General features: G+C 43.1%; 40 protein-coding genes and 1 riboswitch (2 of these 41 cut by a window edge). Of the genes, 23 read left to right on the forward strand and 17 right to left on the reverse strand.

Annotated features, from left to right (window positions below; genetic code table 11):
- On the reverse strand, positions 1-17 hold the start of the coding sequence (gene lpxD, locus FKX85_RS10660) for a UDP-3-O-(3-hydroxymyristoyl)glucosamine N-acyltransferase (protein WP_141614715.1). Its footprint begins 1,006 nt before the window's first position; 17 of the gene's 1,023 nt are visible here — the first part of the coding sequence; it begins with the start codon at positions 15-17; the stop codon falls past the left edge of the window.
- Positions 18-32: 15 nt separating this feature from the next.
- The gene (locus tag FKX85_RS10665) at positions 33-1,262 is read right to left on the reverse strand and encodes an HD domain-containing protein (protein ID WP_141614716.1); all 1,230 of its coding nucleotides are present in this window, start codon (positions 1,260-1,262) and stop codon (positions 33-35) included.
- A 66-nt stretch (positions 1,263-1,328) separates the two neighbouring features.
- On the opposite strand from FKX85_RS10665, the gene porX reads away from it, so the two are divergent.
- The 3 genes from porX to FKX85_RS10680 are packed head-to-tail and all read left to right on the forward strand — an operon-like array spanning position 1,329 to position 4,543.
- Positions 1,329-2,891: a T9SS response regulator signal transducer PorX gene (porX, locus tag FKX85_RS10670; RefSeq protein WP_141614717.1), complete on the forward strand. Its 1,563-nt coding sequence runs from the start codon at positions 1,329-1,331 to the stop codon at positions 2,889-2,891.
- 10 nt (positions 2,892-2,901) lie between these two features.
- Positions 2,902-3,324 carry a tRNA (adenosine(37)-N6)-threonylcarbamoyltransferase complex ATPase subunit type 1 TsaE gene (tsaE, locus tag FKX85_RS10675; protein WP_141614718.1) on the forward strand — a complete coding sequence of 141 codons (423 nt, stop codon included), beginning with the start codon at positions 2,902-2,904 and terminating at the stop codon, positions 3,322-3,324.
- 1 nt (position 3,325) lies between these two features.
- Positions 3,326-4,543, forward strand: coding sequence for an alanine dehydrogenase (locus FKX85_RS10680; RefSeq protein ID WP_141614719.1), 1,218 nt, complete (start codon positions 3,326-3,328; stop codon positions 4,541-4,543).
- 105 nt (positions 4,544-4,648) lie between these two features.
- Here the strand turns inward: FKX85_RS10680 and FKX85_RS10685 are convergent, their stop codons facing one another.
- Entirely contained in the window at positions 4,649-5,122 is a 474-nt protein-coding gene (locus FKX85_RS10685) for a response regulator (protein WP_141614720.1), read from the reverse strand.
- A gap of 247 nt (positions 5,123-5,369) precedes the next feature.
- Here FKX85_RS10685 and FKX85_RS10690 point away from each other — a divergent pair, with 247 nt between their 5' ends.
- The 4 genes from FKX85_RS10690 to FKX85_RS10705 are packed head-to-tail and all read left to right on the forward strand — an operon-like array spanning position 5,370 to position 10,371.
- Positions 5,370-6,458 (forward strand): ThiF family adenylyltransferase, encoded by a 1,089-nt coding sequence (locus FKX85_RS10690; protein WP_141614721.1) that lies wholly within the window; start codon positions 5,370-5,372, stop codon positions 6,456-6,458.
- An 8-nt stretch (positions 6,459-6,466) separates the two neighbouring features.
- Entirely contained in the window at positions 6,467-7,153 is a 687-nt protein-coding gene (locus tag FKX85_RS10695) for a hypothetical protein (protein WP_141614722.1), read from the forward strand.
- Positions 7,154-7,160: 7 nt separating this feature from the next.
- Positions 7,161-9,296 carry a 7TM diverse intracellular signaling domain-containing protein gene (locus FKX85_RS10700; protein WP_229239826.1) on the forward strand — a complete coding sequence of 712 codons (2,136 nt, stop codon included), beginning with the start codon at positions 7,161-7,163 and terminating at the stop codon, positions 9,294-9,296.
- Entirely contained in the window at positions 9,289-10,371 is a 1,083-nt protein-coding gene (locus FKX85_RS10705) for a hybrid sensor histidine kinase/response regulator (RefSeq protein ID WP_141614724.1), read from the forward strand. The genes FKX85_RS10700 and FKX85_RS10705 overlap by 8 nt, the downstream gene beginning before the upstream one ends.
- A gap of 79 nt (positions 10,372-10,450) precedes the next feature.
- Here the strand turns inward: FKX85_RS10705 and FKX85_RS10710 are convergent, their stop codons facing one another.
- Positions 10,451-11,170, reverse strand: a complete 720-nt coding sequence (locus FKX85_RS10710) for an SIMPL domain-containing protein (RefSeq protein ID WP_141614725.1) — start codon at positions 11,168-11,170, stop codon at positions 10,451-10,453.
- 164 nt (positions 11,171-11,334) lie between these two features.
- Here FKX85_RS10710 and FKX85_RS10715 point away from each other — a divergent pair, with 164 nt between their 5' ends.
- Positions 11,335-11,874, forward strand: coding sequence for an inorganic diphosphatase (locus FKX85_RS10715; protein ID WP_141614726.1), 540 nt, complete (start codon positions 11,335-11,337; stop codon positions 11,872-11,874).
- Between the two features lie 135 nt (positions 11,875-12,009).
- A complete protein-coding gene (locus FKX85_RS10720) occupies positions 12,010-13,146 on the forward strand; it encodes a 1-acyl-sn-glycerol-3-phosphate acyltransferase (protein WP_141614727.1) in 1,137 nt (378 codons plus the stop codon).
- 40 nt (positions 13,147-13,186) lie between these two features.
- Here FKX85_RS10720 and FKX85_RS10725 read toward each other — a convergent pair whose 3' ends face one another.
- Positions 13,187-16,189 carry a DNA polymerase III subunit alpha gene (locus tag FKX85_RS10725; RefSeq protein ID WP_141614728.1) on the reverse strand — a complete coding sequence of 1,001 codons (3,003 nt, stop codon included), beginning with the start codon at positions 16,187-16,189 and terminating at the stop codon, positions 13,187-13,189.
- Between the two features lie 139 nt (positions 16,190-16,328).
- On the opposite strand from FKX85_RS10725, the gene FKX85_RS10730 reads away from it, so the two are divergent.
- Entirely contained in the window at positions 16,329-16,700 is a 372-nt protein-coding gene (locus FKX85_RS10730; protein WP_141614729.1) for a DUF983 domain-containing protein, read from the forward strand.
- Between the two features lie 60 nt (positions 16,701-16,760).
- Here FKX85_RS10730 and FKX85_RS10735 read toward each other — a convergent pair whose 3' ends face one another.
- The gene (locus FKX85_RS10735) at positions 16,761-18,299 is read right to left on the reverse strand and encodes a BCCT family transporter (protein ID WP_141614730.1); all 1,539 of its coding nucleotides are present in this window, start codon (positions 18,297-18,299) and stop codon (positions 16,761-16,763) included.
- Positions 18,300-18,504: 205 nt separating this feature from the next.
- On the opposite strand from FKX85_RS10735, the gene FKX85_RS10740 reads away from it, so the two are divergent.
- The gene (locus tag FKX85_RS10740) at positions 18,505-19,551 is read left to right on the forward strand and encodes an App1 family protein (RefSeq protein ID WP_141614731.1); all 1,047 of its coding nucleotides are present in this window, start codon (positions 18,505-18,507) and stop codon (positions 19,549-19,551) included.
- A gap of 8 nt (positions 19,552-19,559) precedes the next feature.
- The gene (locus tag FKX85_RS10745; RefSeq protein WP_141614732.1) at positions 19,560-20,435 is read left to right on the forward strand and encodes a diacylglycerol/lipid kinase family protein; all 876 of its coding nucleotides are present in this window, start codon (positions 19,560-19,562) and stop codon (positions 20,433-20,435) included.
- A 49-nt stretch (positions 20,436-20,484) separates the two neighbouring features.
- On the opposite strand, the gene FKX85_RS10750 is transcribed toward FKX85_RS10745, so the two are convergent.
- Positions 20,485-20,940 carry a DinB family protein gene (locus FKX85_RS10750; protein WP_141614733.1) on the reverse strand — a complete coding sequence of 152 codons (456 nt, stop codon included), beginning with the start codon at positions 20,938-20,940 and terminating at the stop codon, positions 20,485-20,487.
- A gap of 168 nt (positions 20,941-21,108) precedes the next feature.
- On the reverse strand, positions 21,109-22,569 hold the full coding sequence (locus tag FKX85_RS10755; protein ID WP_141614734.1) for a Gfo/Idh/MocA family protein: 1,461 nt from the start codon (positions 22,567-22,569) through the stop codon (positions 21,109-21,111).
- A 307-nt stretch (positions 22,570-22,876) separates the two neighbouring features.
- Between FKX85_RS10755 and FKX85_RS10760 the strand changes: the two genes are divergently transcribed.
- Positions 22,877-24,430 carry a beta-N-acetylhexosaminidase gene (locus FKX85_RS10760; RefSeq protein ID WP_141614735.1) on the forward strand — a complete coding sequence of 518 codons (1,554 nt, stop codon included), beginning with the start codon at positions 22,877-22,879 and terminating at the stop codon, positions 24,428-24,430.
- 64 nt (positions 24,431-24,494) lie between these two features.
- Here the strand turns inward: FKX85_RS10760 and FKX85_RS10765 are convergent, their stop codons facing one another.
- The 3 genes from FKX85_RS10765 to FKX85_RS10775 all read right to left on the reverse strand — a co-directional run bounded on the left by FKX85_RS10765 (position 24,495) and on the right by FKX85_RS10775 (position 28,142).
- A complete protein-coding gene (locus tag FKX85_RS10765) occupies positions 24,495-25,742 on the reverse strand; it encodes a serpin family protein (protein ID WP_141614736.1) in 1,248 nt (415 codons plus the stop codon).
- 217 nt (positions 25,743-25,959) lie between these two features.
- Positions 25,960-27,135, reverse strand: a complete 1,176-nt coding sequence (locus FKX85_RS10770) for an O-succinylhomoserine sulfhydrylase (protein WP_141614737.1) — start codon at positions 27,133-27,135, stop codon at positions 25,960-25,962.
- Between the two features lie 139 nt (positions 27,136-27,274).
- A riboswitch (SAM riboswitch) is annotated at positions 27,275-27,386 on the reverse strand.
- Between the two features lie 81 nt (positions 27,387-27,467).
- Entirely contained in the window at positions 27,468-28,142 is a 675-nt protein-coding gene (locus tag FKX85_RS10775; protein WP_141614738.1) for a GDSL-type esterase/lipase family protein, read from the reverse strand.
- A 361-nt stretch (positions 28,143-28,503) separates the two neighbouring features.
- Between FKX85_RS10775 and FKX85_RS10780 the strand changes: the two genes are divergently transcribed.
- Positions 28,504-29,676: a DUF4407 domain-containing protein gene (locus tag FKX85_RS10780; protein WP_141614739.1), complete on the forward strand. Its 1,173-nt coding sequence runs from the start codon at positions 28,504-28,506 to the stop codon at positions 29,674-29,676.
- 1 nt (position 29,677) lies between these two features.
- On the opposite strand, the gene FKX85_RS10785 is transcribed toward FKX85_RS10780, so the two are convergent.
- Entirely contained in the window at positions 29,678-30,460 is a 783-nt protein-coding gene (locus tag FKX85_RS10785) for a DUF5995 family protein (protein WP_141614740.1), read from the reverse strand.
- Between the two features lie 1,008 nt (positions 30,461-31,468).
- Complete coding sequence (locus FKX85_RS10790) at positions 31,469-32,677, reverse strand: Gfo/Idh/MocA family protein (RefSeq protein ID WP_141614741.1); 1,209 nt, start codon at positions 32,675-32,677, stop codon at positions 31,469-31,471.
- A gap of 236 nt (positions 32,678-32,913) precedes the next feature.
- On the opposite strand from FKX85_RS10790, the gene FKX85_RS10795 reads away from it, so the two are divergent.
- Both FKX85_RS10795 and FKX85_RS10800 read left to right on the forward strand, forming a co-directional pair.
- Positions 32,914-33,495 carry an acetyltransferase gene (locus FKX85_RS10795; RefSeq protein ID WP_141614742.1) on the forward strand — a complete coding sequence of 194 codons (582 nt, stop codon included), beginning with the start codon at positions 32,914-32,916 and terminating at the stop codon, positions 33,493-33,495.
- 7 nt (positions 33,496-33,502) lie between these two features.
- Positions 33,503-34,165: a Crp/Fnr family transcriptional regulator gene (locus FKX85_RS10800; protein ID WP_141614743.1), complete on the forward strand. Its 663-nt coding sequence runs from the start codon at positions 33,503-33,505 to the stop codon at positions 34,163-34,165.
- Positions 34,166-34,727: 562 nt separating this feature from the next.
- Here the strand turns inward: FKX85_RS10800 and FKX85_RS10805 are convergent.
- Complete coding sequence (locus tag FKX85_RS10805; protein WP_141614744.1) at positions 34,728-35,543, reverse strand: universal stress protein; 816 nt, start codon at positions 35,541-35,543, stop codon at positions 34,728-34,730.
- 156 nt (positions 35,544-35,699) lie between these two features.
- Here FKX85_RS10805 and FKX85_RS10810 point away from each other — a divergent pair, with 156 nt between their 5' ends.
- The 6 genes from FKX85_RS10810 (at position 35,700) to metG (ending at position 43,144) form a co-directional block, all read left to right on the forward strand.
- The gene (locus FKX85_RS10810) at positions 35,700-36,503 is read left to right on the forward strand and encodes a sulfite exporter TauE/SafE family protein (protein ID WP_141614745.1); all 804 of its coding nucleotides are present in this window, start codon (positions 35,700-35,702) and stop codon (positions 36,501-36,503) included.
- A 139-nt stretch (positions 36,504-36,642) separates the two neighbouring features.
- Complete coding sequence (locus FKX85_RS10815; RefSeq protein ID WP_141614746.1) at positions 36,643-38,064, forward strand: MBL fold metallo-hydrolase; 1,422 nt, start codon at positions 36,643-36,645, stop codon at positions 38,062-38,064.
- Positions 38,065-38,077: 13 nt separating this feature from the next.
- Positions 38,078-38,659, forward strand: coding sequence for a YeeE/YedE family protein (locus FKX85_RS10820; protein ID WP_141614747.1), 582 nt, complete (start codon positions 38,078-38,080; stop codon positions 38,657-38,659).
- A gap of 55 nt (positions 38,660-38,714) precedes the next feature.
- The gene (locus tag FKX85_RS10825) at positions 38,715-39,152 is read left to right on the forward strand and encodes a DUF6691 family protein (RefSeq protein ID WP_141614748.1); all 438 of its coding nucleotides are present in this window, start codon (positions 38,715-38,717) and stop codon (positions 39,150-39,152) included.
- 646 nt (positions 39,153-39,798) lie between these two features.
- Entirely contained in the window at positions 39,799-40,980 is a 1,182-nt protein-coding gene (locus FKX85_RS10830) for an MFS transporter (RefSeq protein ID WP_141614749.1), read from the forward strand.
- Between the two features lie 103 nt (positions 40,981-41,083).
- Positions 41,084-43,144: a methionine--tRNA ligase gene (gene metG / locus FKX85_RS10835; RefSeq protein WP_141614750.1), complete on the forward strand. Its 2,061-nt coding sequence runs from the start codon at positions 41,084-41,086 to the stop codon at positions 43,142-43,144.
- Positions 43,145-43,991: 847 nt separating this feature from the next.
- Here metG and FKX85_RS10845 read toward each other — a convergent pair.
- The 3 genes from FKX85_RS10845 to FKX85_RS10855 form a co-directional block, all read right to left on the reverse strand.
- Positions 43,992-44,732, reverse strand: a complete 741-nt coding sequence (locus FKX85_RS10845; protein WP_141614752.1) for a 4'-phosphopantetheinyl transferase family protein — start codon at positions 44,730-44,732, stop codon at positions 43,992-43,994.
- A 500-nt stretch (positions 44,733-45,232) separates the two neighbouring features.
- On the reverse strand, positions 45,233-49,270 hold the full coding sequence (locus FKX85_RS10850; protein WP_141614753.1) for a non-ribosomal peptide synthetase: 4,038 nt from the start codon (positions 49,268-49,270) through the stop codon (positions 45,233-45,235).
- A gap of 10 nt (positions 49,271-49,280) precedes the next feature.
- Positions 49,281-55,955 (reverse strand): polyketide synthase, encoded by a 6,675-nt coding sequence (locus tag FKX85_RS10855; RefSeq protein WP_229239827.1) that lies wholly within the window; start codon positions 55,953-55,955, stop codon positions 49,281-49,283.
- Positions 55,956-56,506: 551 nt separating this feature from the next.
- On the opposite strand from FKX85_RS10855, the gene FKX85_RS10860 reads away from it, so the two are divergent.
- A protein-coding gene (locus FKX85_RS10860; protein ID WP_141614754.1) for a DUF5687 family protein crosses the window boundary here: on the forward strand, positions 56,507-57,671 show its 5' portion. Its footprint extends 305 nt past the window's final position; the window shows 1,165 of its 1,470 coding nt (coding positions 1-1,165); its start codon is at positions 56,507-56,509; the stop codon falls past the right edge of the window.

A 57,671-nucleotide genomic window follows, 5' to 3' on the forward strand; every position in this document is an offset into this window, starting at 1 on the left:
CTGACAGTGAATTCCATGAGTTTAAAATTATATTACCGCAAAGTTAAATTTTTAGCGCGACAAGCATAGTACTTTTTCACAATTTTGCTCATCGCTTTGATGTTGGGGAGATCTGCTGCTTGGGCCACATCGATTACCTCACCCTTTTTGGTGAGGATCATGACTTTTTCCTTGGCCACGTAGGCATTGTTAGAGATAAATCCAGAAGAAACAAAATAGGGGATTTCTTCATCGGAAATCCTTAGGCCCTTGGCGACTTCCTTTTTCATGAGTGCAAGTTGTTCTTCTTCAATTGGTGTGTTGCTTAAGTTGATTTTAAACAGGTTTCTGGTCAAAAACATTTCTGAGATACTCCTAAGGACAAAGTCATCATGGTTTTTCCAGTATTTTATGGCACCCCAAATATCAAAATCATCCAGATCAGCAAAAGTCTCCAATAAATCCGATGATTGTTGAAAGTCTTTTAGGGTATAATTGTTTTGGAGCAAATGCCTGAAAGCGTGAGAACCATCCACATTTACTCCAGCTTGTTGGAGGTCTTTGGCCCTAGTGATGAGGTTAATGAGCATTTTTTCGGCACTTACTGTTGTTTTATGCAGGTACACCTGCCAATACATCAGGCGCCTGGCACTGAGGAAATTTTCTATGCTATACAAGCCTTTTTCTTCTACTACGATCTGATCATCCTTGATGTTCATCATCTTGATGATCCGATCAGCACCGATAGTGCCCTCGGACACCCCTGTAAAAAAGCAGTCCCGCTGAAGGTAATCTAGACGGTCAATGTCCAACTGACTGGAAACCAGTTGGTAAAAGAATTTTCGCTCGTATTTATTCTTAAAAATTCTTAAAGCCAGATCCAATTGGCCGTTTAATTGGTTGTTTAAAGACTCCATGAACATCAGTGAAAGCGACTCATGGGGGATACCCTTGAGTAACGTGTATTCGAGCGCATGGGAAAAAGGCCCGTGACCAATATCATGGAGTAAAATGGCAATCAATGCGGCTTCGTATTCCTGGTTGCTGATTTCATGTCCTTTGTTGCGGAGATTGTCCAATGTGATGCTCATGAGGTGCATGGCACCAATGGCGTGGTGAAAGCGGGTATGCAGCGCTCCTGGATAAACCAAATCGGTCAAACCAAGTTGCTTGATCCTCCGTAACCTTTGAAAAAAAGGATGGTCAATAATGGTGAAAATCAGCTCACTGGGGATGGTGATGAAACCGTAAACAGGATCGTTAAGTATTTTATGGCTTTTCAATTGCCTAGGAATTAGTTGATAGAATTCAAAAGTAATTATAAATTTAAAAGATTTAAACCTGATAAGATGCAAAAATTTAAAATACTCTGGGCAGATGATGAGATTGACCTATTGAAACCTCACATCATGTTTTTAGAGGAAAAAGGATATGAAATTACCACAGTAAACAGTGGTGTAGATGCTATTGAAATGGTGGAAAACACCAATTTTGATGTGATTTTTTTGGATGAAATGATGCCGGGTATGACCGGATTGGAAACCTTGCAGCAGGTGAAGATCCTTAAGCCACAGACGCCTGTGGTGATGATAACCAAGAGTGAGGAAGAGCATATCATGGATGATGCTATCGGTGGTAAAATCGCCGATTACCTCATCAAGCCGATCAATCCGAATCAAATTTTACTTTCAGTAAAAAAGATTTTGCAGAATAAGCAGTTGATCAGCGAAAAGACCAATCTTTCTTACCAGCAGGATTTCTCCAAGATCAGCATGGCCTATAATGATGCGATCGACCACAAGGAATGGGCGGACATTTATAAGAAGCTGACCTATTGGGAACTTGAAATTGATAAGACCGAAAATAAAAGCATGCAGGAGGTGCTGGACACGCAAAAGACCGAGGCCAATGCTAACTTTGCCCGGTTTATAAAAGACAATTACCTGGATTGGCTTAATGACGGGGATGCTGACAAACCGATTTTATCCCATCGCGTGATGAAGGAGAAGGTCTTTCCCCAATTGAAAGAATCAGATAAGCCCTTGTTTTTTGTGGTGATTGACAACTTGCGCCTCGATCAATGGGAGATCATTGAGCCGGCCTTAAGTGATTATTTTAATATCAAGTCAGAAGATACCTATTATAGTATCTTGCCCACAACTACCGCTTATGCACGGAATGCGTTGTTTAGTGGAATGATGCCATTGGACATGGCTCGTTTCCATCCTGATTTATGGGAAAATGAAGATACCGATGAAAGTAAAAACAGCCACGAAGCAGATTTTTTGGCCATAAATTTAAAGAAAAACCATCTCCAGAGTAAGTTTAGCTACCACAAAATTCTTCAAGCCAATCAGGGCAAATCGGTGCTGGAGCAGTTTCCAAATCTATTGAACAATGACCTTAATGTTTTGGTCTACAATTTTGTGGATATGATGTCCCATGCCAGGACCGATATGAAGATGATACGGGAATTGGCACCCGATGAGTCAGCCTATCGATCCATTACCGAAAGCTGGTTTTTGCATAGTTCGTTGTTTGAACTGTTTAAAAAGGTGAGTGAGGCAGGGTGTGAAGTGATCGTGACGACAGATCACGGGACGAAGAAGGTGAATCGGCCCTATAAAATCATCGGGGACCGGAAGGTCACTACCAATCTGAGGTACAAGCAAGGTAAAAACTTAAATTTCGAATCAGGAAAAGTATTTGAGATCGGAAAACCGGAAGATATCATGCTTCCGAGGTTTAATGTTTCCACAAGTTATGTTTTTGCAGTAGAAGATTATTTCTTTGCATATCCGAACAATTACAACTATTATGTAAATTACTACAGGGATACTTTTCAGCACGGAGGGGTTTCTTTGGAAGAGATGATTGTTCCGATCATGCACTTATCACCTAAAATAAAGTAGTAGAAAAAGATTGAAAACAATCACGTGTGGAGATATTGAGGACTTGCCCAAAGCGGCAAAGGAGGTGGTCTCCTTCTGCAGGGACTTGCCAGTTTGGATCTTTCAAGGAGAGATGGGGGCCGGGAAGACCACATTAATCAAGGCCATCGCAAAGGAATTTGGCGTGGGTGATATTGTGAGCAGCCCATCATTTTCTATCGTCAATGAGTATCACAATGATGGGGGGGAGACCTTCTATCATTGTGATTTCTATCGGATAAAAGAACAAGATGAGGTGTTGGAAATTGGAGTGGATGAATACATTTATAGTGGAAAATACTGTTGGCTTGAATGGGCAGAAAATATCCCGGACTATTTACCGGAGGAATTTTACCTGATCAGGATATCAGTAAATGAAAATGATGGTAGGGAGATGAGCATAAAAAAGTTTTAAGATGGGGGCTAAAATGGCTGAGATAAGTAAAGAGGCAGGAATCTACCCGCAAGAATCCTTGGCAAAAACAGGAACTTCTGACCACTCGATTTTGATAGGAGTTCCCAAAGAAGCGGAATTGCAAGAAAAAAGAGTGGTGCTGACACCAGAGGCAGTGGCTTTGCTGGTCAATAATAACCAACGGGTCATGGTAGAGTCTGGGGCAGGGAAGCCCTCGAAGTTTTCAGATAAAGCATATTCAGATGCCGGGGCCAAGGTAGTCTATTCCACCAAAGAGGCCCTCGAAGCAGCAGTTGTCCTAAAAGTGGAGCCGCCTACAGAGGAAGAAATAGGTTATATGAAACCAGGGAGCTGCCTCATCTCCGCTCTTCAGCTAGGAAAACAGAATGCGGATTATATCCATGCCCTCAATAGAAAAAAAATCACTGCGGTATCTTTTGAGCATCTTGAGGATAAAGTAGGAGGGATGCCAGTGGTACGCGCCATGAGTGAGATCGCCGGTAGTTCAGTGATGCTCATCGCCGCAGAGTATCTCAGCAGTGCGAAAAAAGGAGGTAAGGGGCTGATCCTTGGAGGGATTACGGGAGTTCCTCCTACCAATGTAGTCATCATTGGTGCGGGGACGGTGGCTGAATATGCCGCGAGGACCGGTCTTGGTCTTGGTGCAAGCATCAAGATTTTTGATAATCACCTGTATAAGCTCAGAAGAATAAAACAATTACTGGGACAACAAGTTTACACTTCTACCATAGATAATTATACCTTGGGAGAGGCCTTGAAAAAGGCAGACGTGGTCATAGGAGCGCTTAGGGGAGAAAAAGGCCGGGCAAAGGTCGTCGTATCAGAAGAAATGGTAGCTGAAATGATGCCTGGGAGTGTGGTGATTGATGTGAGCATAGACCAAGGAGGCTGCATTGAGACTTCCCGAATGACCACTCATAATGATCCTGTTTATAGCATGTATGATATTATTCATTATTGCGTTCCCAATATTGCCTCAAGGGTTTCAGGTACTGCTTCTATGTCCCTAAGTAATATTTTTACACCTATTTTACTACAGATGGCAGACTTAGGCGGGGCCGAAGAAATGATATTTAATTATAAGTGGTTTATGAAGGGCGTGTATACTTATCGGGGAAGCCTCACCAATGCCCATTTGGCGAGAAAGTTTCAGATGACTCATAAGGAACTGCAACTGCTGCTGGCTGCCAGGTATTAGCGTTTACGCAACAATATCAGTGGACGATCGATTAAAGAGCTTTTTACTCGATGCAAAATTCGCCTAATGATGCTGGATGGTAGAGGCTGCCTTTAGTAGTTTTTATTAGGATAACAGTTTCTGTCTTAAGAGAAATTCAAGTTGTTCATTGGCCTTGAGAAGGTCATCTGTTAATTTCTTATTCTCCTTTCTTAAGGAGTAAACTTCATAAGCATTTTTGATGACCGTCTTGATGTATTCCTCTTCCCAAGGCTTGGTCAAGTAGTGGTAGACTTGACCTTTATTGATAGCGTCGATGACTGCTTGAATATCTGTATAGCCTGTCAAAAGAATGCGTATGGGTTCGGAATGCTTGTCGATGATGGATTCAAGGAACTCTACGCCTGTTTCTTCTGGCATTCGCTGATCAGTGATGATAATATCGATGTCATTATCAGCTAAAACTTCCCTGCCTTTAGCAGCAGATTCAGCCAAATGAATTTTGAACTCTCTCCTGAAGGTAGCTTTAAAGGCCTGGAGATTGTTCACTTCATCATCCACATATAGGATTCGGATCTTATCTTTAGCTTCTTCACTCATTGGGAATTCGATTTAAGGCATTACTTTGGTAGGGGCATGAGTGGCTCAGGGTGATTGAGTGTTCCAATATCTAATTGAATTATTACACAAATATAAATGTAATTTACTTATTCAAACGCTTTTTTTACAATTCTATTTAGATGAATAATGGTTATATTCTATAAAAAATGCAATTTTTTATTTGTTTCTGCGATCTATAATATAACTTTACTTGCTTTAATTACCTAATGAACCACCAACAAATTAAATGATTTTACAGGACAATAAAGAGCTTGATTTTAATTATCAAGCGTTAATTATTCCCGCTGATGCTCAAGGAGCTCAAAGGGATACCTTGGCTCGTTTACTGGAAGATGGGACTATCGAAAAGATTGACCAACTGGATATACAGGTATCTGAGCTGATCAAAATAACACATCCTGCCCAGAAATTTGATAAACAGGCATTGCACGAGAAAACAGCAGCGTTTTTTAATGAAAATCAGCGTGAAAGATATGGAAACTGGGTTTATTATCATTGGAGAAGGCAATTAATTCGTATTTTAGCTCAAGATGATTTTGAAAACCTCAGAACATCCAGAAACCGATATAAGATCAAGGATGAAGAACAACAGCATCTTTATACCAAAAAGATAGGCGTAATTGGGCTTTCCGTTGGGCAGAGTGTGGCATTGAGTTTAGCGATGGAGAGGTCTTTTGGCGAGCTGCGTATCGCTGATTTTGACACATTAGAACTCAGCAATATGAACAGAATACGGACGGGTTTATACAGTTTGGGGGTAAAAAAGGTATGGGTAGTGGCCAGGGAAATAGCAGAAATAGATCCATTTCTCAAAGTGACCATTTATGATGAAGGGATCACAGATGAGAATATAAAGGATTTTTTTGAAAGGGATGGAGGCATTGACTTACTGGTGGAGGAATGCGATAGCCTGCCAATAAAGATAAAGAGTAGACTGATGGCCAAGGCAATGAGGATTCCCGTTGTAATGGATACCAGTGACAGGGGGATGATGGATATAGAGCGCTTTGATCAGGATCCTGATCGACCTATTTTTCATGGTTACCTGAAAAAATTTGGTGAGGAAACGACATTACCAGATAAATTAGCTGATAATTATAGGGAAATATTATTGGCAATTTTGCATTTTGAGCAATTATCCGAAAGATTAAAATATAGTATGAGCGAAATTGGCAAAACTATTACTACGTGGCCTCAGTTGGCTTCTTCTGTAATCATGGGAGGAGCGATGGGAGCCCATTATGCTAGAATGATACTTCTTGATCAGAATGTCCCCTCAAACAGGTTTTATGTAGATTTGGACGCCATAAATTAGTCGTTAGAATGAGGGTAAGGATACGGGCAGTCAGATCTATTTGTGATACTACCACTACTAATAAATATATTGATGGGCATTTTTCCCTGCTGGAGTCCTATGGTGTAACCAAAGTCACCTCAGCAGATCGGTCATGGGCCGAAAACCCAAACGTGTATCTCTTGGTAGTAGAGTCAGAGGATGGCTCTAAGGTGTTTGGTGGAGGCAGGGTGCAAATAAAGAGTGGAAACTATAACCTGCCTTTAGAGCCTGCTATCATCGAAAAAGACACACGTATCGTGGAGTACATGTCTCAGTTTGGAGATTTGGAAGTAGCTGAGCTCTGTGGGGTGTGGAATTCAAAAGAGATTGCAGGTTATGGGATCGGGAGCATTTTTCTGATTAGGGCAGGAGTAGCAGTGGCATCTTTGCTCAGATTAAAATGCCTTATGGGATTTTGTTCGCCATTTACATTGGAAAATTGCCAAAAACTGGGGTTTGGAATAATAGAAGGACTAGGGGACAGTGGTACTTTCTTGTATCCCAAAGAGGGATTGATCGCCACTATTTTGGATATTAAAAACCTGAAAGACTTGCCCAATGCCAAGGAAGAAGAAAAAGATAAGATTTTTTATTTAAAAAATAATCCCGTTCATTCTTCAAATGAAACGAGTCCTAAAGGAGACTTTACAATATTATATGATTTGGAGACCTGAAGTTGTTATGGAATTACAATTCTCAAAAATCAGTTTTGGAAGGAGCTTTCTTCCCCTATTGCTTGTTGCCCTTGTGATGTGCAGTTGCACAGATCAGGTCGGTAATGACGAAAGAAGTAATATCAAAATCGAACATTACGAGCTGCTGAATGTGGAGAATGGTGATTTACAGGAAACCAGAATACAAAAGGATTTTTCCGGAACTGAGGTATTAAACCTCGGAATGCAATCTGATACGGTCTATATCAGCGCGGAGGTAGATGTGAGTGAGTTGAAATCCAGTGGGCCATTTTACTTGGAAGTTAAAAATCCTACAATAAGGTATTTAGAACTGTTTGTTAAGGATACTTCAGGTAGCTATGTCTCTAGTGGCGTGAAGGGGACAGCTTTTATGGGAGACGGACTTAATGGCCACTTGGCTCCTGCTTTTTGGGTTGAAAATATTGAGACAGGAGACATTGTTTTTAAGTTATACTCACAGGAACCGATTTCTTTCGAAACATCAGTATACCCTGAAAGTGTTTTCGAAGGAATGGATACCAGAAGGATGTTGCTGGCAAATATTTACATAGGGATTATGCTGGCGTTGTTTCTGTATAATCTCGTGCTTTATTTTTCAGTTCGTGACGGCGTTTATTTAGTATATTGTTTGTATATCCTTTTTATATCGTTGGCGCAATTATCCCTAGCTGGATATTCAAGACTATTTTTATTTAGTGATAACTTTCGGTTTTTCGAAGTGAGCGCGGTGTTGTTTTCAGCCTTGTCGGGGGTGTTTGCAGTGACCTTTATCCGGATTTTCCTAAAGACCAAAAGTATCATTCCTAAACTCGATAAGGTACTGTTGGGCATCGGTGTGATTTACGGGCTGGTACTTTTTACAAGGGTGTTTTCCTTTGTAGAGTTGAGTTATAGGCTGACAGATCTCGCGGGTATGTTGGTGGCCGTGTTCTTTTTTCTTTCAGCCATTATGGCTGCCAAAAGTGGTTACCGACCGGCACTTTATTTCCTGATTGCGTGGTCGTTTTTTCTGGTAGGCGTGGTGATTTTTGTACTGAAAAATTTAGGGATCGAATTGCTCCAGGATTTGGCAAGCTTCCCGATGCTAGTGGGGACCGCCTTGGAGGCAATTTTACTTTCACTGGCACTGGCCAATAGGATCAATATTCTCAAAAAAGAAAAGGAGCAACAGCAGCAGGGAAAACTGAAGGCATTAAAAGAAAATGAAAGGTTAGTGAGGGAACAGAATGTTATTTTGGAGGAAAAAGTTAAATTAAGGACCAAAGAACTTGAACTGACTTTAAAAAATCTTCAAAATACACAAACACAATTGGTTAATCAGGAGAAAATGGCGTCCTTAGGGCAGCTTACAGCGGGTATAGCCCATGAAATCAATAACCCCATTAATTTTGTAAGCTCTAATATCTCACCCCTAAAACGTGACCTTCAGGATGTGTTGGAGATAACGGAAGCGTACAGGCAAAAGGGAAAAGAAGAGTTCTCGGAAACAACCCGTAAATCCCTTCATGATCTGGAAGAGGATTTGGAGTTTTCGTATTTGGTGGAGGAGATTGACATGCTGCTAAAAGGGATGGAAGAAGGAGCCAAACGGACTGTGGAAATTGTAAAGGGGCTTAGGCTGTTTTCCAGGGTAGATGAGCAGGATGTGAAGAAGGTGGATTTGCACGATGGCTTGAACAGTACCTTGATTTTGCTGAACAGTACAATGGGACGCGTGGGAGTGGACAAGCATTATGGAGAAATCCCTATGGTGGAATGCCTGGCTGGAAAGATCAATCAGGTATTTATGAACATTATCAGTAATGCTGTTCAAGCGCTGCAAGAGCATGATAATATTACCCATCCATTGGTAGAAATCACTACTTCTGTCGTAGAAGGAAATAAGGTGCGGATAGAAATCAAGGATAATGGTCCGGGGATGCCTGAGCATGTGAAGGAACGTATATTCGAACCGTTTTTCACCACTAAGCAAGTTGGGAAAGGGACAGGATTAGGATTGTCCATTGTTTATAAAATTATTGAAAACCACCAAGGTGCACTGGAGGTGTTCTCTGAAGAAGGAAAAGGAACCTCCTTTGTGATTACCTTGCCAATTTATCAAAAAACAGCACGTAATGAGTAGTAAGATAAATGTTTTATATCTAGATGATGAGCATAATAACCTTAACTCTTTCAAAGCAAGCTTAAGAAGAGATTTTAAGATTTTTACTGCCTTGAATGCTGAAGAAGGCCTGTTGATTGCTCAGAATGAGGATGTTCATGTGGTCATTGCTGATCAGCGAATGCCTGGAATGACCGGTGTGGAGTTTTTTGAAAAACTGGTCCAGTTCAAGCCTGATCCTATTCGTATCCTACTTACCGGTTATTCTGATATTTCCAGTGTTATCGACGCCATTAACAAGGGCGAAGTGTACAGGTTCATTGATAAGCCGTGGAATATTGAGCAGATCAAGAATGCCATAAAGAATGCGGCTGATATCTATTTTATCCGTCAGGAATTGAAGGAAAAGAATACTCGCCTGGAGAAAATGCACTCCGAGATGAACCAGTTTGTCTATAGCCTTTCGCATGAACTTAGGGGGCCGTTAATGAGCATTTCCGGGGTCTCTAAATTGGCCAAAATGGAATGTGATGATCGGACAATCCTGGAGTATTTTGAGATGATTGATTCTGCAACAGTAAAGCTAGATGATTTTATTTACAAAATGCTGGATTTTTATCGCTCCACCAAGATCGATAATGTGGTCACTAATATTAATTTCGAAGAACTTTTGGCTCAGCAATACGAAGCTTATGAAAATAAGTGGGACCTTACAGAAATAGATGTGGAGACAACTATTAATCAAGAAGAGCGATTCCAATCTGATGAGGCAAAATTGAGAGTGATTTTCAATAACCTATTTAGCAATGCCTATAAGTTTCAACAAGAAAATAACCCTGACAAGTACATTAGGATTTGGGTGGATGTACAGGATGGAAAGGCCATTATTCAGGTGCAGGATAATGGGATCGGTATAGATGAAAAATATCAATCGGACGTTTTTGAATTGTTTCAACGTGCCACCCAAAAAAATGTAGGTTCTGGAATTGGTCTTTACATGGTCAAGGAGTCTGTAGAACAACTGAAAGGAGCCATCGAACTGGACTCGAAGGTAGGAGAGGGAACACTTTTTAAGATAACTATACCTTCCCTGTAAAAAGAAATTGCTTCCCTGTCGCGACAGGGAAGCAATGATGGGACTCTTGGAGCCGTTTTCCTAGTGGAATTTTGCTAAATTAATTTTCAAAACTAAAGATGACCTGTACTTCATCTGTAAGCTTTTGCTCATCAGGTGAAAACGATGGAGCAGCCTCTGAAGCCATGCTTTTGTCCATTCTCATGTATTGCACCTGTGAAGGTTGCGGCATAGTGATGGGAGTGTTGGAGGTATAGTTGATGCTGGCCACGGACAATCCTGTTAATGACATCGTTTTTGCGATTAGATTTGCCTTTTCCCGTGCATCTTGCAACGCTTTTTCGAGAAGCTGTTCTTCATATGCTTTTGTCATTTTTTCTGAAATCGAAAAATTGACATCAAACATGATCTCTTCATTTTCATTTAGTAGCTCGACCACTTTCACCAAGTCATCCTGCGGGTTAGGGAGGGTGATCTTAATATTTTGACTGGCGACATAGCCACTGTCTTTGCTGGTGCCTTTGGTATAGACTCGATTGACCGTGACATTGTAATTACTGGTGTTCAGTTCGTAATCTTTGGCCTTACTTTTCTTAAGTTGATTCTCGATGATACTCATTTTTTTGTTGAGCATAGCAGAGGCTTCACTGGCTTTCATGGCTTTGTTTTCAAGACGAACATTGATAACGGCTTCATCGGGTTTGATAGCGATCTCACTCTTTCCAGTCACCGCTATGTGTTTTTTTTCTGATTTGGTTTGGGCGTTGACAGAGATGATTCCTGCCCAGATTACTGCAATAATTAAAAGCGTTTTTTTCATAACGAATAGTCAGTTTTATTACCTATACGACAAATCGTAAGCCAATATGACAGCGCGGTCAAAAAATATAATAAATTCAGCTTTTTTTGTTTTGTTAACTACGTAAATGGCAGTAATTTGCCGTCCGTAAAATTTTACAAATAAAGTAATAAAAAGTTTTTAATATGATTAATCCATGGCATGATGTCCAAATAGGCGAAGAAGCACCTGAATATGTACAAGGCATCATTGAGATTCCAAAGGGTAGTAAAGGAAAGTACGAACTGGATAAGAAAACGGGTATGCTGATGCTGGATAGGGTGTTGTTTTCTGCTGTTCATTATCCGGCAAACTATGGTTTTATCCCGCAGACTTTTTGCGAGGACCATGATCCGTTGGATATTTTGATCATGTCGCAGATCGATATCCCCTCCATGACGTTGGTAAAAGCAAAGGTGATCGGTGTGATGAGAATGATTGATGGAGGAGAAGCTGATGATAAAATCATCGCCGTAGCTGCGGACGACCAATCCGTGAATTATATCAATGACATCGATGAGCTTCCTCCATACCTTATGAAGGAAATCCACCGTTTCTTTGAAGATTATAAAAAGCTGGAAAACAAAGAGGTGAAAGTGGAAGACTTCTTGGGAAAAGAAGATGCCATGAGAATTGTTAACGAGAGCATAGAGCTCTATGACAAGAACTTTAGAACAAAAAAATAAACCAAAGCCATCATCAGATGGCTTTTTTTATGGGATTTAGCAGCGTTTCCTGCATGTATGACTAACTAAAGTTGACTTATATGGCCTGTTGACGCTTTATTTTTTGTATTTTGCGACTTTGTAAATGAGAACTACATGTCCAAATTTGATCATATAAGGCCGTTTTATGATACTGAAGTGAATCAAGCCATCAGGGGAATTGTCGACGATCCCATGATGAAGGCGGTTATGCAATTCACTTTTCCAGAGATGGAGGAAAGCGAATGGAAGCGACAGCTGAACAGGACGCATTCCATAAGGGATTTCCAGATTAACTTTATTTATCCAGCGATAGAAATGGTGCTCAAGCGGAGCTCTGAAGGGCTGAGTTATTCGGGCCTGGACCAGCTTGATCAGCATGTGCCGTATTTGTTTATCTCCAATCATAGGGATATTATCCTTGATACTTCTTTATTAAATTATGTCCTTTATAATAATGGACTGATGATGACTTCATCGGCGATAGGGGATAATTTGGTGAAGCGACCTTTGTTGATGACGCTTTCCAAGCTGACACGGAACTTTATGGTGCAGCGCGGACTTTCACCACGAGAACTGTTGGAGAGTTCCAGACTGATGTCTGAATATATCCAAGACTTACTTTTCCATGAAAACAGATCCGTGTGGATAGCCCAAAGAGAGGGTCGTACCAAAGATGGAAACGATGCGACGCAGAAAGGAGTGCTTAAAATGATTTCCATGGCGCGTGGAGAGGTTGGTGAAATGGAATATTTCAAGAAAATCCACATTGTTCCAGTGTCCATTTCCTACGAGTATGATCCCACCGATGTGCTGAAAATGCCGGAACTAATGGCTAAATCCCGCTCCGAAGTGTATGTGAAGCACGAAAATGAGGATTTTAACACTATTCTGAACGGTATCATGGGGCAGAAAAAACACATTCATGTGCATGTGGATAAGCCCTTAGATGATGAGATCGATAAAATCATCAAAACAGAAGAACCCGCCAATAGACAGTTTCAGTATCTGAGTCAAGTGATCGACGAAAGGATCATTGCAAATTATAAACTATGGCCGACAAATTTTATTGCACACGACCTGCTCCATGGCAGCGAGCAATATGCCGGCGAATATAGCACAGAAGAGCGGAAACAGTTCCAGGAACGTATGGCGGAGGGAATAGACCTTCAGGATGAAGTGGCCGTGACTAATTTCTTGTCGATGTATGCCAATCCTGTGACTAATCAGGAAGCCCTAAAAATAAAGGGATAGCAATGGGGGCGATTGTAGGATGATGGTGATGTTTGGGGTATCAACTGACCTTGGATGTCAGCTTGGTGGCTGAAGCCGTGGGATGATCATCGGCGGCATTCCAATAGGCCAGTTTTTTACAGCTTATGATTTCGATGGTGTAAAAGTTGAATTCTTCAGAAACCTTCCCTTGTAATAGGTAAATACCACGCCCGGATAGGGGGTATTGTTTTACCACAGGAGGAAAATGGACTGTGTCTATCCAGTGCCCATCCCTGTCTAGAAATGTACCAAAGTTCATGACATCTCCTTTTACGGTTCTGGTGTACTTTACGGTGACCAGATAGCCCATTAGCTGAATTTCCTTTCCAGTATATGACTTTATATCTCTTGCTTTTACAGTGTTTTGTGGTGGTGATTTTAGTAATAGGAAAGGATCTGCAATCGAAAATTCCATGATTTCCAAGTGATCTAGGATATCCTGTCGTGGATCCTTGGTCTCTAAATTTGGAATACTGAGCTCCCGGAGAGTGATTTGGCGAAAAAGATGGCTGGTAGACGGCTTATTCTTTTGCTTGTTCATGAGGAAATGGGCTTCCCAAAGCAGTTCTTGCTTGCTTTTGGACGTAAACCGGAAGGCATCGATCCTGATAAGGATCAAGAGCTGCTCAAGGCTGATGGCTACGCGGTTGGTAAAATCTCTGAGATCACTGAAAGACCCTTCTGTTTTCCTGTTTTGTAAGATTGTATTGGCGATTTCTTTTTGAAGGTATTTTAAATGGATAAAACCTAGATAGACCGTGGAGCCTTTGATAATTGTGAGGTGATCACTTTCATTGATATGGGGGAGCTGGACGTCAGCATTATAGGCTTGAAGTTCCCTGATGTAAAATTCCGTTTTGTAAAAGCCCCCAAAATTATTGATCACACCAACCATGAATTCCATAGGGAAGTGGGCTTTGAGATAGAGGCTTTGGTAGCTTTCTACCGCAAATGAGGCGGAGTGGCCCTTGGCGAATGAATATCCTGCGAAACTTTCGATCTGAAACCATATTTCATTTGTGACCTTCTGCTCATGGCCTTTTTCCAGAGATTTTTTGAAAAAACTTTCCTTAACCTTAAGAAATTCTTCTCGAGACCGGAATTTCCCACTCATGCCTCTTCGTAGTACATCTGCTTCGTCAAAGGACAGTCCCGCATAATAATGGGCTACCTTGATGACATCTTCTTGGTAGACCATAATGCCATACGTTTCCGGCATCAGGTCATAAAGAATGGGGTGGGCCTTGGATTTTCTCAATTCAGGTTTACGGTGCCTTAGGATGTATTCACGCATCATGCCAGACCGGGCCACTCCAGGTCTGATGATGGAACTGGCGGCGACCAATCCTAAATATTCGTCTGCTTCGAGTTTTGCCAGAAGCATTCGCATAGCGGGCGATTCCACATAAAAAGCACCAATGGTATGACCTTTTCGTAGGTGGTGTTTGATTTTTTCGTCTTTTTTAAAATCCTTGATCCGATGGATGTCTACTTTTTTGCCTTGGTTTTTTTCGATGATTTCCAGGCTGTCACGGATATGGCCCAGCCCGCGTTGGCTAAGGATGTCAAATTTAGCAAAACCGATTTCCTCTGCCGTGACCATGTCAAAGTGCGAGACGGGAAAGCCTTTGGGAGGAAGATCCGTGGCTGTATAATAATGTATGGGTTGTTGGGATATCAGGATGCCTCCTGCATGGATGCTGAGGTGGCTGGGCATTCCCTGGATCAGTTGGCTATATTTCAATACCAACTTACCAATGCGGTCTGGAATATAATTCCCCGGCTTGGCGACGTGATTGATGAGGGCTTCAATGTCCGTCTTTGGGAGTCCAAAAACTTTTCCTAACTCACGAATGGAGGAGTTGGCCTGGAAAGTATTGTGTGTGGCGAGAAGGCAGACATGTTCATGAAGGTCTGTGTTGTGGTTTTGAAAAATATGTTGGATGACCTCATCACGGTCGCGCCATGAAAAATCAATATCAAAGTCCGGTGGTGTGGAACGGTACAGGTTGATGAACCGCTCGAAGTACAGATCGAGCTCTATGGGGTCCACATCCGTAATGTACAGGCAGTAGGCCACGATGCTGTTGGCGCCACTCCCCCTGCCGACGTAATAGAAGCCACGGTTGCGGGCAAATTTTACGATTTCATAATTGATCAGAAAATAGGAGACGAAGTCTTTTTTCTGGATAATGTCCAGCTCCTTCAGGATCCGAGTTTCTTGTTCTTCGGATAGCTGAAGGCCGTATCTTTTTTTAGCTCCTTTATAGGTGAGTTCGGTTAATTTTGCGATATCGTCCTTTCCCGAGCCGAACATACATTTTTTGTTTTCTACCCGCTGGTAATCTTGCTCAAAGTGGCAGTTTGAGAGTAACTCATGCGTTTGCTGGAGTAGCCAGTAGTGCTGGTCGCATCGTTCGGTCAGTTCCAAGGTGCTGTAAAAACGGTCGGATAAGTCCCCTTGCTCTGAAACAGGAAGTTTGCTCAGCAGGATATTCAGCTCTATACAGCGAAGGAGTCGGTGGATGTTAAACGACTGCTGGGAATGAAAAGTCACAGGTTGTAACAGTACCCAACGATCTTTTTCCGCTAACCAAGGTGAGCGATGCGCTTTTTTTAGCTGGTGAGGATGGATGCCAAGATACTCATGAGGACCAAGCTTAAAATAGGGCTTGGGAAAAGGATAGATGACGGCAGTATGATGCCATTCAGGTGCTTTTTCCGGAAAGGCTGCTTTTTTTCTTTTATGGTTAGATAAGTGACTGTTCATCTCCCAAAACCCATGATGGTCCAGTGCCAAGCCAATGTATTGCTGGGTGATGCCGTTTCGGAAGTCAATACCGATCACCGGTTGGATGCCAGCTGCTTCTGCTGCTTTGATGAATGGATATACTGCTGCTGTACAATTAATGTCCGTAAGGGCCATGGATTTTACTCCCTGCTTTTGTGCATGATCTACCAGTTCCGGAACAGACATGGTTCCATAGCGAAAGCTGAAATAGGAATGGCAGTTAATGTACATGGTTATGAGTTGTTTGTATTTTTAATACAAATATAAAAGTTTATTTAATGAACCTTTATATGTTTGTTAAATAAACTTTTATCCAAACGGTTTGAAAGGCTTTTTTTATTATCTTTGTGCAAGCAAAAAAACGGTGATTATGAAGAGCAAAGGTGCGGCAATTTTGGCAGCGAAATGCCCTAAATGCCATCAAGGCAATATTTTTCCTGTTTCAATGGTCAGTTTTAGAAAATTGTCAGTAGTAAATAGCCATTGTGCACATTGTAATGCTTCTTTGGAGCCTGAGCCTGACTTTTACTATGGGGCCATGTACATTAGCTATGCCTTGTCTGTGGCCTTGGTGATCAATGTCATGATCATCCTCAATTTTGTTTTTGGCGATCCTGAATTGTGGGTTTACCTGGTATCAGTAGGGGTTGCAAACATCGCCTTACTACCAGTGATGCTACGGTATTCCAAGGTGTTGTACCTCTATATTGCTGGCAAGCTAAAATACGATCCGAGTGCTTGACCCATCCATTAATTTAGGCGGCATTAAGTAAGGTAGGGTTTGATATTTAAGGTGTCACTACTATCGATTGAGATATTTTTTGGGGTGCCACATCATTTTGTTGAGGCTGATGGTGATGCCCGTGAGCAGTAAGAGTGCTGGAAGTCCGCCGAGGTTGGACAGCATTTTGATCCCGTCGATGCCGGCAAAGGTGATCATGATCCATGCCAATAGCCCCACTAATGTGCCCCAGATCACTTTCAAATTGGTGTCCGAATCAAATTTTTCCAGGGAGAACTTCTTCATGCTGAGCGAAGCCATGGCTTCTGTACTGGAGTCGGCAGCTGTGACATAGCTGATAAACATGGCCATCACGAAAGCTGGTCGAAGGATGTTTGTAAACCCAATTTCCCCAAAAACTTGATAGATGATAGACTCGGGGCCAGAGGTTTCCAATAGGTTTTTGAATAGATCGGTGTCCTGCGAGGCGTAGAACAAAGTGCTGCCTCCGAAAATACTCATCCAACAAAGACAGAAAATTGCGGGCAGTAGCCAGTTGAACAAGAGAAATTCCCTTACGGTGCGTCCATAGGCGATCTTTCCTAGAAACAGGGCTGTGATGGGCGCCCATGCCATCCAATTGGCCCAGTTGAAGACAGACCAAGATTGGGACCATTCGCTGTTGCGTACATCATCCCACTGGAGACTGAGGGGCAGTACATTTTTAATATAGCTTTTGGCTCCCTCAAAAGCAGCATCTACCATGGCTGTAGAAGGGCCAATAAAAAGGATAATGATGCTGAATAAGACGAAAAATAAAAAATTGATCTGGCTGAGGTTTTTGATGCCGCGGTCTATTCCTGAAGAGGCCGAAAGAATAAATGAACAGATGATGGCGAAGGTGACCAAGGGTAGCAAAAATCCCCTGTCCAAGGTGCCCCATTGGTCGGCGATGCCACCAGAGATACTTAATATACCTGCGCCAAGGGATGCGGACATGCCTGCTACCAAGGCAAAAAGGCAGACCATGTCAATCAATGCGGCGAGTTTTGGTCGACTGTTTTTTCCTATGAGCGGAGCAAGTGGACTGCTAAGGCTAAAGGTTAAATTGGCGTTATAGATGGCCAGGGCAATACCGAGAGAGGGGATGGCGTAAATGGCGTAGGGGGTCAGCCCCCAATGAAGGAAAATAGCCCCCATAGAGAACTGTGCAGCTGCTTCTGATCCGCTGGTATAAGCCGTGAATGAAGGCGGGCGGAGGAAATGGAAAAGTGGCTCAGCGCTTCCCCAAAAAAGAATCCCGACGGCCACTGTTGTGCAAAGGACAATTGAGAACCAGCTGATGCGGTTGAATTTAGGTTTGGCGGCTTTACCACCAATGCGTACGTTGCCCAAAGGTGAACACCCCACCAAGATACAAGTGAGGACCATGGCGAAAGAACTGTAGGAGAAAAATAATGAAAAGTGATCCAAAATAAAGTTGTTGATGCTTTTCATAGAGGATTCAAAAAAATCAGCACTAATGAGGCTGGTACCTACGGCTGCTAAAATGAGTAGAAAAGGTGGCCAAAATACATTTTTCCTTATCGGAGTATGGAGGAATGAAGTTAGTTTTTTCAAATCAGACGAAGGTAAAGTGATAAAGGATGCTTGAAAAACTCCTTATTGTTTTAAGTGGGCAGAGCAGCGAAATTGCTGGAAGTCATTAATTTCGGATAATTTTTATTCAAAATAAAGGTATCTTTAGAATAACAGGTTTTTGGGACGATTCTTGAAGGAGTAAAAGAGACTTTTTAATTAATTTAAGGTACTAAAAGGCAAAAACATGATTTTACGGTTATTGACATTTCCTTTTCGCTATACTTTTGGCAAAGTAAAAAAGGTAGTAGGAAAGCTGGACAAAATTAAAATTGAGCCGTTATATGCTTTTGGGAATGAAGATTGTATTTATGTGAAAGGGAGGGTGATAGAAGCGTATAAGCAAAGCAAGCCCTCCGATAAGAAAAACAGTCTTCAAAATATTGTGGCGGCTCTTCGGCGATATGCGGGTAGTAGTGTGCCTGATGCTAAGGTACTGGTGACCTATTTTGGCCAGGAAAAGGAACTATACAGTGATGAGGAGGGTATCATTAGCTGCGAATTTCATACCGTGTGCCAGGAAACAGAGGAAGTACATCGTGTGCGGTTTAGCTTGGTAGAGGAAGAAGGATTGGTGGCTGAGAATAAGATCAGTTCTTTGAAGGTGAGGCAATTTCCTAAAGACCATCCGATCGGGGTGATTTCCGATATTGATGATACGGTTTTGATCTCACATGCCACGGATATTGGAAAGAAGCTTTGGTTGTCGGTTTCCAAGAATGCGTTCACTAGAAGACCATTTCCTGGAGTCAGTGGTTTTTACAGGGAACTTACTGAGAACGGAAAGCATCCGATATTTTATGTTTCCAGCAGTGACTGGAACCTGTATGATTTGATAAAGGATTTTTTGGCGTTTAGGAAAATTCCGGCCGGGCCGATTCTCTTGCAGGATTTGCATTTAAGCCTAAAGAATATCTGGAAATCAGGAGGGGGCAGTCACCAGCACAAGCTCGAGAAGATTAAGATGCTGCTCGATATGTATCCTGGAATGCATTTTTTTCTTATTGGAGACAGTGGGCAGCATGATCCGGAATTATACGCTGAAGTGATTAGGGCGCACCCTGAAAGGATAAAATCAGTCTATATCCGAAAAGTAAGTGAAGACAAGGAGGAGGGTCGGGAAATACTGATAGAAGAATTGAAAAGAATGGAGAAATCTCCGCAAATGGTTTTTGTGAAAAACACTCAAGAAGCTATCAAACACGCTAAACAATACGAATTTATTCCTTCCTAAAAAACGCTATGAGCAAACAGTTTTTATACATTCTCAACCCAATCTCGGGAGATGGGGTTGACCGGGCTGAAGTGAGCGATCTTCTCGCCAATAATCTTTATGGTGTAGAAGTTACGGTTTGGGAGACGACTGGGAAATCCGATGATCCACAAAAAATCCAACAACAATTAAAAGAGAAGCAGTGGGACGGGATCCTGATCGGAGGAGGGGATGGCACGATAAAAATGGTCGTCTCTGCCATACTGGGTACTGGTATTCCCGTTGGGATTATTCCTTTGGGCTCGGCCAATGGACTGGCCACAGGTTTTGGGATCCATGGAGTTTCTGATGCTTGTTTTGCCATTCAGAAGGGGCGAATCGAAAAAGTGGACCTTTGGGATATTAATGGTGAGTTGTGTATCCATCTCAGTGATTTTGGCTTTAATGCGGGATTAGTGAAAAAATCCACTACCATGGAGAAGAGAGGCATGCTCGCGTATGCCAAAAGTTCTCTGGAACAGTTTCGGGAGATGAGGTCATATTCCTTCGTCATCAGGGCAAATGGAGAGGAAGAGAAAGTGACTGCGAAGATGCTGGTGGTGGCCAATGGGAATAAGTATGGTACCGGCGCTGTGATCAACCCGTTTGGCAAGGTAGGTGATGGTAAATTTGAGGTGGTGACGGTAAACCCCGAAGGGCTAGACGAGATCATAGGCCTTTCCCTGGCCATGTTCAATGACAGGCTGGAAGAAGTAGATCACGTAAAAAGCCGGAGTTTTGAAAAGGCGGAAATAGATAATCCTGATGGGGCGGATTTTCAAATTGATGGAGAGGTAATGCCCCGGACAGATCAGATCAAAATAGAAGCCATCCCTCACAAGGTGAACTTTTATAGCCTTGAATAAGTGAACTGTCTGAGGGCAATGCTATCAATGTGTGGGCGGAAGCAGGTGTCTATGCGCGTACAGCTTTCCTTTGGGCCATGGCATAGCCAAGGTGCATGCCTTCGTGGATGCCATTGAATTCCACTGCTTCGGAGATGCTTTTTAGTGTGACGCCAAAGCTGGTGGTATATTCATTGAACTTGGTAAAGCCACCAGCCAAAAGATCGTTTTTAAAGCTTTCTAGCGTAGATAATGCCAAAATTTTTAGCTCTTCGAGTTCTTTGGAAGTGATAGGTGATTCAGGTTTTGTCCCTTTTCGATACTTTTCTACCAGTGTGTCGGGTACCAATATTTCCTGTCCGGAAAGCTTATAGCAGATGATTTGTTGAGTGACGATGACGTGTCCGAAGTTCCAGGCGATGTTGTTATTGAATCCTTTAGGGATTTCATTGAGCTCATCGAGAGTCATTCCATTTACTAGACTGATGAAGTTTTCTCGGGTCTTTATGGTAGAGCTGATGTTCATGATGTAATGTAATAGGTTAAATTTTACTAAAGTTAGGGGATTTATTTAATGTTCACGAGGGCTTGTTGAAAAAAGCTAAGCCATATAAAGTAAATCCGTCATTGTTTCTTCCGAAGTGTACCGAAAGAAGCAATGACGGAGAGTTAAGAGGCAATCTTTTCTGTCTTTTTATACGCCTAAAGACCAGTCTCCACGGTAATTTCTTCTAACGAACTGGTTGGCTTCGTCGAAGTTGGTGACCTTCATGTTAGGTCCGTCCCATACCAGTTTGATTCCTCTTCCAGGATAGTCGTAGCCGCCGTTTTCGCGAGGTTTTCTGATGTCATAGCTGCGGATGGCAAGGTTGCCCATAAGTACGGACTCAGTCAGCGGTCCGGCAATAGAGAAAGGAGAACTGAGTTCTTTGAATTCCTTGCTGCCATGTCCGGCTACGCAAGCTTTTACCCATTGGGCATAGTGGCCATTGTCACCGTTTTCTACCCTAGGGACGGTCTTGGGTACTTTTTTGCCGTCTTCCCTGGAAGTTGGTAGCAGCATGGGATTGATGCCATAGGTAGAGCACATCATTTTGCCTTTGGTGCCTTCGATGATCACGCCATTGCCACCGTCGCCCATTTGTTCGTTAGGGCCAAGTTCTTCTGGTCGGGTTGGTTGGATGCCGCCGTCCATCCAGTGAAATTCCAGATCTTTGCCGCTCGGCATTTTAAATTTGAGGGTAACGTGGGAGGACGGAGGGCAGCCATCAGGAAAATATCCGCGCTGAAATTCCCCTACATATACCGATCCTACGCTGCATTCTGCTTCCGTAGGATAGCCAAGGCCAAGGGTCCTGAATGGCGGTTCCATGATGTGGCAGGCCATGTCACCAAGTGCACCGGTCCCATAATCCCACCATCCACGCCAGTTGAATGGGACGAGGTTGTCTACGTATTCCTTATAGGGCGCAGTGCCTAGCCAAAGATCCCAGTCGAGCTCTTTGGGAGGTGTGGTGCCCTGTTCCGGCCATTTGATGCCTTGAGGCCATACCGGCCGGTCTGTCCAGCACCATACTTTGGTGGCTTCACCGATCAGTCCTGCATCGTACCACTCCACCATCCGACGAACACCGTCTCCAGAGGAGCCTTGGTTGCCCATTTGGGTGACCACTTTGTATTTTTCGGCAGCCTCTGTGAGCATGCGGGCCTCATAAATATCGTGGGTAAGGGGCTTCTGCACGTAAACGTGCTTTCCAAGCTGCATAGCGGCCATGGTCATGACGGCATGGTTATGGTCAGGTGTGGAAATGGTTACCGCATCGATGTTTTTATGTTCTTTTTCTAAAAGCTCCCTGTAGTCTTTATAGTATTTGGCCTTTGGGAAACGCTCTCGGGAAGTGGCAGCCCTTCTGTCGTCCACATCACATAGATAGCCGATTTCTGCATGGCCGCTTTGGTACATGGCGTTGATGTCGCTTTGCCCTTTTCCTCCGGCACCGATGCCGGCGATGACGATCTTGTCACTGGGTGCAGTATATCCCGGGCCTCCTAGGACATGTCTGGGTACTAAATAAAATCCTGCAGCAGCTGTGGCCGCACCTTTCAAAAACGCTCTTCTGGAATTACCAGTGCTGAGGGGCTTTTGTTTTTTCATGGGAAATATTGTCGGTTGAAAATTCTTTTGATAGTTTTTAGGTCAAACAATTTATCAAAAACTTTTTTTACTTCAAGCTAAAAAATAGTTTTTCGCTTCAAAAGGTCTTATTTTGGGATAAATGGTGTTGGTTTTTAGTGATTTTTAACGGTATAATTGAGGTTTTTTCTATTGCTAAATCGTTAAATTGTCTTTAATTCAGCAGCTATTAAATGTTGAAAAGTTTATGTAATCATGAATAATGTTTTAATAAAAAATTAAGTAAGTTTAAGGATTGTTTAAGAGTAATTTGAAAAATATAAATAAAATGACTGTACACAAAATAGGTGGGATTTCGGTGGTTTTACTGGTAGTGACATTGTTTTTTTCATGTGGGCAAGATCCTAAGATGTCCAGTGCTGCATTGATCCCATTGCCCGATAAGGTGAGTGAAGCCGAAGGGGCTTTTGAAATCGATAAATCTACTAAAATCCATGTGCAAAAGGATGCCGGTGACATGCATAGCGTTGCTGATTTTCTGGCGGGATTTATCAATAATTCCACAGGATTTAATGTACAGGTGGTCGAAAAGCTTCCTGAAACGGGGAATTACATTTCCTTGTCACAAGCAGGAGGTGGAGAGGCCTATAAGCTTGATATTAACCGTGATCGTATAGAAATAGAAGCGGGGTCTGCAGCTGGTGCTTTTTGGGCAGTGCAGACACTTCGTCAATTATTGCCGGTGGAGATCGAAAAGCAGGGAACTTATGAAGGGGTGTCTTGGAAGGTTCCTGCGGGAACGATAAAAGATGATCCAGAGTACGCTTATCGGGGAAGCATGTTGGATGTGGCCAGGCATTTCTTTGATGTCAATGATGTGAAGCGTTATATCGATTTGATGGCAATGTATAAATTTAATCACTTGCACCTTCACCTGGCAGATGATCAGGGGTGGCGGATCGAGATCAAGTCTTGGCCGAAGCTTACCGAGATAGGGGGCAGTACAGAAGTAGGCGGGGGTGAAGGAGGTTTTTATAGCCAGGAGGAGTACAGGGAGATCGTTCGGTATGCGCAGGAGCGGTTCATTACCATCGTGCCAGAAATCGATATGCCGGGACATACCAATGCTGCTTTGGCTTCTTACCCAGAGTTAAACTGTACAGACGAAGTACCTGAGCTCTATACGGGCATAGAAGTAGGGTTTAGTACGCTCTGCACGGACAAGGAAGTGACCTATCAGTTTATCGATGATGTCGTGCGCGAACTGGTAGAGATGACCCCTGGGCCATATATCCATATCGGTGGCGATGAGTCGCATGTGACGGCTTTGGAGGATTATATACCGTTTATCGAACAGGTACAAGATATTGTCAACTCATATGACAAACAGGCGATTGGCTGGGATGAAATCGCCCATGCAGCGTTACGGCCAAGTACCACCGCCCAGTACTGGGCAAAAGCTGAAAATGCAAAAATGGCTGTGGAACAGGGATCCAAGGTGTTGATTTCTCCTGCTAGTAAAGCCTATTTGGATATGCAGTATGATTCAACTACGAGATTGGGATTGCATTGGGCGGCTTATATTGAATTGGACAGCGCTTATATGTGGGAGCCTACCGAATTGGTAGAAGGCATTGACAAAGCTGATATTCTGGGTGTGGAAGCGCCGCTTTGGACAGAGACGATTGAGACGATGGATGATATCGAGTACATGGTGTTCCCCCGGTTGATCGGAATTGCTGAGGTGGCCTGGACTTCGCCGGAGAAACGGGACTGGGAAGGCTATAAGTCACGATTGCGCAAGCATACTGCGAGACTTGAGGCACTTGAGGTGAATTATTACCAGTCGCCATTGTTAGAAGAAAAGGAAGCAGCAGAATAAAAAAAAGCTAAGGCCAGTTTGGGAAAACTGGCCTTAGCTTTTTTAAGTCGAATATATTTAAGCTTTAAAGCAGTGACGGATCGCCCAGTTTTCCGATAAATAAAATAGTCCCGCTATGTTTTTCTTGGATGAAGAACAGGAATGGACGGTTCAGTTTTATGTTTAAGGGAGTGGAGGGACCGGCCGTGACTTCTATGATTTCCACAACGGTGGCTGCAGCAGCTTCAGTGCCTTTTTCGTCCACTTCGATCAGCGCATCGTGAATGACGCGGTTGATTTTTAAATAATCCGTTGGGGTGTCAAACAATTCAGTAAAGTTTCGTGGGTCAAATTTGAATGGTGTGACCAATCCCAGTGCTTGTAGATCTTCTTTAAGGTTGTCTATTTTTTTTCGTAATTTAAATTTGGGCATTTGGAGAAATAATGCCCTTTCCCGCGCTGCGGTTCGCCATCGCAAGAGGTTTTCTGCATTCAGTTGTTCTTCCACTTTATCCAAATTCAGGTCATCTGGGAGTAGGATTCCCATGGAGTATTGCCCAGTGCTATAGGGGATTTCCAGGTAGGTCAGATGGTCGGATTTGAGGTACCTGAAATCAGCAGGTTCTTGGGTCCTCATCATGTCCACATTGACAGTGGTTTGTTCATCGACATGGAATGGGGCTTGTTCAGTAGCGCTTTTTTCAAACTGGTATTTCCAATCTCCCTTGAAGTAAATGGCATTGACCAGGTACATGACCGCATCATCATGGATTTTATCCAGCATATTTTGAATAAGGTTATTGGTGTGGTCTTCTATCCAGTTATTGATGATGTCCACGGAGTTAGGATTTGCCATGTTTAGCCCGCTGAGAGCGGCAAAATAGTGTTGCTGGACAATTTCCTGGAAAGCTTCTTTTACGGTGAGGTTTTCTTTGTACCAGATACCGTTGGCGACGTTAAATGTTACCTTTGGGTCCACTTCCTGAAGGAATTGCGTAAGCCCTTTATTGGCCATATTGGCTTGGTCAATAGTAAGGTTATCGTATCTGAGGGCTTGCAAGTATTCTTCGAGGACAGTTCCTTTATTGCCGTTCATGGTCATGGATAGTGCCTGCTGAATACTGTAAGGGCTAAAAAAAAGGTTGGTATCATCATGGTTCCTTAGCTGCAGATAGAGGTCAATGGCGAAATCTCCGCTGTAGGAAGCCAGGGACTGTTCCTCATCTGTCAGCGTTCGCAGGTTGGGCAGGATCTCTTTGTCCTTGGGCTCGCTATCGATACATCCAACTGTGGAGGCAGTCATTAGAAGAAAAAAATAATAGATCTTTTTCATGGCTCGGTTATTTGGTTTTGTTCCCAAGACGGTGAAAATCAGGTGAGTGCTACAAAAATGAGATTGCGTCATAAAATAAAATGCCGTCATCACGAGGAGTGGCGGGAAGAAGCAATTTCTTGACTGAAAGGCAAGATTGCTGTGCTTCACTACTGTTCCGTTCGCAATGACGACTATTTATGACAGAGTCCCCTTAGCATCGACTGTTTGCGAGGTGCTATTTGGACTTTTCCAGTGCTCGCTCTATGTCCGCGATGATGTCATCATGGTGTTCCAATCCGGCAGAAAGCCTAATTAGCCCTGGAAGAATGCCTACACGTTGGCGTTCTTCTTCAGTGAGCTTGCTGTGGGTGGTAGATGCTGGGTGTGTAATGATACTTCTGGTATCCCCTAAGTTGGCTGTGACGGTGATCATCTGCAGTTCATCAATGAATCGCTGAGCTCTCTCGATGCCTCCTTTCAGCGTGAGTGTGACGATGCCGCCGCCATGTTTCATTTGTTTTTTGGCAAGGTCATGCTGTGGATGCGATTTTAGGAAAGGATATTTTACGAATTCAAGCTCATTGATGTCCTGGAAATAGGATGCTACCGCCAATGCATTGGCGCAGTGCCTTTCCATTCTGACCGCCAGTGTTTCCATGCTTCTGGAAAGGATCCAAGCATTGAAGGGGGAAATGGAAGGTCCTGTGTGGCGCGTAAAGAACTGCACGTCTTTGATCAATTCTTGCTTTCCAAGGATCAATCCTCCCAAGACACGTCCTTGACCATCAATGTACTTGGTAGCGCTGTGTGCCACGATATCCGCGCCCCACTTGGCCGGTTGCTGTAGGTAGGGAGTGGCGAAGCAGTTGTCCACCACTAAGATCAGATTATGCGCTTTGGCAAACTTACCGATCCACTCCAGGTCGATTACCTCTAGGCCAGGATTGGAAGGGGTCTCTATGAAGAGCATTTTGGTGTTGGGCTTCACGAGCTTGTCCCAGTTTTCGATATCCGAAATGTCTCCGTAGGTAGAGGTGATGCCCCATTTGGGGAATACTCTTGTGAGCAGCTGGTGGGTAGAGCCAAACAATGATCGGGAGGCAAGGATATGATCTCCTTGCTGTAGGAGAGAAGCTATGCTGCCAAACATTGCTGCCATTCCAGAGGCAGTGGCGATGCCGTCCTCGGTGCCTTCCAGAGCGCAAACTTTTTCGATCAAGTCTGAGCTGTTGGGATTGGCATAGCGGGAATAGATATTGCCGGGGATCTCCTCAGCAAACATCTGACGGGCCTCTTCGGCACTGTCAAAGGTAAAACTGGATGTCATGTAAATGGGAGCCGAATGTTCCCGTTGGTTGGATTTGGAAGAAGCGATCCTGATGGCTTCTGTTTCAAAGTGCTTATTTGACATGGTGTTTAATATCTTTCGGTTTTATAGAATCAGTAATTAATCATGAAAAATCAATAATTGTCTGGACATGGCATAGGCCAGCGAAATCCGGTAGTGGATAAGAAAAAAACGGTGAAAAGGTAGATTGGTCATAATGTCTAATTTATAGTTCCCTCAATTTTTTTTTTGGGCAGGTATTGGCACCTTTTCGCCGAGACGAATGGTTGCCAGAGGGTCGCAGAGCCTGGTCTCTCGCCTCTTCTGTATAAATCAGTTTCCTGAAGTCATGCAAAGTAACATCAGCACAGTTGATTTTCCAAACAATTTGGCTTTTGAGTATGCAAGATCAGCGCCTAGGGAATGTGTGGCTCGAGCATCTCTGCCCAGCCGTCGTAGCCCAGTTCGGTCATGTGGAGGCTGTCGGACAGGTAAATTTCTGGATTGGGTCGCCCTTTTTCATTGAGGGCAATGTCCCAAACGTTGACAAATTCAACGCCGATGGTTTTGTCGGCATAAACTTCCAGTAGACGGTTTAAGGATTCATAGTCTTCTTTGAGCTGCCACCTTGACGGACTTGGTTTGGGACTAATCAGGACGATTTCCGTTTCAGGAAGCTTGGACTTTAGTTTGCTGACCAGTTTTTGCATGGTGTTCAGGATGGTGACGGGGGTCTTGCCACTTGCCAAGTCATTGTCGCCCTCATAGATAAAAACTTTATGGGGGGCATAGCGGATGATCAGCTCTTCAGCATAATGTAGCAATTCAAAAGTCTGCGAACCACCAAAGCCAGTATTGACCACTGTGACGTCAGGAAAATAACGATCAATGTCCTTCCACATTCTTACGCTGGAGCTTCCAGTAAAAAGGTAGACATCTCCTGATGGTACAGGGGTGTTGGTGACGATTTGATCAACTTCTTTTCGAAATTTTTCGGGATTTTCCTGGGCTGATAGCGCATGGATAAAGGCTATCTGGAGAAGAACAAGCAGCAGGCCTGTGTTTCGGGTAAATGAAGATGGGATGGGCATTTGTTCTAGTGATTAGTGAAAAGGTTTTAGTCCATTATTCTGTCATGTAAATAACTAAAAATAATGGGAAAGGAGAAATGTTGACGTAGCGGAAAAGGGAAAGAAGTGTCAAATCGATTTTTCATTTCTGAACACATTTCCGTTCATAGAAAGGAATTGTGCGTTTTTGACCATTTTACTATATACGTTTTACGGCGGATTGGGCATTCTTTTTTACACCTTAAAAGTACTGATTGGTGGCATGATAGGCTGTTTTCATCACATTAGTTATTGGATGCGCTTTCCAATCCATAATTTCAGTGGATTGTTGCCCGCTTTTTGAGCAGAGGAAGAGGTAGTTGCCCAATGAAATAAACTGATAATGGAAAAAGTGAAAGTATTCTTTTTGTTTTGTAGTGGAGCCAATGTGTCCATTCTGAAAAAATGTCCTACCGAAACCAATAAATACGTGGGGATCGGAGGTACTGTGTTCTTTACAGGGGTTTTGGCAGCATTGTCAGCAGGATATGCTTTGTATACCGTTTTTGAAAGTTGGTATTGGGCAGTGATTTTCGGCTTGGTGTGGGGCGTAATGATATTTAATTTGGACCGCTTTATTGTTTCGAGCATGCGAAAGAAGGAAAGTTTTTGGTCTGAATGGAAGCTTGCATTTCCCCGGCTATTATTGGCTGTGTTTTTGGCATTGGTCATTTCGAAGCCACTGGAGTTGAAGGTTTTTGAAAAGGAAATCGATCAAAAAGTCAGTGAACAAAAAGTGCTTGAAATGCAGGAGGCCAAAGAGAATTTGGATGCGACCTATCCTGAAATAGCCCATCTGGAAACTGAGAATCAACAGTTGCGCGATGAAATTGCCGCTAAGGCGGCTTTCAGGGATGAGGTACAAAAAGAGTATGATGAGGAGCGTTTTGGGGTCAAGACCCCAGGGACTACAGGAGTCATAGGTTTGGGATCCAATGCTAAAAAGAAGGAAGAGCAGCTAGATGCAGCCCAGCTGGATTTAGAGCGAATGCAAGAAAGGAATTGGGCAAAGATCGATAAGAATGAAAGAGAGATGGCAGCGGTGATGACCAGAAAGCGACAAGTGTTTGAGCAGCAGCAAGCTTCGATCGATCAATATGATGGGCTAGCTGCCAGGATGCATGCCTTGTCCCAATTGACAGCGGAAAGCCAAGCGGTCTATTTAGCCAATATTTTTATCATGTTGCTTTTTGTGGCAATGGAGACCGCTCCGGTGATGGTCAAAATGATGGCAGGAAGAGGTCCTTACGACGAGATGCTGGACAAGTCAGAACGAGCCGTGAAGCTGTATACCGATGAATATAACTATAAAAATCAGACAGAAAGCACCCATCGGATCCGGGTGTTTGATGAGGTGATTGCTGCTGAGACAGCATCGCTCATTAAGAAAAAACTCCATCGCAATGAGGTCTTGACCAAAGCAGAAATGGAACTTCTCGAAGAGCGGCTAGAAGATGCCAATGGGCTTCGGGGGCAGCATGAAACTGGAAATAAGGAGGCGGCCATTAAAGAGTAGGCTATAGTTGAGCGGTTCGCAGATTGTTTGGAGTTGCCTTTCGCACAATTCCTTCCAGTCGGTCCATCACCTCAGGAATGGAGTTCCACTCGGTAAGATTGATGATAAATACGATCCACCCAAAGAATTTTCCCGGGTTGACTATTTTGTTCGCGATGCGGTAAATTGCCTGGTCGCGGACCGTGAAGCATTGATCGATATCCTGGGTGGTACTGTATTCTTGGGCAAATTCCCATGCTCCGTCCCTGGCGATTTGGATGCTGAAATTGAGCAGGAGTTCATCTTTGCCATCGGCCAGCTGGATCAGAAAACCAAATAGTGGTGAGATGATGGAAAGATTGGCTTTTACACCATCTACCATACTGGCCAAGATAATGTTGATCTTGTCAAAATCTTCTTTGATGGCTTCCAGCCCGTTTCCTTGCGTGGTTTGGACGGTGGCAATGCCAAGGTCCAGGTTGATGTGGGCGTTTATGCCTAAAAGTAAATGTTGGAGAATGACCTTACCGGTTTTTTTGGTGGCGTCAAAGGCGCATAGCCAGCTTTGACTGGTGGTGTTGTCAGAAAGGTAATTCTCATATGCGTCGAAAAATCGCTGGGCAAAGATAATGTCAAGCCGCTCCATGCGCGCATTATCCTCAAACTCCCCAAGGTCTATTCCTTCTTTAATTCTTCTGGTGACTTGTCGGTACAGAATGGCAAAGTAGCCAATTCTACTTTTTTGTGTTCTGCAGTCGGCTACAATTTGGTCCATTCTGGCGATTACTTCTTCAATTGATGACATGGTAGAAAAGTCAGTATTAATGGTGTGTTTTGTTTAAGGTAATAAAATTATCGATGCTTTGGGTTTTAGATCGGCTTGGATAAAGTGTTTTTTGATAATGATAAGTGGTTTGTGATTGTTTGGGAAAAGTTAAATAAAGGTTAAGATGTTATGGCTTTCCTTAAAAAGAAGGAATTTAATCGTTTTAGTGTGATGTATAGAGGTTTAGTTGTATTTCGAAAGAAGTGAAAAGAGGTATTGATTAAAGAGCTGAACGATCGATCGGAGAAATTATTTTTGGTGTTTTATTGTAATCAAAAATATTTTTATTAAGTTTAAAGAAGTTTTGGTTCTAAAAACGAGGATTAACTTCCTTTTTTCCAAAATATATACGGCTGTTAGTCAGTTAAAATAAACCCATTCGAGGAATCTATGCAAGGATTCCTCTTTTTTTTGCCCTTTTTTAAACCGGTTTTCATTTATTTTACAAAAATACTAAGTTTTATGCTTTGATTTTAAACCGATATTTTGATTTTATACAAAATAGGTTTTTCGTATAGGTGTTATTTTGACTGGTTTGTGGTGTAAACGTCAGTTTTTAAGTGAATTAGGTTTTTTTTGAAGCTTTTTTTAAATAATAGAGCGTAATCCAGAATAAAAGCTTGTTAATGACTCTATATTAATTAATTGTTAAGTTGCTGCGTCAAGATGGGGGATTTGTAAACAATAGAGCAAATGAGGGTGGTATACAGTAGCTTGCTTGTCCCCGGAAAAATGTATTTTCTCGTTTGTGATTATACGGAATTGTGCAAGTAATCAAATTCATTGGAAGAAAGTCCACGAATTGCACAGGTTGCCACGATTATTTTATGTTAATCATTGATTGATATAAGGCAGTTTGCTGAATATTCTCAAACTGGCAGAAAAGCGTATAATCATATTCTCGTTTTATCAGAACACAAAAGCCATTCCCGAGGAGAATGGCTTTTGTGTTTATGCTTTATATTATGATGCTATACAGCTAGCGGTTTACCCGTAATTATATGCTGGCTTCCAGTCCTCGATGGTTTTATTGAACAAGGAATGGTTGGCCAGATGGATACAGGTGGCCGTGGTGGCGCCACTGATGACATTGGAGGCTGGGTATTCCTTGTTTTGGATGGATTTATAGAAATCACTGAATGCGTACCAAGTGCCGTCTTTGGTCTTATCTTCCAGGATGGGGATTCCTTTGCCTTCCTTCCAAGAAAGTTTGGTAGCTCCTGAAACTCCATCTACAATCTGAAGCTCATCCATCCTCTCTTTTTCAGGATAGAAATACCCTTCGTTCATCAATAATTCGACGGTTCCTTGCGTCCCTTTAATGGAAAATGAATAACCCTCTCTGGCATTGCTGCAAGTAGCACCAAAATTCCCGATCATCCCTTCTTTATCATACCGCAGCAATAACTGGACATTGTCATAAGTTTCTCTGCCATCGTGATAATTGTCTATTCCACCAGTTCCGATGATGGTGTCTGGATGCGTTTCAAACGCCCAGTTGATAAAATCAATTTGGTGGGAAAGCAGCTCGGCCGGAAGTCCTCCGGAGTATTCCCTATACATCCTCCAGTTGATAATCCGTTCGAGCGAAGGATCAGGAACGGGTCTTTTCCAGTTCCAGTTTCTGTCCCATCGGGAATCGATTTGTGTGATTTTTCCCATATACCCCGACTGGATCATATCTTTTACCTTATAGTATAAAGGAGTGTATCGGTATTGGTGGCCTACTTGCAGGGTGAGTGTAGGATTCTTTTTTACCAATTCGATAAGTTCGATGGCCTCGGGGATGTTATAGGTCATCGTTTTTTCGAGGTATACATGTTTTCCCGCTTGCAGGGCTGCTTTGGCCGGTGCAAAATGCATGTTAAGAGGGGTGGCAATGGCTACGGCCTCTATGGAGCTGTTATCCAATAAATCTTGGTAATTTTTGTAGGATTTGGCTTTTAGGTCTGGGAACGCTTTGCTGGTTTGGTCTAGCCTGAAGTCCATGTTGTCACAGACAGCGATGATCTCAAATTGCTCAGGCATACCCGACATGACATGCATCAGTCCTTTTCCCCTGTCCCCACATCCTATGATACCTATTTTAATAGGACCCTTATCAGTGTTGGTTCGAAAAGCGCTGGCGAGTTGATAAGGGAAAATTGATCCGCCTAAGACAATGCCCCCGGTTTTCATAAAATCCCTTCTATTCATGATTGCATTTATTAATATTTTGAATGATCGTACTTTTAGACAAAGTTTAAATATATGAGATAAATGAATGAAAGAAAAACTATTCGTTTTTTAATGGGGACATATCGTGGTTGCTTGGTGGGTATAATGTTTGTTAGGTAAACGAATAAATAAGGTTACTGTTTCTTTCTTTTTGATGGAGTATAATATTGGATCGGAATCTTTTTATCTTTAGATAAATTTAAATCGAGTAAATAATGTATCTGTACGGAGCTTCTGGACATGCCAAAGTGGTCATTTCAAATTTGGAAAGTCAGGGAGAATTGATTCATGGGTTGTTTGATGACGATACCTCTGTTGTGGAATGCTTGAATTATCGAGTGTTTCAGTGGGGCAGTGTTTCGCCTACAAGTCTATATTTGATTGTAAGTATTGGAGATAATTCCATTAGATATCAAATATCGGAAAGGTTACAGGGAGAAGTGGTTTTTGGCAGGGCAATCCATAGATATGCTCTGGTAAGTAGCCATGCGGAAATAGCTGCGGGTACTGTGGTGATGGCAGGAGCTGTTATCCAGCCTGATGCGAGGATCGGTTCCCATGTCATTGTCAATACATCGGCTTCGGTAGACCATGATTGCAGGGTCGGGGATTATGTACACATTGGTCCCAAAGCAGTCCTTTGTGGAGAAGTGAAGATAGGAAAGGGGGCTTTGATCGGTGCAGGGAGCACGCTGGTTCCCGGAGTCCGTGTGGGAGAAGGCTGTGTAATTGGAGCAGGAAGTACAGTGTTGCGGGATGTGGCTGACGGAGAGAAAGTATGGGGAACAGTAAAGTGAAATGACCATGAAAGAAAATAGGATCCGGGTATCGGTGCCTACGATTACGGATGAGCGCTTACTGGAGGAAATGAATCTGCAGGGGACATTGGTGGAGATTTTGACAGGGGAAGCGATCATGGAGCCTGGAAAATTTATAAAGACCGTGCCGATTGTATTGGAGGGGGCTATAAAAGTCCTACGAATGGACGAGGAGGGAAAAGAATTGTTCTTATACTATCTCTATCCAGGGGAGACGTGTGCATTGTCACTGACCTGTTGTGAGTCAGGAAAGGCTAGTGAAGTGAAAGCGATAGTGGAGGAGGATACAAAGATGCTTATGGTTCCTGTTCAGTATCATGAGCAGTGGTATGAGCAGTATAAACAATGGAAGGACTTTGTCTTGGCGACGTATCAAAAACGTTTTCAAGAAATGCTCAAAGTGCTGGATTCTGTAGCGTTTTTAAAAATGGATCAGCGATTGGCAAGGTACTTGGTGACCAAAATGAAGAAAAACAACAGTACTGATCTATCCATCACCCATCAGGAAATAGCCAATGAGCTAGGAACTTCACGGGAAGTGATCTCCAGGTTGCTAAAGCAATTGGAAAAGAAAAGGTGGATCGAGCTCGGAAGAAATAGGATTTCTGTCCGTGGTGATTTTGAGGAATTGACAGAAGTGGGAAAGTGATCGGTGTTTAGACAAGCCTCTACTGCGGTTACAGCGGCTAATGTCATTTATCTATTCCCGTGGGGAGAGCATGGCTACAACCCCTTTCCCTTCTGCAGCACTCCTAAATCATTGTGTTTTGGTTAAGATCACATACTTTTAGTCGAGTTTGCGCCTCGTGCCATGCACCCATCTTTTTTGGACTAAGCAATATTTTTGGGGGCGGGGGAAGATTTACATTCATTTGGTATGTCGCCACGAAGTCGCCAAGACACGAAGTGTTTTGTAGGCGGATTCCAAATTTCATGGAAAACAAACAGTTTTGGGTCTTAGAATCTTTGTGGCAAAAAACAAAAAAGAAATCATAATCAACTACCCCGGGGCAAGCCCCGAGGTATTAAATGGCGTTTGCAAAGCAAACTATTTCGTTTCCGACCCAGAGGGTCGGGGAATTAAACCACTTTTCGATTAAAATAAAGGGATTCATGCCCCCAGCTTTTCCGCTTGATCTTACTTTTTTCCTATGTTCTTTACTTTTTAGTGCTATCAGCGATTTGATTCTTTTTTAATCGAAACTAGTTGGCTATGATTTTTGAGATTTGAGCACCAAAAGGGGAACGGTGCTGTGAAGCGCCATTTCAGCACAATGGCTGGTCCTGAAGAGATAGTCAAAGAATCCCCTATGTTTCGAAAACATGGTCAGGAGTGTCCTGGGATGGTCTTGGGTGTATTGTTGAAGTCCTTCGTTTACCTGGTCGGCGTTTAAGGTGTCAAAGGTTATACTCAGCTCAGGAAATCGGTCTTTTAAATACATAGACAATTCTGAAAAAGGCATTTCGGGAAGTGGGTCGTTGTCCTTTTTGATGTGGATGATTTGGTAAGGAAGCTTGTAATGACGGGTGAGTGCAATCAGCTGGCCTAAAAAGACGATGTCTTCTCGGTTGAGCTCCATCGCCAGGGAAATATTGTCTACAGCCTCAAAGGTAGCGCTGGCAGGAACGGTAAGGACCGGAATGCTACTTAAGCGGATAACTTCAGAAGTGGTGGAGCCAAATATTTTTTTCGGAAAGTCACTTTTTCCTTGACTGCCCAGTATAATTAAGTCGTAAGCCCCTTTTTCCGATTCAGCGCAAATTGCCGAAGAGGGTGTTTTTTGCTCAATGAGGAAGGAGGTTTCAATTCCTTCTTTTTTACAAGTCTTTTTCAAGGACTTCAATACCTTTGTGGCTTGCTGTTCTATCGTAGTAATGTATTCGGCCGTTTGAGCGGCAAAGTCGTAGACTGGGGAGTAAGCAAACAGCAGCGTAATCGAACTGTTATGGGCCTTGGCCAAATGCAGTGCAAAATTCACTGCGTTTTGTGCATTTTCAGAAAGATCGGTACCTACTAATAGTTTCATTCTTGGTCATAAATGCCTACAATAATTAAAGATAAGAACATTAAAGGATATTCTCAATAAGAAAGGGACTGGTAAGGTTTAATGTAACAAAAGTCACTGTATAAGCTGAGCAGATAGGGTAGCTTTGTATAAGTTAGAGCAAAGAGAAACAATTACATGGAAGTGAATTCACTAATAGGGTTTGGAGGAGCAGTGTTGATAGGCATCAGTCTGGGGATGATTGGAGGAGGAGGATCCATTTTGACCGTTCCCATTTTGGTTTATCTTATGGGAATAGAGCCGGTGCTGGCGACAGCTTATTCGCTGTTTGTAGTGGGGAGTACCTCTTTGGTGGGAGCGGGGAGCTACTTGAAGCACGGAAATGTATCCTACCGAATAGCTTTGGTGTTTGCCATTCCTTCTTTTTTGGCCATTTTCCTTATGCGCAAATTTGTGGTACATGCCTTACCTGAAGTGCTGTTTACAGTAGGGGATTTTACAGTGTCGAAGAGCTTGGCAATCATGGTTTTCTTTGCTGCAATTATGATATTAGCAGCTTATTCCATGATCATAAATGGAGGGAAGCTAAAGCCAGAGATTAGGACAAAGGCGATTAATTATCCACTGATAGCCTTACAAGGATTGGTGGAAGGAAGTATCACAGGGATCGTAGGGGCCGGAGGTGGCTTTTTGATTATTCCTGCTTTGGTGCTGATCGCTAAGCTGCCCATGCGAATGGCGGTAGGTACTTCTCTGTTGATTATTGGCATTAAGTCTCTTTTGGGATTTACAGGGGATCTTATCTCCCAGGATATCGATTGGTTTTTCCTGTTGATCTTTACGGGACTGAGTATTATAGGGATTTTTATTGGAGGAAAACTTTCCCGTAAGGTGAACGAGTCAGCGCTGAAAAAAGCCTTTGGATGGTTTGTGCTGCTGATGGGTGCCTATATTCTGATCAGAGAACTCTTTATTGGTTAGCAAAGGGCTTATGTGATGGATGTCACTGATAAAGTGATTTGCTTCCCTTAATTTAGTAGTGTTATTTGCCAATCGGAACTAGAAGTATTCCTTTGGTATTTATATAGAAATCAACCGCAACTATAACTTGGAGATAAAAATGAAAATTGAACAAATTTATACGGGATGTTTGGCCCAGGGGGCTTATTACATCGAGTCCAATGGAGAGGCAGCCATCATAGATCCACTCCGGGAAGTGGAGCCGTATATCCAAAAAGCCAAGCGAAATGATGCTACGATCAAGTATGTCTTTGAAACCCATTTTCATGCTGATTTTGTGTCAGGACATATAGATTTGGCCCAAAAAACAGGAGCCAATATTGTCTTTGGCCCTACTGAAGCCAAGTTGGGCTTCGACGCGATCATCGCTGAAGATGGACGAGAATATAAAATTGGCGATATTACTATAAAAGTGCTTCATACGCCTGGTCATACTATGGAGAGCACTTGCTATCTGCTAAGTGATGAGTCAGGAAAACCAACAGCCATATTCACAGGCGACACCTTGTTTATTGGGGATGTGGGCAGGCCTGATTTGGCGCAGAAAGTCTCTGACGACCTGACGCAGGAAAAACAAGCGGGGTACTTATATGACTCTTTGAGAAATAAAATTTTACCGCTTCCGGATGAGTTAGTCGTTTATCCTGCGCACGGCGCTGGAAGCGCCTGCGGTAAAAATATGAGCAAAGAGACATGGGATACCTTGGGCAATCAGAAAAAAACCAATTATGCGCTACAGGAAATGACCAAAGAGGAATTCATTAAGAAACTGACAGACGGACTTACGCCACCTCCAGCATATTTTCCTCAAAACGTCAAAATGAATATCCAAGGGTACGATAGTATCGATGAGGTGCTAGAGCGAGGCGTCAAGGCGCTTTCACCAGCCGAATTTGAGGCAGTGGCCACCGAAACAGGGGCGATAATGCTGGATACGAGAAGTCCACAGGTGTTTGCTCAAGGGTTCATTCCTAATGCCATTAACATTGGTATTGATGGAAGTTTTGCCGTTTGGGTGGGGACCATGATTCCGGATGTCAAGCAGAAAGTCCTCGTGATTGCTGAAGAAGGGAGAGAGGAAGAGGTGATCACAAGGTTGGCCAGAGTGGGGTATGACTATGCCCTGGGCTATTTGAAAGGTGGTTTTGAGGCGTGGAAAGCGGTTGGCAACGAGGTGGATACCATTACCTCAGTGGATGCCAGGGATGTCGCCAAAGTCATCCGGGATAATCCCAAAGCCGCTATCCTGGATGTCCGTAAGCAAAGTGAATATGACAGTGAGCATGTAGAAGGGGCAGAAAATAATCCCTTGGATTATATCAATGAAAACATGGACCAAGTGGATAAGAATAAGACCTATTACGTGCATTGTGCCGGTGGATATCGGTCGATGATTTTCGCTTCCATCATGCGGGCAAGAGGGTATGAAAACCTTGTGGATATTTCTGGTGGATTTAAGGCCATCAAAGATTCGGATGCATTTGGCCTTACTGACTTTGTCTGCCCGACTACTAAATTGTAATCATTAAAAAGATATGGAGAACATAATAAATTGGATGAGCGAGCCTTGGCCATGGTATGTAGCAGGGCCTTTGCTTGGACTCACGGTGCCCATATTGCTGTTGATTGGCAATAGGTCATTTGGAGTTTCTTCATCATTGCGGCATGTGTGTGCCGCTTGTGTCCCTGCGAAAATCCCTTTCTTTTCGTACGATTGGAAGGCTGAGTCCTGGAACTTACTATTTGTGGCAGGTATAGTACTGGGTGGGGTAATCGCTGCATCAGTTCTGTCTGATCCGGCAGATATGGTCGTGGCGGGAAGCACGAAGCAGGAGCTCATGGCACTTGGGATTACGCGATTTGAAAATCTTTTGCCATCCGAAATATTCAATTGGGAGAATTTATTTACCATGAAAGGGTTGATCTTCTTTGTTTTGGGAGGTTTTATGGTGGGCTTTGGTACCCGGTATGCAGGGGGGTGTACTTCTGGCCATGCCATTATGGGAATCAGTAACCTCCAGTGGCCCTCGGTGGTGGCGACCATCTTCTTTATGCTTGGAGGATTTACAATGACACATTTGTTTTTGCCTGCCTTAATGCGGTTGGCAGGCTTTTGAGTGAAGCGTTGTGTCCTTTGATAGTCAAAAAAACACTTAATAAAGAACTAATATAATGAGTACTATAAAATCAGAAAGGGGTTTGGCTCTGGTGAAATATCTCCTTGTAGGAATGTTTTTTGGGATTGTGCTGGTGAAGGCCGAGGTGATTTCCTGGTTTAGGATCCAAGAAATGTTTAGGCTCCAATCATTTCATATGTATGGTGTGATCGGTGCTGCTGTAGCCGTAGGGATGCTATCTGTTTTCCTGATCAGGAAGTTTGATATCAAAACCATTTCTGGTGAAAAAGTGGAGATTAAGGATAAGGAATTCAAAAAGGGGCAAGTGATCGGAGGATTTATTTTTGGATTGGGGTGGGCAGTTACAGGCGCCTGCCCAGGGCCTATCTTTGCCCAAATGGGAATTGGTTACACGGTGGTGGTCGTTACCTTCATCAGTGCTTTGTTGGGAACCTGGGTGTACGGCAAACTTGCTGAAAAATTGCCTAATTGATATGGCAAATCGTGGGTCAAGCGAAAAAGTTGGGGGATAAGGGTTGGTTCCGATAGCACAGATTTTTTATAATAATCTGAGCTCAATTTAAAATACCGTCATAGCGAGGAAGTATAGCCTGTCCCGAGCTATCGGGAACGTGGCAATCCCATATTAAGAAAACGAGATTGCTTCACTCCGTTGCTCTGCGTTCACAATGACGGATTTATACTGATTTTATAATCGAATTCAGGTACACATTCCTATTGCTAAATTAAATATGCTTATCATAGCCACCTAGAAATCTCTCATCCCCCAGAAATATTGCTTGGTCCCAAATCGTTTTCATAGTAGGGGGCTGCATCTTAGTGAATCTAAAAGCGATTTCTCTGGTGAGTGACGATGATGGGATGAAATATTATTTGAAGACTTTTTTATAGATGGTTCGGATAATGAAAATAGCCATGATGATGGTGGTTCCTGCGATTACAAATTCCATTGGAAGTGAGTTTGTTTCCGGAAGTTAATTCTAAAATCATGTGAAATATAGTGAAAACGAATAAAATATAACCACCGAAATCGATTGCTCTATTGTTTGTTTTATAATCAGGGTTTTTAATGCTGAAAAAGTCCTTTACTTTGTAGTTCAAACCTATTGGAATTACCTATGAAACTAATAAGGAAACGGCGCATTGCGCTAAGTGGACTTTTTTTTCTTGCAGGTTTAAGCTTCGCCTCTTGGGCATCGAGGATTCCTGACTTCCAGCAGCTATTCGATCTCAGTGAAGGACAGTTGGGCACCTTATTGCTGGGGATGCCCCTTGGTTCCCTGATCGCTTTGCCGCTGGCAGGCTGGGCAGTGGACAAATATGGCAGTCGCAAAGTAATCGTGATGGGAAGCTTGCTTTATGCCTTTTCGTTGTTGAGCCTTGGCTTTACCGGTTCGGTTATTCAGCTGGGAGTGGCGGTGGTGATTTTTGGGATAATGGGAAATATCATGAATATTTCCTTAAACACGCAAGCCCTGTTGGTGGAAGATGGATACAACCGCAGCATTTTAGCCTCTTTTCATGGTTTGTGGAGTTTGGCAGGATTTGCTGGAGCCGGCATCGGCGCCTTGATGATCAAGCTCGACTGGGCACCAGTCTATCATTACTGGGTGGTTGCAGGTATTATGCTTCTGATCTTGGTGGCTAGTTTTAATTTACTTTTTAAAGAAGAGAAAAGGGCCGGAGGTGGCGGTTTAATGCTCAAAAAGCCTGATGCATTATTGCTAAGGATAGGCTTGGTCGGTTTTTTTGGAATGATGTGCGAGGGGTGTATGTTTGACTGGAGCGGTGTGTACTTGAAGAAAGTAGTGGTCGCGAGCCCTGATTTGGTACCACTGGGATATGTTACTTTTATGGCTGCTATGGCTTCCGGTAGGTTTTTTTCGGATGCTTTGGCCAATAGGTGGAGTAAGATAGTGATGCTGAGGATTTCTGGCACCTTGATATGCCTGGGGCTACTGATAGCAGTGGCATATCCAGTGTTTTGGACAGCGGTGACGGGCTTTTTGTTAGTGGGTTTTGGAACGGCCTCTGTCATTCCTCTATCCTATAGTATTGCAGGCAGGTCGAAGATGTATTCCCCCAGTATTTCACTGGCATTGGTGTCCACGATTTCATTCTTTGGCTTTTTGCTTGGCCCTCCGATAATAGGGTTTATTGCAGAGCTGTTTGATCTTCAGGTTTCCTTTGCGGTCATTGCGATGATGGGAATGTGCATCTCGCTTTTGGTTAGTGTCAAAACCCACATATTTGATAATCATAAGGTCCCTGCGAATAAAAAAGTGGCTGCAAAAGGCTGATCATAAAGGACTAGGGCCAGATGATCAGCATTTCACGAAAGCCGGCAAATCACCTTAGTATTTATTCCGTTAAAAAAATCAAATTTCCCTATCTTTGCAGCCTATGAGCAAAAGAGACTTTAAGAGATATACCGTTACTTCCGCGTTACCTTATGCCAATGGACCACTCCATATTGGCCATTTGGCAGGTTGCTATATTCCATCAGATATATATGTCCGCTACTTACGATCCTTGGGTAAGGATGTAGTTTATATTGGTGGTTCCGACGAGCACGGGGTGGCCATTACCATTAAGGCAAAAAAAGAGGGTGTTACCCCACAGGAAATAGTGGACCGCTATCATGGTATCATGAAAGCCAGTTTTGAGGAATTTGGAATTAGTTTTGATCATTATAGTCGTACCAGTTCGCTGGTGCATCATGAGACAGCTTCTGAGTTTTTTAAGGATTTATATGACAAGGGAGAGTTTTTAGAGCAGACCACTGAGCAATATTACGACGAGGAAGCAGGTCAGTTTTTGGCCGATCGCTACATCGAAGGAACCTGCCCAAAGTGTGGCCACGAAGGAGCGTATGGCGACCAATGCGAAAAATGTGGGTCCTCGCTGAGCCCTACCGAACTGATCAATCCAAAATCTAAACTTAGCGGTAATTCACCGGTTCTTAAGGAAACCAAGCATTGGTTTTTGGACCTTGGAAAATATGCAGGCTTTCTGAGAAAGTGGATACTGGAAGAGCATCAAGAGGATTGGAAAAATAACGTGCTGGGGCAATGCCGCTCTTGGCTAGAGACAGGCGATGGCCTTCAGGCAAGGTCCATGACCAGGGATATGGACTGGGGTGTACCCGTGCCTGTCGAAGGGGCCGAAGGAAAAGTGCTATATGTGTGGTTTGACGCTCCAATAGGTTATATTTCCTCTACCAAAGAGTGGGCTGCAGAAAAGGGAGTAGATTGGGAGCCATATTGGAAGGATGAGGATACGAAGTTGGTGCATTTTATTGGAAAGGATAATATTGTATTTCACTGTATCATTTTTCCTGCAATTCTAAAAACACACGGAGAGTATGTACTTCCTGATAATGTGCCTGCCAATGAGTTTTTGAATCTTGAAGGAGAAAAGATATCTACATCTCGAAACTGGGCAGTCTGGCTGCATGAGTACTTGAAGGAATTCCCCGGCAAACAAGATGTGCTACGATATGTCTTAACGGCCAATGCACCTGAAACCAAGGACAATGACTTTACTTGGAAAGACTTTCAGGGAAGAAATAATTCCGAACTCGTGGCCATCTATGGCAACTTTGTGAATCGTGCCGTAGTCCTTACCCAGAAGTATTTCGATGGCGAAATTCCTGTGAGAGAAAAGCTTTCGGCCTACGATAGGGAAGTATTGGAAGGATTGGCTGCTTATCCCGGTAAAATAGCTGCTTCCATTGAGAAATTCAGGTTTAGGGAAGCACTTGGGCTGGTGATGGATTTTGCCCGTATGGGCAATAAATACCTGGCTGATACAGAGCCTTGGAAGAGTATTAAAGAAGATAAGATAAGAACAGGTACGGTGTTAAACATCGCATTGAACATTGCGGCAAATCTTGGCGTAGTATCAGAGCCTTTCCTTCCCTTTACAGCCCAAAAGCTCGCCAAAATGTTGGGGACAGAAGGTGTAGACTGGACCAAGGCAGGCAATGGAGAGATTCTCAAAGGTGGTGAGACTATTGGTGATGCGGCATTGCTGTTTGAAAAAGTAGAAGACAGCGTGGTAGAGCAGCAGGTAAATAAGTTGCTGGAAACCAAAAAGCAGAACGAAGCAGCAAACGCTCCGGCGGAACCTGTGAAGGATACTATTGCTTTTGACGACTTTGCCAAAATGGACCTGAGGGTCGTTACCGTACTGGAAGCAGAGAAGATGAAGAAATCCAAAAAACTGCTAAAACTAGTAGTGGATACCGGCTTAGGAAAACGGACGGTATTAAGTGGTATTTCCGAATACTATAAACCAGAGGACCTCGTAGGAAAACAAGTGACCATGCTGATTAATCTGGCACCAAGAAAAATGATGGGAATCGAATCGGAAGGGATGATTTTGATGGCAGAAGATAAAGATGGCTCTTTACGCTTGATGATGCCAAGTGATCCAGCAGCGCCGGGATCTCCAATCAACTAGCAAAGGTGGTTTAGGAATAACAATGAAGTCCGCTTTCCCAAAGAGAGCGGGCTTTTTTTATGCCGTAGATTCAAAAAGGAATGCATAAACAAGGTTAAATGGCTAACCTCTTATAATGTGTTCTTAAACAATGCCAAACTCCTGTTGCCACATCTTAGAAAAAGCATGGCAAATCTTTGTTTTTTTACTATTGGATTGCATTCTTGTTAATTTGGGAATAAATCGGTCTATGGATGGTTTTTAGGGGAATAATACTTTTTGCTATTTGAAACCTTTTTGTTGGCTTTGTAATGATAATTGGATTAAGTAAAGATTTATTTTATTGATTCAGTTCGAAAATACCCAGTTTGGGGTATTTTTTTGTTAAAATTAAAATTATAGATTTGAAGAATAGTTAACCTAAGTGATTCCTAGTATGACATTCTTTTACCTTACCAATTTTTACAGCCATTCCGCTCCACATATTATTCATGCGTTAGGCTGTCCTAATATGCCTGATATGAATGAGCTAGGTTATTTGGGGCCTTTTAACAATTGCTCAGAGGCGAGTAGGTCCGCTTCTAAAAAGTTTGATAATATAAAGGTTTGCGAGTGCTGTTGTGATAAGCGCAAAAAGCCAATAGTTAATAATGCCCCGTGTTAAACTTAAAGATTATTTTAGGTATTAGGGGTTATGATTATACGCTTTTCGGTCAGTTTGAGCATATTCAGCAAACTGCCTTCTATCAATCAATGATTAACATAAAAAAAATCGTGGCAATCCGTGTAATTCGTGGACTTTCTTCCAATGAATTTGATTGCTTGCACAATTCCGTATAATCACATTAGGGGTTTAGAGAATTAACTTTTACACATCAAAAAAACGAATTTTTCGATATTTTACAGGAAATGATAAGCTGATAAAATAGGTTTCGTCCATCAACAAGCTTTTGATTTTCCAATCCGAGAAACCACCACCTACTTCATATGGGATATATTGGGTGCCATCCAGGCAATTGATCGTATGGAGGTTGTCCACCATTCCTACTGAGGTGGCTTTCAGCAGAGACTCTTTTCTGGTCCAAAGTTTATAGAATTCATGACGGGGCGAATAAGCATTTTCTATAAAATGTGTTTCGGGCCTGGTGAAGCAGTTATTGATCAGCGACAGAAAGTCAAAATCCCTGTCCACGTGTTCGATGTCCACCCCCAGTTCATCAGGGCAAAAACCAAAAATCACCCAGTCTCTAGAGTGGGAAATGTTAAAATGAATGGTCCTGTCTCCTTTTAAGACCGGTTTTTTATTGATGCCCTCCATAAATTCAATTTCCATAGGGGGTTTGTTAAGGTACTTTGACAGCAGGACTTTTAGATACCCTTTACCAATGATATACCTGATCCGGTCACTGTCCCGTTGGTACCTGTTCATTGTTGTGAGTTCTTGTTCTGTAAGGTATTGTTGCAGAGGGGAGAGCTTCCCCATTAGTTCTTTTACAGAAATTCTCCAAAGGTCTATATGATCATCGATCAAATAGTTCGATTGTTGGTTCCAGTTGGGAAGTAAAACGGTGCTGCAATGAATCTTACTGATATATAGTTGGCTATTCATAGGGCACGTTTTATTCTCCTGATGTGTAAATTGTAAACAACGTTTTCGCTATTTATCTTGCAGTTAATTCTTAATTGGGCAGTTGAAATACTGTTTACTATATTAGCGTGTAGGGTAGTTACTTTATTCATTTTTTATTTGACATTTTCCATAGCAAATGGAAGGTCTTGACAATAAGCAATAAATTGCTGTGGCCTTTTTGACTTCACCACTTTATTCCTCCAATGGTTTTTGTGAAGTCAGAAAGAAGATACGCTCCCTTCTTTTGCCCACATTAATCAAAAGTAAATCTAGTTATTTTTTAAATCAATAAAAATGTATTTTATATTAAAAAAAATGAATTTAAACTAAATGTAGTTGAAAGGATACATTACAGCAACTATCCATGGTAAATAGTGTATAACAACAAGAAAAAATTATCTTTTATATAGAGATAGTTCTGTGTAAACGATGAAAAGTGGCATTCGTCTCCTGAAGGAATGCCACTTAACCACGATAGTCTATGTGATACCGTCCAGGGTTTCCTGGAGTTTACTGGCAAATGGAGCTACAAATGGAGGCTCGAACATGCTGTTATGATCTCCATCTATATCGATTACTTGGATAGCATTTACATACGGAGCCCATCCATAGTATTTTTCTTCTTTCACTGGAGCCAGTTTGATCCTTGTCCTAAAAAGTATCAGGTCAGCGTTTATAGGACGCAGGGAGTAGTTGAGCATAGAAGCCTTATTTATTTCTTTTATTTTTTTTATGATAGCGGCTCGGTCATAAGGGGATCTGTCTTTTTGAAGGCCTATCTTGGTTAATAGGTTTTCGGCTTTCCGTTTGATCATCCTTCCTTTAGTGGTTCTGAAAGTATTTGGGGCTTCTACCAGAAGTTGCATTTCCACTTTTCTTTTGTTCAATTCCTTCGAAATCATTTCCAACAGTCCTGTTTTGACTTTCTCTTCATCCTCCGGTTCCACGCTCGTGTCGAAGATGATCAATTTGCCCAAGGCTTTGTTTTTTTCAATTAGTTGCCGGGCCATTTCAAAAGCCACATAGCCACCAAAGGAATAGCCTCCGATATGATATGGTCCTTCAGGATTGTGCTGGAGGATTTCATTGACATAGTGTGCAGCGATATTTTCCAGCCCTGAGTTTGGTGTGTCAATGCCATTTAACCCCTTCGCTTGAAGACCAAAAATGGGTTGGTCCTTATTCACATGCTCGATGAGTTTGTAGTAGTTGGTAATATTGGCAGCAACACCATGAATGACATAGATGGGTGGTTTGCTGCCATCAGGCTTGATCGGAACTAGGGAACTCCATTCTTTCCTTATCTCTTCAGTTTTTTCCCGGTTTTCCAGAAGGGCAGCAAATGCCCTTACGGTAGAATGCTTAAATATCGTCGTAAGGGGTAATTGTGTGTCGATTTTTTTATCCAGTGAACTCATGACTTCCACCGCAAGGATCGAGTGCCCTCCAAGCTCAAAGAAGTCATCATCCAAATTGATATGGGTCAATTGTAGGCTTTTCTTCCATATCTCACCAACGAGCTTTTCATTTGTAGACCACTCCGGATGGTCTGCTGTAGGATTTGCCAAAGTCTTTGATGTCGGAAGGGGCAGGGCTTTATGGTCTATTTTTCCATTAGGCGTGAGTGGGAACTGCTTCATGACCACCCAATGTGAAGGAAGCATGTATTCCGGCAATTTTGCTTGGATATTTGCTTTCCACATTTTCTGGGTTTCATCCGATATGGTTGAAGCTTCTTTATGTGTATTAGCAGTAGTACAGGTCACATAGGCGACCAGTTGCTTATGGCCTTGCTGTGATTCCTGTAGCATCACATAAGAAGCCATGATCCCTTCCAGCAGGTTGATCTGCTGTTCTATTTCTCCTAGCTCAATGCGGTGCCCTCTTATCTTGACCTGGTTGTCAATCCTCCCCAAACACATCAGTTCACCATTGGCCTTAAACTTCCCGAGATCGCCTGTTTTGTACATTAATTTACCGGTATTATCAAAAGGGTTAGGGATAAATCGTTCCTGCGAAAGGTCAGGTTTTTGCCAATATCCCAGTGCTATGCCATCTCCGCCAATATAGATTTCCCCGACCTCGCCAATATCCACCAGTTGCCGGTGTTCATCAAGTAAATAGATCTCTGTATTATTTATGGGGGTGCCTATAGAATCAAAATCATCCGGTGCTTCAATGAGCTTCAGGCTGGATTGAATGGTCGTTTCTGTGGGGCCATAAGCGTTCCAGATTTCCTCTGTAATGGGCAGTAATTTTTCGACAAGGCTTCTTTGGAAGGGTTCACCTCCGGAGATGATCTTTAGCGGCAATGGATAATCCCATCCCACCTGAACCAGCATCTGATAAGTGGCCGGTGTAGAAAACACCCTGGTAATGTTTTTTTCACGAAGTGCCTTCAGGAGCAGCCTACCATCCTTTAGGGTAGGAGTGTCGGCGATGACCACCGTAGCACCGGCCACCAAAGGGCCAAAAAGCTCCATACCCGCGACATCAAAGGAAATCGTGGTAACTGCCAATACGCGCTCTGAATAAGAAATCCCAGGGCGGTCTTTAAGACTGTAAAGAAGGTTGGTGAGATTTTGATGGTTGACTTGTACGCCTTTGGGCAAGCCTGTTGATCCGGAAGTGTAAAGGATGTAAACGGGGTCATTCATCTGGATATTTGCCTCCTGATAGGTGTTGGGCAAGGTTTCAAAAATCCGATGGAAGTCTTCCATGAAAACCAGCTGCACTGCGGCTGGTGGAATATTCTTAATGGAGGTGGTCGTGACGATCGCTTTGGCACTGGCGTCCATTAGCATGTGGTGGATGCGATCATGCGGCAACTCAGGATCAATAGGGATATAGGTCACCCCTGACTTGATAATTCCCAAAAGCCCAATGACCATGTCTGCTGATCGAGGCATAAAAAGTCCTATTCGATCACCTTTTTTAAATTTTTTGCTTTGTAAAAATGCAGCAAATCTGTTGGATTGGTCTTCTAGCTCCTTATATGTGATCAGCTGATTTTGGAATTCTATGGCTGTTTTAGTAGGAAACTGATTAGCCATCGCGTGCACCAATCTGGTGAAAGGAACATTCTTAGGGTAGGCATGTTCGGTGTGATTCCATTTTTCATAGAAGTGGACAAGTTTGACAGGGTCAAAAAGGTAAATGTCTCTCAATAGCGTTTCAGGATGGCTTACTACCGTCTGAAGGAGCCGATTAAATTCCTCCATCATCCGAACGATGGTAGCTTTTTCAAAAAGGGTCGTGCGGTATGACCATTCAAACTGGTAGGAGTCCTTACAGTTAGTCAGGTTTAGTGCCAGTTCAAAATTATCAAAAGCCCTAGGGTTACTGATCAGCTCATGCTCAAGCCCGTAAAACTGGACGAGTGAATCCATCCCCATGTCCAGATTGAAAATCACGGGCACCAAAGCCGTCCTCGAGAGGTCTCTTTTACGATTAAGTTTGTTTAGCAGGCTACTATAAGTGAAAAGCTGATGGTCGTAGCAGTCGAGTATTTCCTCGTTTCGCTGCTTTAAGAAAGAACGGAATGAGGTATTGTTGTCTACCTTACTCTTCAGTGGTAAAAGATTGACACAGTGTCCCACAAGGTTAAACAGGCCAGTAGCGGACTGTCCAGCTGCCGGAATACCTAGGACTACCTCCTGGTGCTGACTTTTCTTCGAAAGAAACAGTTCAAACGCAATAATAAAGGTGTTGACAAGCGATACGCCTACAGACTTGCCAAGTGTGTGGATTTGATCGATTTGGGTTTTGGGTGCTTTAAAATCCAGCCGTTCGCTTTTGTACTCTTTTAATTCGGGACGTATGTGGTCAATCGGAAGCGAAAAATCTTCTGTTTGATGGTTGAATTTTTCTAGCCAAAATGAAATGGTATCAGCATGTTCCGGCATGCTTTCCAGTGCAGTAATTTGCTGGCAGTAATCACTGAGGGGATTGACCACCGGTAACAGGGAAGTAACCTGCTGAACTTTGGCATTGTAAATTTTACAAATATCTTCCAGTATCACTCCAAGTGACCACCCATCGCCGATGATGTGGTGGATAGTAAGGGTAAAACAATGCTTCGAAGGACAAAATTTGTGAAGGGCCATCCTGAACAGTGGGCCACTTTCCAGGTCAAAAGCGGTAAGGGAATCTTCACGTTTAAATTGGTCAATGTACTCGGAAGCGGTCGTGGTATCCAGGGAAGAGATGTCTTGGGTGTGTATTGAAAAAGGTATTTCTTCCTGAATAAGGATTTGTTGACCGTCGATGGCAAATATCGCCCTTAGAGCTTCGTGACGTTTGATGACCTCTTGGAGAGCTTCCAGGAAAGATGACTGGTCAAGTTTTCCCTTTAATACCAAAGAGATGGACTCATTATAGGCTCTGTTGGCATCGTCTCCGCCGATTTTACAGGCTAGCCAAATTTCACGCTGGGAGGTGATACTGGCATAGGCTTTCTCAATGGGGCATCCAAAGGGATCGTAATCAACAACTTTATAGGTTAAATCCGGATTCATGGCAAGGGTGTTAGGAGGTTATAAAAGCTAGCTGTAGGTATTTTCCAGGGCGATGTGGGTCAGGGATAAACCAGGCAGCCTTTCCTTCCTGGGTTTGTCCTAGCTTAGCACCCGGAACGGGAGGTTGATTTTTGGAGATTACCTGAGGGGAGGGATGCACGCTTTCAGAAAGACCAGGGACGATATCATCCCAAAACGTTGCTGAGGCGAGCTGCTTGAAGCCGCTTTTGATCACCTCTATGATTTTATCAATATCCTCATCTTGATATGCAGCAGTGGCAAAGCATGGGAACCCATCGTAAATGTGGAGTCCTTGTTCTCTAAAAGTGGCAAATAACAACTCCGTGTAAGGTAGCTCTTGCTGGAACTTTATTTTCCACAAAGAACCAAAATTGGCCACATATGCTGGAATCTCATGGTCTTGGAAGAATTCGTTCAACCCGTCCGCTAGCCGTTGGATTTTGGCTGCCAGGTTTTTTTGGAGCTTGCCATTGTCTTGTTGGATATGCTCTAGGGAGGCTTTTGCGGTGGCCAGCGCCAGCGGATGGCGTACGAAGGTACCGGCAAAATAGGTGACTCCTATCTCGGGAACGGACGCATCTCCGTATTGCCAGTGGCCACCATCCAGGGCATCCATAAAAGCGGTTTTTCCGGCAATGACTCCGATGGGCAATCCTCCACCTACGACTTTTCCGTAAGTCGTTAGATCTGCTTTGATGCCAAAGATGGCTTGAGCACCTTGAGGGTGCATCCTAAAACCAGTGATCACTTCATCAAAGATCAATGCCGAGCCAGAGGCTGAGGTGATCTCACGGACTTTTTTAAGGAATTCTATTGGTTGGAATTCCGGCCTCCTGCTTTGGACAGGTTCCACGAGCACCGCAGCGATTTCATCTTTTTTTTCTGCTATTATTCTAAGCGTTTCTTCGGTGCCATAGTCTAGGATGAGGATGTTTTCGACAGCTTCGGGCATGATGCCTGCAGCGGCAGGAAACGAGCTTAGACTTTTGGTTCCTCGTACGATTACCTCATCAAAGATTCCATGATAGGATCCGTTAAAAGCGACTACAAGTGATCGCTGGGTGATGGTACGGGCAATTCGCAAGGCGCCCATTACGGCTTCAGAGCCGGTGTTGCACAAGGCTGATCGGTCGTGGCCGGTGATGTCACAGATAAGCTTACATACTTCGCCGGAGAGCTCATGCTGCGGGCCTATTTCATACCCCTTATCAATCTGAGCTTTTAGTGCCTCATCGATAAAGACTGGCTTGTGCCCAAATAAAATAGAGCCAAAACCATTCAGGATATCCAAGTATTCATTGCCATCAATGTCCCAGATCCTGCTTCCTTTTGAGCGGTTTACCACCAGGGAATAGACCGTTTCTTTGATGCTGGGATTAAATCCACTTACCACTCTTGGGTCAGCCATGTGGCGCCTGTTTTTTTGGGTGTAAGCTTTACTTGAAGCTGTTTTTGAGGTGTACCTTTTGGTAAAATCAGTAATAAATTTTTGCTGCTTTTCAGGGAGCTTGTGGTCTTTTTTGTCAATTCTGGCGGTGGCGCCAAATGGTTTTTTCAGGTTTTCAACCTCTTCTTTCGTTAACTTGATTTCTGTACCATTGGTATTGACAGGTGCATTGACATGGCCATTTCCATTTAGATGAGCGCTTGGCTGCTGAGCTGTAATAGGGATGGGGGCGCTTTGCAGAAGGGCCAGCTGCTTGGATAGAAGCTCTAGCTGTTGGCCAATTAAGCCAATGGCAGACTGGTGGTGTGCCGAGGGATAGGAGGCTGGTGGCGCAATAGCTTGGGTGCTTCCGTTTTCAGATGGGGGAGCAGGTGGTGATGATGGAGAGGAAATGGACTCCGGAGCAGGTTGGAATTGATCAGTAGGAAGTCCTTGATCCAAAAAGTCCACTAGGGCGTCTACAGTGTTGATGTGGGAATTTAGCTGCCTAAAAGAAATTGGTAGGCCAAATTCTTTTTTGAGGGCAAAAGATAACTGTGTGAGCAAGAGCGAGTCTAATCCCAGTTCCAAAAATGAGCTGTCACCGGATTGGGAGCTAATTTCCAGACCAGAGAGACTTTCCAGGACTCCAATGGCTTTATTGCGAATAATATCAGTTCTCATATGCTTAGTAGTAGTTTCTTTTTTGTTAAATCTGGTAGAGGTTTGGGTAAGCTGTTGTGTAGTGAAATCCTTTGGGAGCGGATCGATCCAGCACCTTTTACGATCAAATGCGTAGGTGGGGATATCATCTAATCGGTTGCGTTTTTGGCCGGAATAGAAGCGCGCCCAGTCTGGCTGAATGCCGGCTATGATCATTTTTCCCAAATTATCCAGCAGTTCATGGTAGTGGTTTTTTTCACTTTGGCGATGTATGCTGTTGACAGCAGCGGCATTTTTAGCCTGGTGTTGTTGTTTGATGAGAGTGCTGAGAACATTTCCTGGCCCTATTTCCAAGAAGACGGTGTTCGGGTCGTCAGCTAAAAGGTGTTCGATCGCTGGTGCAAAAAGCACAGCCTTTCGTAGGTGGTCTGTCCAGTATTGAGTGGAAGTAGCTTCTTGGTCCGTAAGTGGCTGTCCCGTGACCGTAGATATCATGGGAAGCAATGGGGGATTTAATTTTATCTTTTCTACTTCCTTGCCGAAGCTATCAAGCACTGGATCCATCATGGAGGAGTGGAAGGCGTGGCTGGTAAACAGTTTTCTGTATAGAATGTTTTCCTGATCCAGTTGTGCGCTGATCTTAGTAATAGCTGCCGATGGGCCGGCCAGCACGCATAAATTGGGAGCGTTTATCGCTGCTAAAGAAATATCTTCCCTAATCAGGTGTTCCAGCTTGGCATATGGAGCCCTGACTGATAACATGTCACCATTGGGTAAGTCGGCCACTAATTGTCCTCTTATGGCAACTAGCCTTGTGGCATCTTCCAAGGAGAAAACACCTGCCAAATGAGCCGCCACAAATTCGCCGATGCTATGCCCGACCAATGATGATGGGGTGAAGCCCCAAGCCATCCACTGCTGTGCCAGTGCGTATTCAATGGCGAAAATGGCGGGTTGTGTATACCGTGTGTTTTTTAATATGGCTTCCGCCTGATCTGTTTCCGCTGCCGGATAGATGATATCCAAAAGAGGTTTATCCATAAAGCCATCAAACAAAGCAGCACAATGCATCAATGCTTCCCTAAAGACCGAAGCAGATTCGAATAGATCTTTGCCCATGTTCAAGTACTGGGCACCTTGTCCTGGAAATACAAATACTGTGTTTTGGGGCAATTGTTTAATTGCTTTTTTTCTCGTTGATGCGTCTTTTTTGCTCTCCAGTTGGAGAAGAAGATCATCCTTGTCCTTAAAGGAGAGATAACTTTTATGGGGAAATTGCCGGAGTTTGGTGTTAATGGAATAGCTTAGGTCTGCCAGGTTTAGGGAAGATGCTGATTGTACATACCTATGCAATTTAGCCTTGTATAGTTCCAGGCTGTTTTCTGTTTTTGCTGAGAATGATAGTAGGTGATAAGGGGATGTGGAGACATCCGAAATTTCATGTACATGCTGATATTCTTCCAGGATGACGTGCACATTGGTTCCCCCGATACCAAATGAGCTGACGCCAGCCCTACGTGGAAATTCACCTTTCCAATCTGCAGTCGCTCCATTGATATAAAAGGGGCTGTCTTTTAGGTCGATTTGCGGGTTTAACTGCTTAAAACCCAGCGTGGCCGGGCGTTTTTGGTGGTGCAGGGAGAGGACAGTTTTGATAAGTCCCGTGGCGCCTGCTGCAGCGGTGAGGTGGCCGAAATTGCTTTTGATAGACCCGATACTACAAAAATGCTTGTTAGGATGCTTTCCAAAAGCCATTTTCAATCCCTCAATTTCGATAGGGTCACCCAATGGAGTGGCAGTGCCATGCGCTTCTATATAGCCTATGGAGGCAGGAGATACCTTGCCGTCTTGCAGGGCAGCTTTGATGACATCTGCTTGGCCTTTTATGCTTGGGGCAGAGAAACTGCCTTTGGCATTGCCGTCATTGTTGATGCCAATTCCTTTGATGGTGGCATAGATTTTATCCCCATCTCGGATGGCTGCATTGAGGTCTTTGAGCATGATGGCAGCTGCACCATCGCTAAATATAGTGCCTGAGGCCGTGGCATCAAAAGGCTTACAGTGGCCGTCTTTGCTGAAAATAGCACCTTCTTGGTATAAATGTCCGCTTTTGATCGGAGCGGTGATGGTACTTCCTCCGGCGATGGCCATTACACATTGGCCAGCGCGGATACTTTGTACCGCTTGGGCGACAGCCAGCAAGGAGGTTGAGCAAGCAGAATAAACACTTATCGCTGGCCCGGTGAGGTCAAATTGGTAAGCAGTACGGGTAGCGATATAGTCTTTTTCATTCAGTGTCATGATCTGCAGGGCGCCATTTTGCTCGATCAGATCTGGGTTGCTGAGGAGGTTTTTATAGTAATAGGTATTGTTATTTGTACCTGCAAATACCCCCGTCTTGTAAGGCGAGTCCGAAGTTGTTTGCTGGGTCTTCTCCAAAAGTTCCCAGGCCACCTCCAGAAACAGACGTTGCTGGGGATCCATCAAGGCAGCTTGATTTGGCGTAATGCCAAAAAAACTGTGATCAAATTTATCTGCATTTTCGATAATGCCTCGGGCTTTTACATAATTTTTATCTTTCCTGAGCTCTTCAGGGACCAATGAATCCAATTCCTCGTTTGTGAAGTGGGTAATGGATTCTTTTCCCTGTATCAAGTTTTCCCAAAAAGTGGCGATGTCTTCAGCTCCTGGAAATCTACCTGCCAGCCCCACGATAGCCACCGCCTTGGATGAGGAAGGTGTATCAAGGGTGTTTGTTCTGGAAGATGACTGGTCGTCTTCGCAAAGGTATGCCGTCAGCTCCTTAACAGTAGGGTACTGGTAAATACTAGTGACAGCGATTGTCAATCCAAGTGCTATACGTATGTCATTAGACAGTTTTTGCACCAGTAGGGAGTTGCCTCCAAATTCAAAGAAGTTGTCAGAAGTGCCTATTTTGTCAAAATGAAGTGCTTTTTGAAAGAGCAGACTGAGTTTTTTTTCAAGCTCGGTTTTGGCAGGAACAATAGGGGCTTCGATATTTTCACGCTTATTGATGGGGTCGGGAAGCAACTTGCGGTCTATTTTTCCGCTGGTTGTTTTTGGGAATGCTTCCATTTGGAAAAATATGGTCGGTATCATGTATTCAGGCAGGCTCTTCGCCAAGTGATCGATCAGCTGCTTTTGTGATGGCTGTTGATTTTCTGAAGGGATATAATAGGCTACCAAGTATTTTTGTCCATCATCATAGGTTTTTGCAAGTACAGCGACTTGGTAGATAGCTGTAAATTTGCCCAGAATCGCTTCCACTTCCCCGAGCTCGATGCGATGGCCACGGATTTTGACTTGATCATCACGGCGACCAAGGAATGTTACCTCTCCGTCGGCACTGATTTTAGCAATATCCCCCGTTTTATATGCCCGCAGTGAAGGCTTGTCCGGTATGGTAGACAGGGTTTTGAACTTTTCTTGCGTAAGATCAGGGTGATTTAGATAGCCTGAAGCCAAGCACACTCCAGCAATGTAGAGTTCACCTTCCTCATCATAGGGGACTAGTTGGTCGTTTTCGTCCAAAATGATCAATTCGACATTGTCTATGGAATAGCCAATGGAAGGCAGTGCGGGCCAGTTGCTAATGTATTGTGACTTGAGGGCCAACTGGGATACCACATGGGCTTCTGTGGGACCGTATTGGTTGAAGAGAGTGGTGTTGTTAAGGTTGCTGAAGAAGTGTTTGACCTGGTTAGTGATTTTAAGCTGCTCCCCAGCGGTGATCACTGCTTTTAAAGACGTCGGGTACAGCTCATGCGTTACGGCAGTATGTGCCAGCGACTGAAGGCTGACAAAAGGTAGGAACAGCCTGTTGATCTGATTTCTGTCAATGAGCCGTAGGAGGGCAAGTGGGTCTTTCACCGTTTCTTCATCCACCAAGTGTAAGGTTCCCCCTGTTGTCAGGGTGCTGAAAATTTCCTGAAAGGATACATCAAAGGTGAATTTTGAAAACTGAAGTGTACTCGATCCCCGAAGCTTATCAAACTGCTTTTCTTGCCATAGTAGCAGGTTGACCAAGGCGTTATGAGGCATACAAACACCTTTTGGTTCTCCCGTGGATCCAGATGTGAAAAGGATATACGCTGTGCTTTCAGGTGAAAAGGTAATGGCAGGTGCCAAAATAGGATACTTGGAGGAGATTTTTTCCAAGAGATCAATTTGCAGTAATCTTGCTGACGTTTCGTTAAGATAATTGTTGTCACTGATCAATACTTTTGCTTCTGCAGCTTGACAGATATATCTTTTACGCTCTTCTGGAAAATCTGGAGCGATGGGTACATAAGCTGCACCACATTTTAAAATAGCCAAAATCGCAACAACCATTTCTTTGGATCGATGAGCACAAAGTGCCACCTTATCACCAGGAGATATGCCTTTGTCCATCATCAAATGTGCCAGTTGGTTGCTATCATCATCTAATGCTTGATAGGACATGTGACTGTCTGCAAATGAGATAGCATCTAGTGTGGAGGCATCAATTGCTTGTCGCCTAAAAAGATCGACAAGGGTCATCTTGGGTATAGGTATCGTATTATCGGCATTCATGGCTAAGGAGTGTAGTTCTGGGACGCAACTACTTCTGAAATGTGAGGTAGTGGTGTCCTGTGGTTAAAATTAAATATTTTAAAACAAATAAAAATGTATTTTGAATAATAAAAAATGAATAAAGAATAATTTTTATAAAAATAGGATTTTAATGAATGCGATCTTTTATTTTGTATAATTGGTTTTATATTGATAAAAACGAAATATTAATAAAATATGATATTTTATGGTGAGAATTTGTAATATTTACAAGTGTTAAGAAGTGTGATTGTTTTGTTAAGTGGCTATTTATCAGAGATGTAAAAGGATAGAGTAACAGATGAATATTGATGGTTCTGAAATGTTTTTGCACGTTGGTTGTGTGTTTTAATCAGTCTTGGTGAACTTGGTTATGGAATTTTATTTTGTATCTTACTTCGAAAAGATATTAGCTAACTATTGACTTATTTTAACTTCCACATCGATGTGTTTTGTTAAACTTTTTAAGTTTAGAAAATATTATTGACGTTTGTGTAAACTATCAGTATCATCACACCCAAAGGATTTCATTCATGATTAAACATCTTGTAATACTTCAATGGAAATCGTTTTTTAGGTCTGCAGCTTTTTCTTCAAACCTGGCCATTAAGATTTTGATGGGATTTGCAGCATTGTACATGATGCTTAGTTTCGGCTTCTTGGGAGTGGCGACATTTTACATCTTGGAGAAGATGGACCTAAATGCCTTTGATATGGTCAACAGGCTGTTGGTTTATTATCTCGTTTTTGATTTGATAGTCAGGTATATGCTTCAGAAGATGCCTGTCGTGCAGATAAAACCATTGCTTTTTTTGCCCATAAAAAAATCGACTATAGTCCAATATAGTGTTTGGAAAACAATATTGTCATTCTTTAATATTATCCACGCTTTTTTCTTTATTCCCTTCGCGGTGGTCTTGGTCATAAACGGATATGGGACAGTATCTGTTGTTATGTGGTTATTAGGTGTTTATGCGCTGTTGTTGGCCAATAACTTCATTAATATTTTTTTGAATGGCATAGATGCAGTGCTTTTTTCAGTTTTAGGTATTTTGGCATGTTTAGGATTGATGCATTATTATGGTCTATTTGATATTTCTGTGTATACCGGTCCTTTGTTTCAGTCCCTCTATGATGTGCCCGCTTTGGCATTGATACCTCTGGCATTAATGGTGGCCGTTTATTGGATAGCGTTTACATATTTCAGGAAGCGACTTTATTTGGATGCAGGGTTGTCCATCAAGCAAAAGGAAGCAAAATCCGAAAACTTGGAATGGCTGGATCGATTTGGAAGTATTTCGGTATTCTTAAAAAATGACATTAAGCTTATCAAAAGGAACAAACGCTCGAAGACTACCGTGCTGATGAGTGTCATGTTTCTGTTCTATGGTTTGTTGTTTTTCACCAATGCCATTGATGCGTATCAGGGGCCAGCTTGGAGGATTTTTGCGGCACTCTTTGTGACAGGAGGGTTTCTGTTCAGCTTTGGCCAATATGTGCCCAGCTGGGACAGTTCCTACTATCCCTTGATGATGAGCCAAAACATCCGCTATCGGGATTATCTTAATGCCAAATGGTGGCTGATGGTGATGGCAACAGTGGTTTCTACGATTTTAGCATCTTTCTATGCGTATTTTGGATGGGAGGTTTACTTGGCCATTCTGGTAGCAGGGATCTACAACATCGGCGTCAATTCCT

This window comes from Echinicola soli (assembly GCF_006575665.1).
GTDB lineage: Bacteria > Bacteroidota > Bacteroidia > Cytophagales > Cyclobacteriaceae > Echinicola > Echinicola soli.

Excerpts from the sequence above, each read along its gene's own strand:
- porX (WP_141614717.1), top strand. The coding sequence starts at position 1,329 with ATGCAAAAATTTAAAATACTCTGGGCAGATGATGAGATTGACCTATTG.
- FKX85_RS10680 (WP_141614719.1), top strand. The coding sequence starts at position 3,326 with ATGGGGGCTAAAATGGCTGAGATAAGTAAAGAGGCAGGAATCTACCCG.
- FKX85_RS10685 (WP_141614720.1), bottom strand. The coding sequence starts at position 5,122 with ATGAGTGAAGAAGCTAAAGATAAGATCCGAATCCTATATGTGGATGAT.
- FKX85_RS10690 (WP_141614721.1), top strand. The coding sequence starts at position 5,370 with ATGATTTTACAGGACAATAAAGAGCTTGATTTTAATTATCAAGCGTTA.
- FKX85_RS10695 (WP_141614722.1), top strand. The coding sequence starts at position 6,467 with ATGAGGGTAAGGATACGGGCAGTCAGATCTATTTGTGATACTACCACT.
- FKX85_RS10700 (WP_229239826.1), top strand. The coding sequence starts at position 7,161 with ATGGAATTACAATTCTCAAAAATCAGTTTTGGAAGGAGCTTTCTTCCC.
- FKX85_RS10705 (WP_141614724.1), top strand. The coding sequence starts at position 9,289 with ATGAGTAGTAAGATAAATGTTTTATATCTAGATGATGAGCATAATAAC.
- FKX85_RS10710 (WP_141614725.1), bottom strand. The coding sequence starts at position 11,170 with ATGAAAAAAACGCTTTTAATTATTGCAGTAATCTGGGCAGGAATCATC.
- FKX85_RS10715 (WP_141614726.1), top strand. The coding sequence starts at position 11,335 with ATGATTAATCCATGGCATGATGTCCAAATAGGCGAAGAAGCACCTGAA.
- FKX85_RS10720 (WP_141614727.1), top strand. The coding sequence starts at position 12,010 with ATGTCCAAATTTGATCATATAAGGCCGTTTTATGATACTGAAGTGAAT.
- FKX85_RS10725 (WP_141614728.1), bottom strand. The coding sequence starts at position 16,189 with ATGTACATTAACTGCCATTCCTATTTCAGCTTTCGCTATGGAACCATG.
- FKX85_RS10730 (WP_141614729.1), top strand. The coding sequence starts at position 16,329 with ATGAAGAGCAAAGGTGCGGCAATTTTGGCAGCGAAATGCCCTAAATGC.
- FKX85_RS10740 (WP_141614731.1), top strand. The coding sequence starts at position 18,505 with ATGATTTTACGGTTATTGACATTTCCTTTTCGCTATACTTTTGGCAAA.
- FKX85_RS10745 (WP_141614732.1), top strand. The coding sequence starts at position 19,560 with ATGAGCAAACAGTTTTTATACATTCTCAACCCAATCTCGGGAGATGGG.
- FKX85_RS10750 (WP_141614733.1), bottom strand. The coding sequence starts at position 20,940 with ATGAACATCAGCTCTACCATAAAGACCCGAGAAAACTTCATCAGTCTA.
- FKX85_RS10755 (WP_141614734.1), bottom strand. The coding sequence starts at position 22,569 with ATGAAAAAACAAAAGCCCCTCAGCACTGGTAATTCCAGAAGAGCGTTT.
- FKX85_RS10760 (WP_141614735.1), top strand. The coding sequence starts at position 22,877 with ATGACTGTACACAAAATAGGTGGGATTTCGGTGGTTTTACTGGTAGTG.
- FKX85_RS10765 (WP_141614736.1), bottom strand. The coding sequence starts at position 25,742 with ATGAAAAAGATCTATTATTTTTTTCTTCTAATGACTGCCTCCACAGTT.
- FKX85_RS10770 (WP_141614737.1), bottom strand. The coding sequence starts at position 27,135 with ATGTCAAATAAGCACTTTGAAACAGAAGCCATCAGGATCGCTTCTTCC.
- FKX85_RS10775 (WP_141614738.1), bottom strand. The coding sequence starts at position 28,142 with ATGCCCATCCCATCTTCATTTACCCGAAACACAGGCCTGCTGCTTGTT.
- FKX85_RS10780 (WP_141614739.1), top strand. The coding sequence starts at position 28,504 with ATGGAAAAAGTGAAAGTATTCTTTTTGTTTTGTAGTGGAGCCAATGTG.
- FKX85_RS10785 (WP_141614740.1), bottom strand. The coding sequence starts at position 30,460 with ATGTCATCAATTGAAGAAGTAATCGCCAGAATGGACCAAATTGTAGCC.
- FKX85_RS10790 (WP_141614741.1), bottom strand. The coding sequence starts at position 32,677 with ATGAATAGAAGGGATTTTATGAAAACCGGGGGCATTGTCTTAGGCGGA.
- FKX85_RS10795 (WP_141614742.1), top strand. The coding sequence starts at position 32,914 with ATGTATCTGTACGGAGCTTCTGGACATGCCAAAGTGGTCATTTCAAAT.
- FKX85_RS10800 (WP_141614743.1), top strand. The coding sequence starts at position 33,503 with ATGAAAGAAAATAGGATCCGGGTATCGGTGCCTACGATTACGGATGAG.
- FKX85_RS10805 (WP_141614744.1), bottom strand. The coding sequence starts at position 35,543 with ATGAAACTATTAGTAGGTACCGATCTTTCTGAAAATGCACAAAACGCA.
- FKX85_RS10810 (WP_141614745.1), top strand. The coding sequence starts at position 35,700 with ATGGAAGTGAATTCACTAATAGGGTTTGGAGGAGCAGTGTTGATAGGC.
- FKX85_RS10815 (WP_141614746.1), top strand. The coding sequence starts at position 36,643 with ATGAAAATTGAACAAATTTATACGGGATGTTTGGCCCAGGGGGCTTAT.
- FKX85_RS10820 (WP_141614747.1), top strand. The coding sequence starts at position 38,078 with ATGGAGAACATAATAAATTGGATGAGCGAGCCTTGGCCATGGTATGTA.
- FKX85_RS10825 (WP_141614748.1), top strand. The coding sequence starts at position 38,715 with ATGAGTACTATAAAATCAGAAAGGGGTTTGGCTCTGGTGAAATATCTC.
- FKX85_RS10830 (WP_141614749.1), top strand. The coding sequence starts at position 39,799 with ATGAAACTAATAAGGAAACGGCGCATTGCGCTAAGTGGACTTTTTTTT.
- metG (WP_141614750.1), top strand. The coding sequence starts at position 41,084 with ATGAGCAAAAGAGACTTTAAGAGATATACCGTTACTTCCGCGTTACCT.
- FKX85_RS10845 (WP_141614752.1), bottom strand. The coding sequence starts at position 44,732 with ATGAATAGCCAACTATATATCAGTAAGATTCATTGCAGCACCGTTTTA.
- FKX85_RS10850 (WP_141614753.1), bottom strand. The coding sequence starts at position 49,270 with ATGAATCCGGATTTAACCTATAAAGTTGTTGATTACGATCCCTTTGGA.
- FKX85_RS10855 (WP_229239827.1), bottom strand. The coding sequence starts at position 55,955 with ATGAATGCCGATAATACGATACCTATACCCAAGATGACCCTTGTCGAT.